At 62.6% G+C, this 56,863-nt stretch carries 55 protein-coding genes (2 of these 55 only partly in view); 15 read left to right on the plus strand and 40 right to left on the minus strand.

Features of this window, described 5'->3' with window-relative positions:
• Positions 1-334: the 3' portion of a septum site-determining protein MinD gene (minD, locus tag ABCV34_RS08020; protein ID WP_345795701.1), read on the plus strand. It extends 482 nt beyond the left edge of the window; 334 of the gene's 816 nt are visible here — the last part of the coding sequence; its start codon lies off the left edge, out of view; it ends in the stop codon at positions 332-334.
• A gap of 2 nt (positions 335-336) precedes the next feature.
• Positions 337-606 carry a cell division topological specificity factor MinE gene (minE, locus tag ABCV34_RS08025; RefSeq protein ID WP_345795702.1) on the plus strand — a complete coding sequence of 90 codons (270 nt, stop codon included), beginning with the start codon at positions 337-339 and terminating at the stop codon, positions 604-606.
• A 4-nt stretch (positions 607-610) separates the two neighbouring features.
• Here the strand turns inward: minE and ABCV34_RS08030 are convergent, their stop codons facing one another.
• From ABCV34_RS08030 to ABCV34_RS08040, 3 genes are all read right to left on the minus strand, one after another.
• Positions 611-1,495, minus strand: coding sequence for an AEC family transporter (locus tag ABCV34_RS08030; protein ID WP_345795703.1), 885 nt, complete (start codon positions 1,493-1,495; stop codon positions 611-613).
• Positions 1,496-1,586: 91 nt separating this feature from the next.
• A complete protein-coding gene (locus ABCV34_RS08035; protein ID WP_345795704.1) occupies positions 1,587-2,528 on the minus strand; it encodes an N-carbamoyl-D-amino-acid hydrolase in 942 nt (313 codons plus the stop codon).
• A 25-nt stretch (positions 2,529-2,553) separates the two neighbouring features.
• On the minus strand, positions 2,554-3,225 hold the full coding sequence (locus tag ABCV34_RS08040) for an aspartate/glutamate racemase family protein (protein WP_345795705.1): 672 nt from the start codon (positions 3,223-3,225) through the stop codon (positions 2,554-2,556).
• Between the two features lie 104 nt (positions 3,226-3,329).
• Here ABCV34_RS08040 and ABCV34_RS08045 point away from each other — a divergent pair, with 104 nt between their 5' ends.
• Positions 3,330-4,214, plus strand: coding sequence for a LysR substrate-binding domain-containing protein (locus ABCV34_RS08045; protein WP_345795706.1), 885 nt, complete (start codon positions 3,330-3,332; stop codon positions 4,212-4,214).
• 46 nt (positions 4,215-4,260) lie between these two features.
• Here ABCV34_RS08045 and ABCV34_RS08050 read toward each other — a convergent pair whose 3' ends face one another.
• The 18 genes from ABCV34_RS08050 to ABCV34_RS08135 form a co-directional block, all read right to left on the minus strand.
• Entirely contained in the window at positions 4,261-4,941 is a 681-nt protein-coding gene (locus ABCV34_RS08050) for an amino acid ABC transporter permease (RefSeq protein ID WP_345795707.1), read from the minus strand.
• A gap of 13 nt (positions 4,942-4,954) precedes the next feature.
• Positions 4,955-5,632, minus strand: coding sequence for an amino acid ABC transporter permease (locus ABCV34_RS08055; RefSeq protein WP_345795708.1), 678 nt, complete (start codon positions 5,630-5,632; stop codon positions 4,955-4,957).
• Between the two features lie 14 nt (positions 5,633-5,646).
• Positions 5,647-6,351 (minus strand): amino acid ABC transporter ATP-binding protein, encoded by a 705-nt coding sequence (locus ABCV34_RS08060; protein ID WP_345795709.1) that lies wholly within the window; start codon positions 6,349-6,351, stop codon positions 5,647-5,649.
• An 88-nt stretch (positions 6,352-6,439) separates the two neighbouring features.
• Complete coding sequence (locus tag ABCV34_RS08065) at positions 6,440-7,285, minus strand: transporter substrate-binding domain-containing protein (protein ID WP_345795710.1); 846 nt, start codon at positions 7,283-7,285, stop codon at positions 6,440-6,442.
• A gap of 24 nt (positions 7,286-7,309) precedes the next feature.
• The gene (gene hydA / locus ABCV34_RS08070; protein ID WP_345795711.1) at positions 7,310-8,761 is read right to left on the minus strand and encodes a dihydropyrimidinase; all 1,452 of its coding nucleotides are present in this window, start codon (positions 8,759-8,761) and stop codon (positions 7,310-7,312) included.
• A gap of 294 nt (positions 8,762-9,055) precedes the next feature.
• The gene (locus ABCV34_RS08075; protein WP_345795712.1) at positions 9,056-10,861 is read right to left on the minus strand and encodes an acyl-CoA dehydrogenase C-terminal domain-containing protein; all 1,806 of its coding nucleotides are present in this window, start codon (positions 10,859-10,861) and stop codon (positions 9,056-9,058) included.
• A gap of 227 nt (positions 10,862-11,088) precedes the next feature.
• Positions 11,089-13,128: a TadE/TadG family type IV pilus assembly protein gene (locus tag ABCV34_RS08080; RefSeq protein ID WP_345795713.1), complete on the minus strand. Its 2,040-nt coding sequence runs from the start codon at positions 13,126-13,128 to the stop codon at positions 11,089-11,091.
• Between the two features lie 42 nt (positions 13,129-13,170).
• Positions 13,171-13,764 carry a TadE family protein gene (locus ABCV34_RS08085; RefSeq protein WP_345795714.1) on the minus strand — a complete coding sequence of 198 codons (594 nt, stop codon included), beginning with the start codon at positions 13,762-13,764 and terminating at the stop codon, positions 13,171-13,173.
• A gap of 11 nt (positions 13,765-13,775) precedes the next feature.
• Positions 13,776-14,213, minus strand: a complete 438-nt coding sequence (locus ABCV34_RS08090) for a TadE family protein (protein ID WP_345795715.1) — start codon at positions 14,211-14,213, stop codon at positions 13,776-13,778.
• Between the two features lie 55 nt (positions 14,214-14,268).
• Complete coding sequence (locus ABCV34_RS08095; protein ID WP_345795716.1) at positions 14,269-15,078, minus strand: tetratricopeptide repeat protein; 810 nt, start codon at positions 15,076-15,078, stop codon at positions 14,269-14,271.
• 37 nt (positions 15,079-15,115) lie between these two features.
• Positions 15,116-16,054 (minus strand): type II secretion system F family protein, encoded by a 939-nt coding sequence (locus ABCV34_RS08100; protein WP_345795717.1) that lies wholly within the window; start codon positions 16,052-16,054, stop codon positions 15,116-15,118.
• A gap of 3 nt (positions 16,055-16,057) precedes the next feature.
• The gene (locus ABCV34_RS08105) at positions 16,058-17,044 is read right to left on the minus strand and encodes a type II secretion system F family protein (protein WP_345795718.1); all 987 of its coding nucleotides are present in this window, start codon (positions 17,042-17,044) and stop codon (positions 16,058-16,060) included.
• Positions 17,041-18,309 carry a CpaF family protein gene (locus ABCV34_RS08110; RefSeq protein WP_345795719.1) on the minus strand — a complete coding sequence of 423 codons (1,269 nt, stop codon included), beginning with the start codon at positions 18,307-18,309 and terminating at the stop codon, positions 17,041-17,043. The genes ABCV34_RS08105 and ABCV34_RS08110 overlap by 4 nt, the downstream gene beginning before the upstream one ends.
• Before the next feature lie 236 nt (positions 18,310-18,545).
• On the minus strand, positions 18,546-19,745 hold the full coding sequence (locus ABCV34_RS08115; RefSeq protein WP_345795720.1) for an AAA family ATPase: 1,200 nt from the start codon (positions 19,743-19,745) through the stop codon (positions 18,546-18,548).
• A 9-nt stretch (positions 19,746-19,754) separates the two neighbouring features.
• A complete protein-coding gene (locus ABCV34_RS08120; RefSeq protein WP_345795722.1) occupies positions 19,755-20,201 on the minus strand; it encodes a CpaD family pilus assembly lipoprotein in 447 nt (148 codons plus the stop codon).
• A 12-nt stretch (positions 20,202-20,213) separates the two neighbouring features.
• Positions 20,214-21,581, minus strand: a complete 1,368-nt coding sequence (locus ABCV34_RS08125) for a type II and III secretion system protein family protein (protein ID WP_345795723.1) — start codon at positions 21,579-21,581, stop codon at positions 20,214-20,216.
• Entirely contained in the window at positions 21,571-22,488 is a 918-nt protein-coding gene (cpaB, locus tag ABCV34_RS08130) for a Flp pilus assembly protein CpaB (RefSeq protein ID WP_345795724.1), read from the minus strand. The genes ABCV34_RS08125 and cpaB overlap by 11 nt, the downstream gene beginning before the upstream one ends.
• A 648-nt stretch (positions 22,489-23,136) precedes the next feature.
• Entirely contained in the window at positions 23,137-23,334 is a 198-nt protein-coding gene (locus tag ABCV34_RS08135) for a Flp family type IVb pilin (protein WP_345795725.1), read from the minus strand.
• A gap of 438 nt (positions 23,335-23,772) precedes the next feature.
• Here ABCV34_RS08135 and ABCV34_RS08140 point away from each other — a divergent pair, with 438 nt between their 5' ends.
• Positions 23,773-24,405 carry a hypothetical protein gene (locus ABCV34_RS08140; protein ID WP_345795726.1) on the plus strand — a complete coding sequence of 211 codons (633 nt, stop codon included), beginning with the start codon at positions 23,773-23,775 and terminating at the stop codon, positions 24,403-24,405.
• A gap of 187 nt (positions 24,406-24,592) precedes the next feature.
• On the opposite strand, the gene ABCV34_RS08145 is transcribed toward ABCV34_RS08140, so the two are convergent.
• The 3 genes from ABCV34_RS08145 to ettA form a co-directional block, all read right to left on the minus strand.
• The gene (locus tag ABCV34_RS08145; protein WP_345795727.1) at positions 24,593-24,820 is read right to left on the minus strand and encodes a glycine zipper 2TM domain-containing protein; all 228 of its coding nucleotides are present in this window, start codon (positions 24,818-24,820) and stop codon (positions 24,593-24,595) included.
• Between the two features lie 279 nt (positions 24,821-25,099).
• Positions 25,100-25,630, minus strand: a complete 531-nt coding sequence (locus ABCV34_RS08150; protein WP_345795728.1) for an isochorismatase family protein — start codon at positions 25,628-25,630, stop codon at positions 25,100-25,102.
• 11 nt (positions 25,631-25,641) lie between these two features.
• Positions 25,642-27,315: an energy-dependent translational throttle protein EttA gene (gene ettA, locus ABCV34_RS08155; RefSeq protein ID WP_345795729.1), complete on the minus strand. Its 1,674-nt coding sequence runs from the start codon at positions 27,313-27,315 to the stop codon at positions 25,642-25,644.
• A 133-nt stretch (positions 27,316-27,448) separates the two neighbouring features.
• Here ettA and ABCV34_RS08160 point away from each other — a divergent pair, with 133 nt between their 5' ends.
• A complete protein-coding gene (locus ABCV34_RS08160) occupies positions 27,449-27,892 on the plus strand; it encodes a hypothetical protein (RefSeq protein WP_345795730.1) in 444 nt (147 codons plus the stop codon).
• A 46-nt stretch (positions 27,893-27,938) separates the two neighbouring features.
• On the opposite strand, the gene ABCV34_RS08165 is transcribed toward ABCV34_RS08160, so the two are convergent.
• From ABCV34_RS08165 to ABCV34_RS08175, 3 genes are all read right to left on the minus strand, one after another.
• The gene (locus tag ABCV34_RS08165) at positions 27,939-28,925 is read right to left on the minus strand and encodes a glycosyltransferase family A protein (protein ID WP_345795731.1); all 987 of its coding nucleotides are present in this window, start codon (positions 28,923-28,925) and stop codon (positions 27,939-27,941) included.
• A gap of 123 nt (positions 28,926-29,048) precedes the next feature.
• On the minus strand, positions 29,049-29,177 hold the full coding sequence (locus ABCV34_RS08170; protein WP_003803595.1) for a hypothetical protein: 129 nt from the start codon (positions 29,175-29,177) through the stop codon (positions 29,049-29,051).
• A gap of 168 nt (positions 29,178-29,345) precedes the next feature.
• Complete coding sequence (locus ABCV34_RS08175) at positions 29,346-29,906, minus strand: YceI family protein (RefSeq protein WP_345795732.1); 561 nt, start codon at positions 29,904-29,906, stop codon at positions 29,346-29,348.
• A 179-nt stretch (positions 29,907-30,085) separates the two neighbouring features.
• Between ABCV34_RS08175 and uvrA the strand changes: the two genes are divergently transcribed.
• The 4 genes from uvrA (at position 30,086) to ABCV34_RS08195 (ending at position 38,560) form a co-directional block, all read left to right on the plus strand.
• Positions 30,086-35,803, plus strand: coding sequence for an excinuclease ABC subunit UvrA (gene uvrA / locus ABCV34_RS08180; protein WP_345795734.1), 5,718 nt, complete (start codon positions 30,086-30,088; stop codon positions 35,801-35,803).
• A complete protein-coding gene (pabB, locus tag ABCV34_RS08185; protein ID WP_345795735.1) occupies positions 35,800-37,059 on the plus strand; it encodes an aminodeoxychorismate synthase component I in 1,260 nt (419 codons plus the stop codon). The genes uvrA and pabB overlap by 4 nt, the downstream gene beginning before the upstream one ends.
• Before the next feature lie 4 nt (positions 37,060-37,063).
• A complete protein-coding gene (locus ABCV34_RS08190; protein ID WP_345795736.1) occupies positions 37,064-37,786 on the plus strand; it encodes an aminotransferase class IV in 723 nt (240 codons plus the stop codon).
• A 108-nt stretch (positions 37,787-37,894) separates the two neighbouring features.
• Positions 37,895-38,560 carry a C40 family peptidase gene (locus ABCV34_RS08195; protein ID WP_345795737.1) on the plus strand — a complete coding sequence of 222 codons (666 nt, stop codon included), beginning with the start codon at positions 37,895-37,897 and terminating at the stop codon, positions 38,558-38,560.
• Between the two features lie 42 nt (positions 38,561-38,602).
• Here the strand turns inward: ABCV34_RS08195 and ABCV34_RS08200 are convergent, their stop codons facing one another.
• Positions 38,603-38,968 carry a DUF2325 domain-containing protein gene (locus ABCV34_RS08200; protein WP_345795738.1) on the minus strand — a complete coding sequence of 122 codons (366 nt, stop codon included), beginning with the start codon at positions 38,966-38,968 and terminating at the stop codon, positions 38,603-38,605.
• Between the two features lie 305 nt (positions 38,969-39,273).
• On the opposite strand from ABCV34_RS08200, the gene ABCV34_RS08205 reads away from it, so the two are divergent.
• Genes ABCV34_RS08205 through ABCV34_RS08225 form a run of 5 tightly spaced genes read left to right on the plus strand, consistent with a single transcriptional unit; the run spans position 39,274 to position 43,787 of the window.
• Positions 39,274-40,491, plus strand: coding sequence for an amino acid ABC transporter substrate-binding protein (locus ABCV34_RS08205; RefSeq protein ID WP_345795739.1), 1,218 nt, complete (start codon positions 39,274-39,276; stop codon positions 40,489-40,491).
• Positions 40,492-40,517: 26 nt separating this feature from the next.
• Positions 40,518-41,381 (plus strand): branched-chain amino acid ABC transporter permease, encoded by an 864-nt coding sequence (locus ABCV34_RS08210; RefSeq protein ID WP_345795740.1) that lies wholly within the window; start codon positions 40,518-40,520, stop codon positions 41,379-41,381.
• Positions 41,378-42,325 carry a branched-chain amino acid ABC transporter permease gene (locus ABCV34_RS08215; protein ID WP_345795741.1) on the plus strand — a complete coding sequence of 316 codons (948 nt, stop codon included), beginning with the start codon at positions 41,378-41,380 and terminating at the stop codon, positions 42,323-42,325. Before ABCV34_RS08210 ends, ABCV34_RS08215 begins: the two co-directional genes overlap by 4 nt.
• Entirely contained in the window at positions 42,322-43,056 is a 735-nt protein-coding gene (locus ABCV34_RS08220; protein WP_345795742.1) for an ABC transporter ATP-binding protein, read from the plus strand. Before ABCV34_RS08215 ends, ABCV34_RS08220 begins: the two co-directional genes overlap by 4 nt.
• Positions 43,053-43,787, plus strand: coding sequence for an ABC transporter ATP-binding protein (locus tag ABCV34_RS08225; protein WP_345795743.1), 735 nt, complete (start codon positions 43,053-43,055; stop codon positions 43,785-43,787). Before ABCV34_RS08220 ends, ABCV34_RS08225 begins: the two co-directional genes overlap by 4 nt.
• Before the next feature lie 3 nt (positions 43,788-43,790).
• Here ABCV34_RS08225 and ABCV34_RS08230 read toward each other — a convergent pair whose 3' ends face one another.
• From ABCV34_RS08230 to ABCV34_RS08280, 11 genes are all read right to left on the minus strand, one after another.
• Positions 43,791-44,753 (minus strand): CysB family HTH-type transcriptional regulator, encoded by a 963-nt coding sequence (locus ABCV34_RS08230; RefSeq protein ID WP_345795744.1) that lies wholly within the window; start codon positions 44,751-44,753, stop codon positions 43,791-43,793.
• A 101-nt stretch (positions 44,754-44,854) separates the two neighbouring features.
• Positions 44,855-45,748, minus strand: a complete 894-nt coding sequence (locus ABCV34_RS08235) for a UbiA family prenyltransferase (protein WP_345795745.1) — start codon at positions 45,746-45,748, stop codon at positions 44,855-44,857.
• A gap of 5 nt (positions 45,749-45,753) precedes the next feature.
• Positions 45,754-46,467 carry a bifunctional 2-polyprenyl-6-hydroxyphenol methylase/3-demethylubiquinol 3-O-methyltransferase UbiG gene (gene ubiG, locus ABCV34_RS08240; RefSeq protein ID WP_345795747.1) on the minus strand — a complete coding sequence of 238 codons (714 nt, stop codon included), beginning with the start codon at positions 46,465-46,467 and terminating at the stop codon, positions 45,754-45,756.
• Entirely contained in the window at positions 46,464-47,594 is a 1,131-nt protein-coding gene (locus tag ABCV34_RS08245) for a sedoheptulose 7-phosphate cyclase (RefSeq protein ID WP_345795748.1), read from the minus strand. The genes ubiG and ABCV34_RS08245 overlap by 4 nt, the downstream gene beginning before the upstream one ends.
• On the minus strand, positions 47,591-48,073 hold the full coding sequence (locus ABCV34_RS08250) for an S-ribosylhomocysteine lyase (protein ID WP_345795750.1): 483 nt from the start codon (positions 48,071-48,073) through the stop codon (positions 47,591-47,593). The genes ABCV34_RS08245 and ABCV34_RS08250 overlap by 4 nt, the downstream gene beginning before the upstream one ends.
• Positions 48,070-49,338: a sugar phosphate isomerase/epimerase family protein gene (locus ABCV34_RS08255; protein WP_345795751.1), complete on the minus strand. Its 1,269-nt coding sequence runs from the start codon at positions 49,336-49,338 to the stop codon at positions 48,070-48,072. The genes ABCV34_RS08250 and ABCV34_RS08255 overlap by 4 nt, the downstream gene beginning before the upstream one ends.
• A gap of 9 nt (positions 49,339-49,347) precedes the next feature.
• A complete protein-coding gene (locus ABCV34_RS08260; RefSeq protein WP_345795752.1) occupies positions 49,348-50,016 on the minus strand; it encodes a chlorite dismutase family protein in 669 nt (222 codons plus the stop codon).
• Between the two features lie 18 nt (positions 50,017-50,034).
• Entirely contained in the window at positions 50,035-50,559 is a 525-nt protein-coding gene (locus tag ABCV34_RS08265) for a DinB family protein (protein ID WP_345795753.1), read from the minus strand.
• 13 nt (positions 50,560-50,572) lie between these two features.
• Positions 50,573-51,997: a protoporphyrinogen oxidase gene (hemG, locus tag ABCV34_RS08270; protein ID WP_345795754.1), complete on the minus strand. Its 1,425-nt coding sequence runs from the start codon at positions 51,995-51,997 to the stop codon at positions 50,573-50,575.
• A complete protein-coding gene (gene hemH, locus ABCV34_RS08275; protein WP_345795755.1) occupies positions 51,994-52,941 on the minus strand; it encodes a ferrochelatase in 948 nt (315 codons plus the stop codon). Before hemH ends, hemG begins: the two co-directional genes overlap by 4 nt.
• Before the next feature lie 167 nt (positions 52,942-53,108).
• Positions 53,109-54,602 carry a CoA-acylating methylmalonate-semialdehyde dehydrogenase gene (locus tag ABCV34_RS08280; RefSeq protein ID WP_345795756.1) on the minus strand — a complete coding sequence of 498 codons (1,494 nt, stop codon included), beginning with the start codon at positions 54,600-54,602 and terminating at the stop codon, positions 53,109-53,111.
• 165 nt (positions 54,603-54,767) lie between these two features.
• On the opposite strand from ABCV34_RS08280, the gene ABCV34_RS08285 reads away from it, so the two are divergent.
• A complete protein-coding gene (locus ABCV34_RS08285) occupies positions 54,768-55,730 on the plus strand; it encodes a LysR family transcriptional regulator (protein ID WP_345795757.1) in 963 nt (320 codons plus the stop codon).
• A 47-nt stretch (positions 55,731-55,777) separates the two neighbouring features.
• Here ABCV34_RS08285 and lptF read toward each other — a convergent pair whose 3' ends face one another.
• A protein-coding gene (gene lptF / locus ABCV34_RS08290) for an LPS export ABC transporter permease LptF (RefSeq protein WP_345795758.1) crosses the window boundary here: on the minus strand, positions 55,778-56,863 show its 3' portion. It continues 36 nt past the right edge of the window; only the last 1,086 of its 1,122 coding nucleotides appear in the window; its start codon lies beyond the right edge, outside the window; it ends in the stop codon at positions 55,778-55,780.

Below are 56,863 nucleotides of genomic sequence, written 5' to 3' on the forward strand. Positions count from 1 at the left end.
GGCCAAATCACGCCGCGCCGAAAAGGGCGACGATCCCATCAAGGAACACCTGCTGCTCACCCGCTACAACGCCAAACGCGTCGCCGATGGCGAGATGCTGTCGCTCAACGACATCGAGGACATCCTGCGCATCCGCCTCATCGGCGTGATCCCCGAATCCGAGATCGTGCTGCAGGCCTCCAACGAAGGCGTCCCCGCCATTCACAAACGCGAATCCGACGTCGCCCAGGCCTACCAAGATGTGGTGGCGCGCTATCTGGGCGAGGAAAAGCCCCTGCGCTTCGTCGACTACGAAAAACCGGGCCTGTTCAAGCGCCTGTTCGGAGGCAAATGACCATGTCGTTCCCGTTCCTGGATTTCCTGCGCGGCGAAAAAAAGAAGTCGGCCAGCATCGCCAAGGACCGCCTGCAACTCATTCTGATCAACGAGCGCAGCAGTGGGCGCAGCCCGGACTTCCTGCAGCAGATGCAGCAGGAACTGATCGCAGTGATCTCGAAATACGTCCAGATCAACCCCGACGACATCAAGGTCAACCTGGACCGTCAGGATTCTTTGGAAGTCCTGGAAGTCAAGATCGAGATGCCGCCAGCCGAAGCGCGGGTCTGATTCCTCAGATCCACTCCAGCGTCGCCCAGACCACCAGCGGGATCGTGCCCACGGACAGCAGGTTGCCCAGCAGCACCACGCTGGCGACCGTCCTGGGCTCCACCTTGTACTGCTCGCACAGCAGATAATTCAGCACCGCCGGCGGCAGCATCACCGACAGCGCCACCAGGCGCGACCATTCCGGCGTCAGGGGCAGCAGCCACAGCACGAACGGCAGCGTCAGGGCACCGGCCAGCAGGTACAGGACGTTGATCCTCAGGGCCAGCCCCAGTTGCTCGATCCGGTCCTGCGACAGCCGCACCCCCAGTGCGAAGAGCATCAGCGGGATGGCGATCTGTCCGGTCAGATCGAACGAAGTGGTGACGAACGGCGGCAGCCAGTCCCGGTGCGGGGCCAGCGCGGCCCCAAGCACGGCCGCCCAGATATTCGGATTGCGCAGCCACAGCCAGCGATTGCTGCCGCGCGACAACAGAAACAGGCCCAGGGAGAACTGCAGCAGGTTCGAGATCACGAACAGCACGACAATGTCGCCTAGCAGATCCTTGCCATAGGCCAGCATCATCAGGGGAATACCGATATTGCCCGTGTTGCGGAACATCCCCGGCACCAGAAACGCCGGCCGGATCACCCCGGGACGGCGGATCAGCGACAACAGCAGGCCTGGAATCACGATGATCAGCACCCCGGCCACCACCAGCGGCCAGCCCTGCGCCAGGTTCACCGGATTGTCCAGCAGGGCGGAAAACACCAGTGCCGGGCAGAACACCATCACATTGGCATGATTGATGAACTCCATATCCGGTGCACGCGCCTGGCGCCTCCCGAAGGCGAATCCCAGGGCCGCGACGACGAAAACCGGCAGGACGATGTTCAGCAGTGTGAAGAGCATGGGGGATGACCGTCGGACGCAAAGGCGACCAGTGTATAAATAAACAGGGCTGCCTGCGCAGCCCTTTTACCTTGTCGACGGCATGCTCGCCTTACAGCGAATCACCAGCCCCCACTCGATCGACGATCAACTGGTAGTGCTCCGGCCGTCGATGCCGATCAAAATCGAATATGTTCTTCCTGAAGTTCTCACCCATGGTCAGATCGATCGACGCCGTGATGACCTCATCGTCCTCCGTTGCTGCCTGGGCAACGATTTCACCTGCGGGAGAGACGATGACGGACCCACCAATCAGATGAAAGCCATCCTCATAACCAGTCTTGCCCGCGGCAGCGGCCCAGACGCAATTCTGATAGGCGCCCGACTGCATGGACAGCAGGTGGGACTGCATGCGCAGATGCACGGGTTCATGCCAGTGAATGTTGTGCGCCGGGGTGTTGTAGCCCAGAACGACCAGCTCGGCGCTCTGCAGCCCCATCACGCGCCAGGTCTCGGGCCAGCGACGGTCATTGCACAGACACATCCCGGTACGGACACCATCCAGGTTCCACACGCGCCAGGTTTCTTCGCCCACGTCGAAGTATTTTTTCTCGAGATGCTGAAAGGGCGCTTCAGGCTTGTAATCCACATGACCAGGCAGGTGAATCTTGCGGTATTTACCCACGATGCTGCCCGATTTATCCACCAGGATGGACGTATTGAAGCGCCTTCCTTCGGGGGTCAGTTCGGCATACCCCAGATAAAACCCGATTCCCAATCGCTTCGCATCATCAAACAGAGGCTGCACTACCGCATTGGGCATGCTTTTCTCGAAATAGCGAGCCTCCACTTCCTCTATCGGATTCCAATAGCGCGGGAAAAACGTGGTCAAGGTCAATTCCGGGAATACCACGAAATCAGACTTTCGCGCGTGCGCTTCGCGCAGCATTTCCAATAATCGCTTGACGACGCTTTCCCTACTATCGGCCAGATCGATCCCTCCCACCTGGGCGACAGCCAGACCAAATTTACGGGAGAAATTCCGTGTATGCATACTTGCTCCTGATTCAAGAATCGATTCAGCCCGCGTCCAGCACGCGGCCCAATGCCATGGCGACCGCAGCCATGGTGGGGTCGACAACGGGTACGGCCAACTGGTCTTCCAGCCAGGCCCGATACTGCGGCATGCCCGCGCATCCCAGTACCAGAACCTCCGATCCATACTCATCGCGCAACCGCCTTCCGACCTCCAGAAGACGCGCGCGAGTCGTCCCTTCATCCTGCAGTTCAGCCACGCCCAAGCTCAGTGGCAGTTCACCAGCGATGCGCGACGCAATTCCTGCAGCGGCATAGGCACGCGCATGCCGATTCATCAGCGTTTTCAGGATCGCGATGACCCCAACACGCTGCCCCAGACTCATGGCAGTCAGCAGACCGCACTCCTGGATACCCAACACAGGCTTACGGGTCTGGTCACGTGCAAGGTAGAGCCCAGGGTCACTGAAGCAAGCAATCACGTATGCACCGACCTGATCCCCCCGCGTCTGCTCGAGATCGGCAACCAACCTGCCGACGAGCAACGCTGCGGATTCAACATGCTGCTCCGTCTGGATGCCAGGGGGCCCATCACGCAGCGTCATACACTCGATCCGAGGCCCGGCATTCCATTCGAAAGGCGCCAGGCTGGCTTTCAAGCCTCGTGTAACCTCGACCAGACAGTTCGGATTGATGACGTATATAGTCTTGTCCATAGCGATCTCTTGCAGCGGTATTTCATTCTATCGTCGGGCAGGATCATTGCCGATATACTGATTTGTCCTTGAGTATTAACCTCGTGTTATGGGGCTAAAAAGCAGTGAACCTGAAACAGATCAATACGTTCCGTGCAATCATGGTGACCGGCTCCATCAGCTCGGCGGCCAAACTTCTGTTCGTCTCACAGCCCGCGGTCAGCCGCCTGCTGGCCCACACCGAGCAACAACTCGGCTACCCGCTATTCGAGCGGATCAAAGGCAGACTTTATCCAACAACAGAAGCCCGGATTCTTTTCAACGAGGTCCAGACCGTTTATCACGGCATCACACGCGTCACCAGCCTCGCCACGCAACTCGGCGAAAAAAAACAGGGTTTGCTCGGGATCGTCAGTAGTCCCAGCATCGGTCATGGCCTAATCCCCCGGTGCATTCATCGCTTCACCCTGTCTCACCCCGGTGTGCGCATCCGGTTCCGGACACTCACTTACGACTCGCTGGTCCGCAGCGTTCTGGATGGCGAAAGCGAACTCGGCGTGCTCTTCGTTCCCACGAATCACCCCAACCTTCAATCCACTCATGTCGGGACCATCCCCATGGTCTGCATACTGCCCGTGGACCACCCTCTGGCAGTCCAGGATGCGATCGACGTCTCAACACTCACGGATGAAAACATCGTGTCCTACCGAAGCGGGTCCCCTCTGGCCAAGGTGATCGACGGCATCTTCGAAGGCCAGGAAAAACAGCCGAACGTCTCCATCGAGGTGGACGCCCAGCAAAACGTCTGCGACCTGGTTTCGCAAGGCCTCGGATTCGGCATCGTCGACCAGACCATCGCAGCCAGCCAGAGCGGAGAAACACTGGTGGCCCGCCCCTTGAACCCGAGCCATTCCCTGGAACTCTATCTCGCGCACTCCCGCTACGAACCCCTGTCGCTGCTGGGCCGCGCCTTCGGAAACATTGTGGAGCAGGAAGCGGCCCTTCTCTGAAACCCGAGGCCACGGGCATGCCGTCCATACCGCTAATCCCGGTTTCTTAGTGACTCATCCTGGCAAGTTTGCGTTTTTCCAGCTTGCTCAGATAGCGCACGATCGGCAGCAGAATGATCAGATACAGGATGGCAGCCAGAACCAGCGGCGACGGGTTGTAGAGTAGCGCCTGGGCATTGCGGGCCAGATACAGCAGCTCAGGCAAGGACACGGCGCTGGCCAGCGTCGTCAGCTTGACGACCTCCAGCATGTTGCTGATCAGATCCGGCATCACGGCCCGGGTTGCCTGCGGGATCTGTACGTGGATCAGGGCCTGCAGGCGCGATAATCCGGTCGATCTGGCCGCTTCCATTTGCCCCTTGGGCACGCTCTCGAACCCTGCCCGGAACACTTCACCAAAATAGGAACTGGTATTCAGGGTAAAGCACAAGGCGACCGCCGCGAGCTTCGGAATGCCGATGTTCAAAAAAGGCAGACCAAAATAGATGAAAATCAGCAATACCAACGGTGGCAAGGCCCGGAACACGTCGATATATACGACCAGCAGGGCGCGCAACACGCGGTTATGCATTTCCTGCGACAGGACGGCTGCCAACAGACCAAAGGCGAGCCCCAGGGGTATCACCAGGGCGGACAACCACACCGTGGTCAGCAGGCCTTCCAGCAAATAGGGCGTGACACTGCGGTAAATGTCAAGATTGAAGAAATTTTGCAGTAATTCTTGCATCTGGATGTCTCGCCTAATTCTTCCACTGGAACCGGCGCTCCAGCATGCGGCTGGCCAGCACGATCGGTACGAAAATCACCAGACACCCCAGTGCACCCAAGGTCAACGGTGTAGCGTTTCCCAGCGTGCTGCTGGCGGTTTGTGAGTTGTTGAGCACTTCACTCAGGCCGACGATCGCCCCAAGCGCTGTCGACTTGGTAATGGCGATGACCCGATTGGTCAGAGGCGGCACCGCCAGCTTGCAGGCCTGTGGCACGATGACCCAGACCATGGACTGAAACCAGCTCATGCCGGTGGAGCGGGCAGCCTCGCCTTGTCCTTTGGGAATAGACTGGATGCCGGCCCAGAAGATTTCTTCCGCAAACGCGCTGAGCACGAGCGACAGAGCCAGCCAGGTCGCGAAGAAGGCGGTCATAGAAATGCCGATGTATGGAAAGGCGAAGAACAGGACCATCAGCAACACCAGCGGCGGCATGGCGCGCATGACATCGGCAAAGGCAATGATGAAGAAATTGACCGCGGGAACACGCATGGCACGGACGAACGCCAGCACGAGTCCGACCACCAGCCCGGTCAGCGTGATCAACACCCCGAGCTGCACGGTCACCGCCATGCCCTGCAGCACGGGGGTCACCGCCTGCCGGGCGATGTCCAGATTGAAGAATGCGGCGTGCAAGGCATCCAGATTCATACTGAAATCCCCCTTCAGTAGTGATGCGATACGCTGGCCAGAAAGGCCTTCGTGCGCTCGTGGCGGGGGTTGCCGAAGATTTCCTGCGGTGTGCCCTGTTCCACGATGTTGCCGCCATCCATGAAAACCACACGGTCGGCCGCAGCCATCGCGAAGCTCATTTCGTGGGAAACCACGACCATGGTCATGCCGCCGGCCTTGAGATCCTTCATCACCTTCAACACACTACCGACCAGTTCCGGGTCCAGCGCGCTGGTCGGTTCATCGAACAGTACGATCTTCGGGTTCAGCGCCAGGGCCCGTGCAATCCCCACCCGTTGCTGCTGGCCACCCGATAGTTGATCCGGATAATAGTCGGCCCGATGCTCCATCCCGACCCGCTGCAGTGCCTCGCTCGCCCGTGCCTCAGCCTCCGTGCGTGGCAACTTCTGCACCTTGCGCAAGGCCAGCGCCACATTGGACAGGACGGTCATGTGCCGGTACAGGTTGAAGTGCTGGAACACCATGCCGATCTTTTGCCGGATGCGATTCAGGTCGGCCTTGGGCGCGGTGATTTCCTCGCTGTCCACGAGAATGGCGCCGGACGTCGTTTCCTCGAGCCGGTTGCAGCACCGCAGCAGGCTGCTCTTGCCCGACCCGGATGGGCCGATGATGAAGACCATCTCGCCCGCCTGCACGTCCAGATCGACGCCCTTGAGCACCTCGGTGGTTCCATACATCTTATGCAAGTTCCGAAGCTGAAGGATGGGTGCCTCGCCCCCGGTCCGTCCCACGCGCATTTCGTCCACCATCATCATTGATCTTCCATCAAGGCTTGCAGGTGTATTCGACCGGCGTGGGGTCATACCCAGGCAACCCCGGCACCCCCTCGCCCGGCTCTATCTTCACGGATGCCGCGTCGGGCCCCGGCTTGGTGCCCAGCCATTTCTCGACAAGCCCGGCCACGACCCCTTTCTTCTTCAGGCACTTGAGGGCATTGGACAACCGGTCCCGGCCCTTGACGTCGTTTTTGCGGAAAACCAGGGCGAACACCTTGCCCGACCGGATCGTGTAGCTTGTTTGCAGCAGCGGATTCTTCTTGGCCGCCCACGGGCCGGAAATATTGTCGATCAAAGCCGCATCCGCCAGCCCGGACAGGACGGCCTGAATCGCATCCGCCGTCGTGCTGAACACCTGATACTGGAAACCGTACTGTGACTGGTTGGCCTTGGCCCAGGCCTCGTAGGCCGACCCGCTGTTGACGGTGATCTTCTTGCCCTTCAGCTCATCCAGCGAAGTAAAAGGCTTCGCGCTTTTCTTCTGAACGAAGGTGTAGTCGGTATTGAAATAACCCTCAGAAAAAAGCAGGGACTGAGCCCGTTCCGGGGTGGCTGTCGTCGGCGCCAGCACGAAATCGTACTTCCCGGCATTCAGCGCTGGAATGATGGCCGAGAACTGGGACGGCTCGATCTTGATCATGCCCCCCAATTCCTTGGCCAGCGCATTTCCCAGGTCGATGTTGAAGCCTTCCAGCGTGCCGTTCAGATTCTGCATCGCCATGGGCGCAAAGGTCGGATCCACACCCGTGGTCAGGGTTTCCGCTGCCACCCCCTGAAACGCCATCGCACACCCAATGACCCCCAGAACCACCAATTTCTTCTTCCAGATCTCCATGACCCGTCTCCTGTAGATCGCAGTTCAGACTGCAAAGATTTTTTTGACAATGACGCCTTGCTGAATTTCTTTCTTGTTCCGTGCGATCGGCGCCGGTTCTCCGCAAGGCAGGAACTGGCCATCGCCCGGCTGGGCGTGCAATACACCGCCTTCAACAACCAGCCGCCCCCGGCTGAACACCGCGATCGGCCAACCGGTCACCTCACGCCCCTCGTAGGGCGTATAGCCAACCGCGTCATGCAGCATTTCCCAACGAACCGTCTTTTTCAATGCGGGATCCCAGAGGGCGAGATCCGCATCGCTACCGATCCGGATGACACCCTTGCGCGGATACAGGCCGTACATGACCGCATGGTTGGTCGCCGTCAGCGCGACGAATTTTTCAATGCTCATCCGCCCGGTATTCACACCTTCGGAAAACAGCAACGGCATCCGCAGTTCGATGCCCGGCAGCCCGTTGGCCATCTGCTTGAAGGTCGTCGCCTCGCCATGCGGCAGCTTTCCGGTCTCATCGAAACGATACGGCGCATGGTCCGAGGAAAACACCTGCAGGGTATCACCCAGCAACCCGTCCCAAACCGCCTGCTGGGAAGCGGAATCACGCGGCGGCGGACTGCAGCAGAATTTGGCCCCTTCCACGCCCGGTTGATCGATGTCATCGGCTGTCAGAAAGAGATACTGCGGGCAGCTCTCGCCGTAAATGTGCGCGCCCATAGTCTGCGCGGCATGGATGACCCTGACCGCTTCGAGGCCGGCCACGTGAACCACCAAGATCGGCACACTCAGCAGGCGGGACAAAGCGACTGCCCGGTAGGTCGCCTCGCTTTCGGCCAGCGGGTCATGCGCCACCGCGTGGTACTTTGGATGGGTGTATCCATCGTTCAACAGACGGCGGGTCACCCAGCGGATGATGTCATTGTTCTCGCAATGCACCATGACCATGGCCCCGTGCCTGCCTGCGGCATGCAGCACATCCAGCAACTGGAAATCGTCCAGCTTCCAGGACTCATATGTCATGTAGACCTTGAAGGATGTAATCCCATCCTTGATCACGCGAGGCAGATGCTCCGCCAGCGTCTGCTCGGTCGGGTCGGACAGGATCAGGTGGAACCCGTAATCGATCACCGCCTTTTCCCGGGCCAGGCGCGAATAGTCCTCCACCACCTGCAACAGGTTTTCCCCACGGCGTTGGGCCGCAAACGGAATCACGGTCGTCGTCCCGCCAAACGCCGCGGACCGGGTCGCTGTCTGGAAATCATCGGCGGTCATCACGCCCATGCCGGATAACTGCTCGATATGACAATGGCTGTCGATCCCGCCAGGCAGGACGATCAGTCCGGAGGCGTCCACATCCTTGTGCCCCGCAGGCAAACCCGTGCCCAGTGCCACGATGACGCCGTCGGTCACCCCGATATCGGTCTGTACCACACCTTCTTCGGTGCATACTTTTCCATTCCGTATCGTCAGATCAAACATGGTGTTCCCGTCTCCTGTTTATCTACCCGAAAACCGCATGAAGTCGGATAGTTGCCACTGGTCAAAATACTAAGCGCAATCCCTGGCACCGACGAGTGCCTTTTCATGAGTCCACCATAAGGCGCCGTTATATCAGAGAAAACCCTGATTAACGGACTATCCCGCCGGCGCGTCGACGCTGGAACCTGTGCAACTTCGAGATATTTTCTCAAGAGCGAGAAAGCACAAAGGGCGGGCCGCGCCCCCTTTGGGAAGCGCGGCCCGCCCTGCAGAATATGAAGCGGATCGAACCGATCAATACCCCAGCGCGAAATCCTCGGCGGGCATGTCCATCAGCACGCCCGGCCCCGACGACATGGCTTCAACGTGTGCGCGGGTACGCGGCAGGATCCGCGCGAAATAGAAGCGCGCGGTGTGCAGCTTGGCCTGATAGAAGGCTTTATCGCCCTCGCCCGCCTTGAGTTTTTCGGCCGCAACCCGGGCCATGTCGGCCCAGAAATAGGCCAGCGTCACATACCCGGAATACATCAGGTAATCGACGGATGCCGCCCCCACCGCTTCTCGGTTGGTCATGGCCGACATGCCGATCTTCATGGTCAGGCTGCCCCATTCCTTGTTCAGCTCAGCCAAGGGTTTGACGAATTCGGAGATCGCGCGGTTGCCGCCTTGCGCCTTGCAGAACTGGTGCACGACCTTGGTAAAAGCGCGCAGGGTCTCGCCCTGGGTCAGCAGGACTTTGCGGCCCAGCAGATCCAGCGCCTGCACGCCAGTGGTGCCCTCGTAGAGCATGGAAATCCGGCTGTCACGCACGTTCTGTTCCATGCCGTGCTCGGCAATGTAGCCATGCCCACCAAACACCTGAACCCCCAGGTTGGCGGCCTCGAAGCCGGTTTCCGTCATGAAGGCCTTGGCGATCGGCGTCAGGAAACTGAGCAGCTTTTCCGCCAGTTCGCGCTGCTCGGCAGACTGGCTGTAGTGAGCGATGTCCACCTGCTGGGCAGCGTAGTACAACAGTGCGCGGTTGCCCTCGGCGAATGCCTTGATCGTCAGCAGCATGCGGCGCACGTCGGGGTGGACGATGATCGGATCGGCCGGCTGGTCCGGGAATTTGGGGCCGTTCAGGGCGCGCATCTGCAGGCGTTCATGCGCATAGCGGCTGGCGCCCTGGAAGGCGACCTCGGCATGGGCCAGGCCCTGAATCGCCGTCCCCAAACGGGCCATGTTCATGAAGGTGAACATGCAGTTCAGGCCCTTGTTGACCGGCCCGATCAGATAGCCCACGGCACCGTCGAAATTCATGACGCAGGTGGCATTGCCGTGGATGCCCATCTTGTGCTCGATGGAACCGCAACTGACGGCATTGCGCACACCCAGCCCGCCCTGCGCGCCAGGCAGGAACTTCGGGACGATGAAGAGCGAAATGCCCTTGGTGCCGGCCGGCGCGTCCGGCAGGCGGGCCAGCACGATATGAACGATGTTTTCCGCCATGTCGTGTTCGCCGGCGGAAATGAAGATCTTGGTCCCGCTGATCTTATAGCTGCCGTCGGCCTGGGGCTCGGCCTTGGTGCGCAGCATGCCCAGATCAGTCCCGCAGTGGGGTTCCGTCAGGCACATCGTCCCAGTCCATTTCCCGGCGACCAAGGGTTCCAAATACGTCTTTTGCTGTTCGGGCGTGCCGTGGGCCTGCAGGGTGTTCATCGCGCCATGCGACAGGCCGGGGTACATGCCCCAGGCCCAGTTGGCTTCGCCCATCAATTCGCTGATGGCCATGCCCAGCGATTCGGGCAGCCCCTGCCCGCCGTGCGCCGGGTCGTGCGACAACGCCGGCCAGCCGCCTTCCACATACCGGGCATAGGCTTCCTTGAAGCCCTTCGGCGTGGTCACGCCTTCAGCCGACCAGGTGCAGCCCTCGCGGTCGCCCACCTGGTTCAAGGGCGCCAGGACCTCCTGGCAAAATTTCGCGCCTTCTTCCAGGATGGAATCGACCGTATCCGGCGTGGCGTCCGCGCAACCCGGCAGGGACCGATAGTGGGCGGGATAATCCAGGACCTCATCGCGCACGAAACGGATCTCGCGCAGGGGGGCTTTGTAGTCGGGCATCTCCAGTTCTCCGGGTGTATGACTGTCCGTCCGGCAGATGGCCGGAGCCTGGACAACCTGTTGTGATATAGATTCAAACGATCGTTTGAATTTAAGACCAGATGCGGCGGAAAGTCAAGACGACGTCCTGCATGCCCAGGCCAAGGCACCTCGAAGGTATAAAAATGCACGAGGACCCCGGCGGCTGCGCTGCGGTGGTCCTCCTGAAGGCACAGGAATGGAGAAACTCACTGCGTCAGCCGCAATTCCGTCAGAGCACCAGCGATCTGGGCAAAGACGTCGGGCAGTTCAGCGGCATTGCTGACGTCGAAATAGTGGTTGGCGTCGGTGGCGCAGCCGCTCATAAGGTTTTTGGCTGTCGACGATACGTCCTGACCTAAAGTCAGAGTGTAGATCTGGATGTCACTGCTGGTATCCGCCTTGACGTTCGAACAGAGTTTGGCCATATAGGTGTTCAGTGCCGCAGTGCCTAAGCCGTCCGCGCCGCTCGTCGAATATCCAGTCTGATTCGAATGAGGAGAACCAGCGGTTGTTGAGCAGTTCGCTCTGTAATAGCCAGGCGTCAAGCTGTCAGGCGTCATCGCGGTAAGATCCACCATCAGCAATCCATCGAGGGGACACTGCCTGAAACTGGACAGAGACAGGGTTGCAGGATTCTTGCTCTTATCTTCGAGCACCGTACCCACCTTGACGGTATCGGTCTTCGAAGTAGTCGACCAACCGGATTGGTCGTTACAAACGCCAGTTTTGTCGTTGGGCGATGTGCAAGAAGCAAAGGCGTACTTAACCGTGAACGCAATATCCTTGTTGCCCCCAGCAATGCTGGATTTCGCAGGTGCCGGCTGGTTGTCTCCATCACTCAAAAGCACAACTACTTTTCTGAGTTTGGATGCTGCCGCGCGTGGCAACTGCGAGCCATCCCAGGAGCCTTGCCATACTGGACTTAGCATCCGCCATGCCCACAATAGGCCCGTCGATACATTCGTATTTCCCGACGCGGCCATAGTATCTACAGCGCTATTAAGCGCGGTCCCATCCTGACTCAGGAACATCGCCATCGATTTTGTGCAAGGACCGGTTTCCATAGCTAGATTGACCTGAAACCGTCTAGGCAGACTAGTCAATGTTTGGCCAACTGGCCATTTATCCAGCCAATCCAGCTTCTGATCTGGCACGACGGTCGCGCTACTGCCATTATCAACCAGCACGGAGAGGAAGCGGCGGTCAAGATAGGGGATAGTGGGCGGTTGGAAATTGTAATAGCCCGCTCCCGATTCCACCTTGTTAAGGCTGATTAGATAATTATTCGCGCTACCGCCGTTTGTCGAATTCAGTGCAACCGGCGTATAGAAAATGCTGTATGTGGAAATCATCGGCATGAATCCGGCCGTCGGCGACAGCACCAACGCGGGAAGCGGATTACTCGCCGTCCACCCAATCGCGGACGGCCTGGGTTCCACGATGCAGCCGCCCCACACCTGATCGATGACGTTTTGCAGATTCACAGGGTGTGTCAGGTTGCCGCCCTTGTTCAGCCAGCCCTTCGCCCCACTGATATTCTTCACATTTACAGAGTCCGTAAACGGCACCAACCCGATATAGGCGCCACTGACCCCATCCGTCTGCCCCCCGGCTGCGGCGGCGGACATGACGGTATCGATCAGCCCCTTGGCCGATTTTTTCAGGATATCCATCCGAGTGGCTTCTCCCGGCAGCGTGCTGCCGGAAGACTGTCCCATCGACCCCGTGTTATCCAGCGCGAGCACCAGTTCCAGGTCGTTGCGCACCCGGCGGATGGCCGAATTGACCGCATAGACGTTCATGGGCGCCAAGTTGTTGAAGCCCGTGCTCAACAAGGGCATCTTCCCGCTGACCGTCATACTGACGACTTGACCGGACAGATACTGACCGCTGCTCCCGACCCGCTCTTCGCTATAGACAATATTTAGCGTGTCCAGCGGAATGTCCGACCCCAGGTACCGGGCCGGCATGTTGGCTTTGAAAAACGCATAGGCATCGTCCTTCCATGCCTGGCTGGGCTCACCTCCCTGCGTAGGTTTGTAGTCGGCCAGTTTGCGGCCTGCCGAAATCACCGCCGCATCCAGGGAATTCTGCAGACGGCTCTGGGTGGCGCTATAGCGCACCATATCCACGGCAAACAGGGTGCCGCCCAGCATGCTCGCAAAAGTCAGGGCAAACGTGATCGCGATGGCACCGCGCTGATCATGAACCAGGCGATGCAAACAGTTTTGCCGCGTCGTCTTCATGAAAGTCTCCTGGCAAGGATTCCGGCCCTGCAGAGGTTCGCATCAATTCAGCGTTTTCAGATCCTCGAACCGCGGGCGATAGAACGCCGTGGTGGACAACTCCGTACTACCGCCCAGGCTGGACCATAATCTGGAGGTGATGAGGAATGGCTCGTAGATCTGAAACACCTGCACAACCAACAAAGTGTCCTTGGGTGCCGGGGCGGGGATGCCTGATGGCAACGATCCGGCCGCCCCTGGTAAGCAGTTTCCATCCCCGGCGCACGTCCAGCCCCAGACTGAGCCGCTGGTCCACGAGGTCACCCCGCTGGCATCGGTATCAGTTCCAAACAGGCGGATCGTCATCCGGCCCTTGTTCTTGTAATCCACCGGGCGCATCAGGTCGCCGACCACCACGCCATAGGTACACAGATGGTCCGTCGCGTTGCAGGGACCATCTCCAACCAGTTTCGTCTGCATGGCAATCCCATCCGCCACCGAAAAGGCGGCACGGTCCAGAATGGCCGCCGCCCGGAAGTACTGATAGATTTCGATCGTGCCGAAGATGAAGAAAATCATGATCGGCAGGATCATGGCCGCTTCGATGGCAGCAACCCCGCGATCAGATCGGATTAGGTGCTTGATGTGGCCAGGCATCGTCGTCTTCCTCAGGGTTCGTTCTGGATCACCACGATCCGCTCAAAGCGGAATACATCCAGCCCGAGATAATGAATCACACCCGTCAGTCCCGGTTTATCAAAGCCCAGACGGAAAATCACCATATCACCTCGATCCCCTGTATCGCAGACCGGGGTGTAGTTCTGATCCAGTGCCTGAAATGAATTGTTTTCTCCGGGTTTATAGATCTTGGCATCCGCATGCAGATTGGTAGTGTCCGCCCAGATCGACAATTCATTCCGCAATTGATCCATCACCTTGTTATGGCAATCCTGACCCTGAAATTGGCCGATCTTCCCCATGCGGGTAATCCTACTGGCGGCGGTATCCAGCGTGGAATCGGCCAGAAGCATGAAGATCACCTCGATGCCCATGAACAGAACCAGGAAAAACAGCGGAGCCACCAGCGCGTATTCCAGCGCCGTCACCCCCCGCTGGTGGCGCCAAAGATCGCGGATGCGGCGTCTGGTGGATGCCATGAGATCACCTCTTTGCCGTCTTGGCGGTCGGGGTGGGTTCCGGCCCCGGTTGCCCAAGCTGTTGGCGCAGATAGCGGTAGAACTCCAGGTTGTCCTGGACCAGACCGCGCGGCTGATAACTCAGCAGGATGTCTTCCGCCGCGTCCTCCCGACCCATGACGCCGTACGCCAGCGCCAGGTTGTCCCGCCGCTGCGGCAGGCTGCCCGCCACCCCGGCGTTGCCCAGCAGGACATTGATGGCCTCGCGGGGTTTGCCAGTCAGGGCCAGGGACAGACCCAGATTGGTACGCAAGGCTTCGTCCCCCGGATGGGCCGTCAAGCCCTTGCGATAGGTCTGCTGGGCCAATTCGGGCTGTCCGGACAGGTCATACACCACCCCCAGCCCCGCCAGGGCGACAGGCTGATCCGGATCCTGCGCCAGGATCTCCTGGAACCGTGCACGGGCCTGATCCAGCTGACGCAGGCGCACCAGGACACGGGCCTGCGCCAACTGCGGTGCCAGCAGCGTGGGGGCGATCTCCTGCGCCTTGGCGTAAGTAGCCTGGGCGGCCTCGAACTCGCCCGCCAGGAAATAGGAATCCCCCAGACCCTGCCAGACCGCCGGAACATCGGGGTGCGACCGCGCCAGATCTTTGTACAGAGATCGGGCGACTTGCACATCACCACTTTGCAAGGCACTGGCGGCAATCCGCAGGTCGCCCGCTTCCAGGGCGGCCTGATCGACCACGGTTTCCAGCGGGCGTACGGCTGTCTTCTGGGTCACACAGCCGGTCAGGACAGATCCCGCGGCCAGCCAGAAAACCAATCGGAACATGCGTGACTTCATGAGAACTCCCTACGGATGGCTGGCGTCACATGGACCCCAAAGTTTTCATCAAACTGAGAATTGCTGGCCCCGCGCCGACAATTACGACAGTAGGCAAGATGAACAGCATCATGGGGACCGTCATCTTCACGGCCATCTTGGCTGCGCGTTCTTCCAAACGCATCATGCGGGCCGTGCGTTCGGTCTTGGCCAGGATGCGCAGCGACTGAGTGATTGCTGTCCCGTACTGGCGTGCCTGCAGAAACGTATTGACTAACGTCCGCATGCCCTCGATCCCGGTGCGCTCCGCCAGCGATGTCAGGACACTTTCGATTTCGCTGCTCAGCTTGAGTTCAGTGGCGGTCAGCTTCAGTTCATCGGCCAGGGCGGGTGCCACGACCTCCATCTCGTCGGCCACGCGTTCCAGTGCAGCGTTCAAGGCCAGACCGGCATTGGTGCAGATCACCAGCAGGTCCAGAGCGTCAGGCAGGCTCAGGCGGATGGCCTCCTGGCGGCGCCGGACCAGGCGGTCCAGGATCAGGCGAGGCAGCAGGCTGCCCAGGTAGCCACTCCCCAGGAAAGCCAGAAGCCAGACCAGGACACCCCGGCCCTCCAGATACGATGAGCCAAACATCGACAAAAGCAGCACCGCCAGCAGGATTGTCAACAGGGTCAAGGCCATCAGCACGAAAAGCGCCTGATTCGAGCGATAGCCTGCCGCCACCAGCTTGGCCGATGCTTCTGTACGCTGCGCCGCATTCATCAGCGGCACCATGGTTCCGATCCGCCGCAATGCCCGCAACACACCATTGTCTGCGGTCCGGGATTCACTGGGACCACCCCGGCTACCATGACGCTGAACCTCGCTGACCGCCCGAACCAGCAGACGTGCACGCTGACTGGCACGGGCATACAGGTACAGCCCAACACCCGCCAACAACAGCAGCAGGATCAGACCATCGAACCAGCCCAATGCGCGATCCATGACTCACACCTCCAGGCGTGACAGATGACGTATCGCCAAAATGCCGACAATCAACATGGAAATCGCCACCCAAAGCAGCCTCTGGCCGGATTCCGTCATGAACAGAACTTCGACATAGGATGGATTGGTGGCATACAAGCCGCCGATAAGAATAAATGGCAGCAAGGACAGGATCAGACCCGACAGGCGGCCCTCAGCCGTCAGCGCCCTGGCCTTGAGCGCCAGGTCACGCCGCGCCCGGATGATGCCGGACAGGTTCTCCAGTGCCTCGACGACGGACCCGCCCGATTCACGCTGAAGCAGGACACAGACGGCAAAGAACGTGAAATCCGGCAGCTCGACGCGCAGCACGGCATCATCCAGGACATCCTGCAGATCATTGCCCAGCAGCAGGCTGTCGCCCATACGGCGGAACTCCTGTCCCAAGGGGGCCGCAAACTGCAGGCCGACCGAACGGATCGACTGCGTCACCGGGATCCCGGCACGGCTGGCCCGCACGATCATGTCCATCGCATCAGGCAGCAGGTGCAGGAAACGCTTGCGAAAACGCGCCACCAGCCAGCGATAGCTGACCACGCCCACCAGTACCGGCGCAACGATCAGCAACAGCAAGGCTGTCCACCAATGTGCGGGCACCAGCCCCAGAGCGATCACGACGCCATCCAGCAGCACCAGGCCCGCCATGACGTAGGCCAAACGACGCCCTCCGCCCTGCCCCATGACGGTATCCAGGCGGTTCAGCACATAGCCCAGCGTTCCGAGCCTCTGCCGACGCCGACGGCGACGGGCTTCTGACTGGGCCCTCTCCAGATCCGCCATCACCCTGGCATGCAGCCAGGAGCTGGACCCTCCCCCCGCCACTGAGCGCAACCGTTCCCGCACGCGATGACCAGGTCGTTCACGACGCAGATCTGCCAGGACAAAAAGCCCTAGTCCCAGCAAGATCGCCGCGCCAAAAACAGACACGGTGACAATATCGATCGACGTCATGGGTGCATCGCCTCCACCAGCGCGGATTCCATCCCGAAATACCGTGCCCGGTCGGCAAACAGCGGACGCAGGCCCGTGCTGTCATAGGACCCGCGCACCTCGTCGTCGAAGGCGCTGGCATCGTAATTGAAACGGAACAGTTCCTGGGTGACGATGACGTCGCCCTCCATGCCCGCGATCTCCATGATGCTGGTGACCTTGCGTGTGCCATCGCGCATACGCTCCACCTGTACCAGCAGATTCACCGCACTGGCCATCTGGCGGCGAATGGTGAAAAGCGGCAGATTGCCATTGGCCATCATCACCATGCTTTCCAGCCGCGTCATGGCATCGCGCGGGCTGTTGGCGTGCAGTGTTGTCATGGAACCATCGTGGCCGGTGTTCATGGCCTGCAGCACGTCCAGCGCCTCGGCACCCCGGGTTTCACCCAGGATGATGCGGTCCGGCCGCATCCGCAGGGCATTGCGCACCAGGTCCCCCTGGGTGACCTGCCCCAGGCCTTCCAGATTGGGAGGGCGCGTTTCCAGGCGCACCACGTGGGGCTGCTGCAGCTGCAGTTCGGCAGCGTCTTCGATCGTGACCACACGTTCGGCGGGTGAAATGTAGCGCGACAGAGCATTCAGCAAGGTCGTCTTGCCAGACCCCGTCCCCCCTGACACGATCATATTCATACGGCACGAAGCGGCAATTTCCAGCACCCGCGCCATCGCGGGAGACAGGCAACCTCGGGCCGCCAGGCGCGGCAGCGTCAGGTCCTTGCGGGAAAATTTCCGGATCGAGATCGAAGCCCCATCGATCGCCAGCGGCGGCAGTACGACGTTGACCCGGCTGCCATCGGGCAGGCGCGCATCGACCATCGGGCTGCTTTCGTCCACCCGGCGCCCGATGGACGAAGCGATCCGCTGGGCGACGTTGACCACATGCGCATTGTCACGGAACTTCAAGGGGGTCAGTTCGAGCTTCCCATACCGTTCGACATAGACCTGATCCGGGCCATTGACCATGATGTCGTTGACGGACTCATCCTGCAGCAGCGGTTCGATCGGCCCGACCCCGAACATGTCGTGCAGGATCTCCTGCCCCATCAGTCGCTGTTCGGACAGGGTCACCGGCAGGTCCTCAGCCCGCACGGTTTCGGCGATGATGGCATCGACTTCGATTCGCACCCTGTCGCGGGACTGATCCACGGCCGAAGACACATCGATAGTGCTGAACACGGTCTGACGGATGCGACCGTAGTACTCGGATCGCACGACTGTTTCCATCGGTCGCGCGGTCACCGTTAGGCCTGGCAATGAGGCCTGAGACTCTAGTGACGCGTCAGAGGGTGTCCCGGCAGACTGGCCTGAAAATCGATTCTCGTCCGTCGGAACAACGGCAGAATCCGCAGCATGCCCGTCGCCGGCCATCAAACTGACGACCTGCGTCGATACCGCATCGGGCCCAGACCCACGGTCTGGCTCGGCTACCTGCGCGGCGGATGAAGGCTTGCGTCCGAAGTTCATGCCGTCTTCCTTGCCAGACGGCGCCACCAGGCCTGATCGGTCTGGTTGAACCCCTCTCCGGTCACCAGATTGGCCAGTTCCTGAACGCCATGGGCAAACTCACTGCCGGCCGACAGTTCCTGCGCCAGATTCTCGGCCAGCGCCGGCGCCTTGGTGTCATAGGCGATCCGCACCTGAATGGACAGGTCGGTGGCCTTGATGAAATCCTGTGCCTGCACCCGATGCCGGGATGCCGGTTGCGGATGGTTCAGCAAGTTCATCACCGTCGGCGGATTCGGCCGTGAGCCGATATAGCGAGTCAGCCGCGTCAGTGTGCGTGCCGAATGCACAGAGGTATCCGTCACCAGGCAGACCATCGCCGCGTATTGCAGGGCTTCAGAGGCCAGGGCGCCGCCCCGCTGGGGGATATCCAGAACCACATAATGGAAATGCCGGCACAGCGTATCCAGCAACTTGCCGAGCACACCGGGACCCGGCCGGAAATCCTCGGAATAATCCAGCTCGGCGGCCAGTACGTACAGGCCATTGCCAGCATCGGCTAGGGTCCGTTCCAGATACTGCTGGTCCAGGCGGTCGATATTACCCAGCACATCCAGCAGGGCATTGCCACCTGGACGCCCCAGAATCCCAGCCCCGCAACCGTCGTGGACGTTCAGGTCCAGATAGACGACGCGACGGCGCGTGCCGCCCTGAGCCAGGGTACGCGCCAGATGTGCCGCCACCGTCGTCGCACCGACGCCACCGCGCGTGCCCAGTACAGTCACACATTTGCCGTGGCGCCCGCGCTGCCGATTAGGAGCGGCGTGCTCGGTGACCCGGCGGACCAGTTCAGGGCTGAGCGGCTTGACCAGATAGTCCTGGATGCCGCGCGTCAGCAGATTCCGGTACAACCCGACATCATTGCGATCGCCCACGACATAGACTTCCACCGACGGCTCGCATGCATCGGCCAGCCGATCCAGATCATCGAGCGGCCGACTCGATCCGGAAATATCCACCAGCAGGCGCTGTGGAGACCTTCCATGTTTCCGCAGCCAGGTGATTGCCTCATCAATACCGCCCCGGGCTACATGGGTATCGCTCAATGTATCCGTGCGAAAGGTCCGTTGGAGTTCCTCCTCGCTGGACTCATCCAGTACGAAAGCGGCGAAGGTATACAACCGGGATATTTCCTTGTCCTTGCTCACGATCGCCATGGTGTCGTCCTAATTGCCGTAGCTGTTGCTGCTGCTGTTGCCGCTGCTGCTGGGCTTCTTCGTCGAATTGGTCTCCCGTAGCGGTGTCACCTTATTGTCGCGATACCGTTTCACGGCACCAGCGGCACTGTCTGCCTGCTGCCCCTCGTACGTGCCCGGCGCCACCAGATCCCTGGGGTTCGCCACACTGTTGGCCAGGTTGGTATAAGTCGCGCAGCCATAGGGCACCTGCGGCCGGCTGTCATACAGGGACCGCGGCGGTTCCGTGAACAGCTTGGCGCAATCCGGCGGCACCGCCACCCAGCGCCCGTCCTTCAGTTGCACCTGGATTACCGACGCATCCGGCACGAAGCTGTAGTCCCGTTTGGGAAAGGAACACCCTGCCAGCAGACCAATCGACCCGCACACGACCAGCCAACGCAAGGGGGAATGGAAATGAATGGGATATGAGGTCATGACGCCCCCTGGTCAGTAGACGAAACCAGCCGAGCCGCTGAGGCGCGGCACATTGCCCTTCAGCGGGTCATAGCCGACGCTGTGCTGCAACACGAATTCGATATCCGAATTGGCCCGCATGCTGGCCATTGGCGTCGTCAGCTGATCCGGACTGGTCGGGCGCACCAGATACGGAGTGACGATGATCACCAGTTCGCTCTTGTTATTCTGATAATCGGACGATGAAAACAGTTTGCCCAGCACCGGGATCGACCCCAGGCCGGGGATCTTGCTGACCACGTCGGCAATATTGTTCTGCAGCAGACCACCGATCGCGAAGCTTTGACCACTGGCCATTTCCACCGTGGTTTCCACCCGCCGCACGCGGATGCCCGGAATCACCAGCCTGTCCATCACGATGCTGGCATTAGGGTCGATCTCGCTGATTTCGGGGCGCACCTTCAGGCTGATCCGATCATCCCCCAGCACGGTGGGGGTGAAATCCAGCGCCACCCCGAACGGCTTGAATTCGACCGTCATGGCATCGTTGTCCTGCTTGACCGGCACCGGAAATTCCCCCCCTGCAAGGAAACTAGCGGTCTGCCCTGAGACCGCCGTCAGGTTGGGTTCGGCCAGCACGCTGATCAGGCCTTCCTTGTCCAGGATGTCGATCATGGCCTGGGCCGGCGCACCCGTCTTGGAATACCCGCCCAAAAAGGAAAACCCTTCGGACGGCAGCATGTATGTGGATTGACCACCCACGGTACGCAGGAAATCACGTCCCCCGATCAGTCCAGTCACGAACTGGCCCGGGCTGGCGACCACCTGCCAGTTGATACCCAGTTTCTGCGTGATGGCCTTGGACATTTCGGTCACTCGCACCCGCAGATAGACCTGAGTGGGGCTGGTGACGCTGACCCGATTGATCAGTTGATCCTTTTCCCCCAGATACGGGCGGATGGTGTTGGCCACAGCGTCGGTCGTTTCCGCGTCCGGGGCCGAGCCGCTGACCATCAACGAGCCCGGGGCGGATTCCAGCGCCAGGCGCAAGGCCGGAAAGCGTTGCCGCAGGATGGTCTGCAGTTCCGCCAGGTTGTGCCGCACGACGACCTGCTCGCGCAGCACCTGCTGGCCGGAAGCATCCAGCGCATACAAGGTTGTCGTGCCGGCACGGCGCCCCAGCACTAGGATGGCACCGGGGCTGGGCACCTGGATATCGGCGATTTCCGGATCTGCCACAAAAACCGTAGCCGCATCCGCCTGGGTGTGGACCAGTTGACCGGCACCAATGGACAGTGACAGGGCCTGGGCAGCCCAGGGACTCAACATCAGGGATCCCGCAACCAGCGCCGACGCCATGGACACGCGGACCCGGGATAAGCACATCGGTTTACTGCGCATAGAGGCCGAGCTCCTGTTCCTGCTTTGCATTTCCCCGCATGATGACAATGCGGCGCGGGGTCCCCTTGGATTCCTTCGTCTCTTCGACCGGACCGACCAGGCGGACGCGCGACACGTCGCTACCCCAGACCGGGCCGTCCTGCGATCCCTCCGTCTCCTTGTTCCAGGCCACCACGGACGCGCTGGGGTTCTGCACCCCCGTGCCCATGGCTACAGCCCGATCCGTCGTGGCAAAGCTGCGTAGGGACAGCGACAGAGTGCCCAGTTCGGCTGCGACGGTCACGGCTTCCGCCGTCCGCGGCTCGACCTCGATGGTCACGGTACGGGCCCGGCCGGCTTTGGCGTTATCGGTTTCCCGCTGGAAACTGGAGCCGACCGCGATGACGCGGGTGCGTTCCAGCACGGTTTCGCTGACGACCTTATGTTTGTCCAGGCCGGTATCGCCCCGTCGCCCCATCTGCTGGGTCAGGATCATGTCCACGTAATCGCCGGGCTGAATCAGCCCGGCATTGCCGGACACATCATTGATGGGCACGGATACGGCACGCATGCCCGGCTTCAGGGCCGCAGCCAGAAATCCAGGCGCATCAGGCAGAATCATGTCGCTGGGATGCAGGGTGCTGCCGGCCGTCATGGCGTGGCGCAGCAATGCGCCATGCACGGCGGGCTGCTGAGTGCCCTCCACCATTGCATCCTTAGGCACCTTGTTGCGCGGCACCGCCTGCCAGGTCAGGTCACCATCCCGCAACAACAGCCCGGCAGGCAGAGCAGCCGCCGTGACCCGGATCCTGACTTCGGGGTCTGGCGCCGCGGGCCTGTTCAGGCTGCTGATATACATGGCCCGCGCACCCATTGCCAGGATCGCAGCCGCAAACAGAATCAGGGCGAATTTCAGCACAGAGGTCATGGTTCAAGATTCCTACGTTTGCCTGGGTGAGACCCGTGAAGATCTGGATCCACACCCGTATGGGTTACGACTGCAACAGGCCACAACCGTCTTTCTGCATACAAGCGCTACATTCGCTGCCACAACACATATAGTCCCCCCGCTGCCAGTGCCACCCCATAAGGCACCCCTCGACGAGCCGAAAGTGCTTGGCGCCATCGGTTCAGCGAACGGCTGGCACACGCCTCGCGCCGAGTCCAGCCGAGGTCAACCAACCAACCCAATACAGCCACCACCCCCCCGGACCAAGCGATGACAGCAACTGTCGGAATCACAAAAGACGGTCCCGCCCATAACATCACTGCGGCCCCCAGCTTGACATCTCCTCCTGACATCGCACCGATCACGAAGAGGCCAAGGAACACCAGAAAAGCTAAACCCGCTATGACGAGATGCCCGCCTACTTGACCGAGCGTCAGCTCAACCAAGTAGGCATGGACGAGAAACAACAGCGCATAAATTCCCACCTTACGGTTCGCCAAGCGTCGCCGACTCAAATCCTCGCCCACCAACAGAACCAGCAGACAAGCGGGGAGAGCGGAAAATATGGTGCTCGGCGATATCAAAGCGGGCTTCCCGCCGCAATGTGATGGCTCAACTGACGGTGGATTAAACAGGTGCCTTTGCGTTAAAGAGGTCTTGGATATGGGTAAAAAAGGGCGTAAAAAAGTCAGTCCCGATAGCTGTCGCGAGCGCAATAATGATCAGTGCCGCCAGTATCGAATATTCAATCGCCGCCACCCCACGCTCGTCGCGCTTCAAACCATCCATCGCAACCCACAGCTTCGTGCATAGTTGTGTGTACATGTTTGCTTCTCCAAATGTCGGTCAGAAAGGACCCGGCCCCGTATGCCCCAGAAAATGGAAAAGAAACAGGACAAAATGGACACAGGCAAACACAGGCTACAACAAAATTATTCAAATGAAACACGGCCAAACTCCTGATGGGGAAAGCCCTAAGGAAAGTGTCGTTATTTAACATATTATTATTTATCAATGGCTTAATGACATAAAAAATTTTTCTAACAGGAAAATTGATGTCTCGATTAGCAGTCTTCAGGTTTCATCCATGCAAAAATAAGATACATACTGCTTTTCAGTCCCCTGAAAGATTTCGGCCCTCGTGATGCCTGATTGCGCCACAAACAGGGCTTCGATATCCTGAGCCACAAAAACCGACATATCGGAACACACCGGGATGACGCCGTCCGAATGGCACGACAAACCCCGCACCAGGAGAAGCGGATGATCAGGACCATCGTTGCGATTGCCTTTGCAGCAATTCTGGTCGGATGCGCCGGCCGGCTGACCTACACCGGTCCGGCCGTCCAGCAGGTCGGGGCCCATGACAAGACCCTGAACCAGCCATTCGACCGGGCCTGGGCGGCATCCATCCAGTCATTCGAACGTCACAATCTGGTCGTGGCCAGCATGGACAGGGCAGCCGGCGTCGTCAGCCTCGACCTGACGGGCAATCCGGAACGCTATCTGGATTGCGGGCAGGTGGAATCCATGGTGGTTAATCCCCGCTCACCTGCCAGACGCATCTACCAGTTTCCAGCGGCATCCGGCCATCAGGTCTATGAACAGCTGATGCGGGGCAATCTGTACGAGGTGGACCGCCGTCTGGAACTCGGCGGGGCTATCAACGTGATATTTCAGCGCGACGGGCGCAACCGGACGCGAGTCACGGTGAACACCCTGTATCAACTAACGCGCACGATCCACGTCGGCAATGTGGTGGGTCGGCATTACGAACCAGTCAGCGACACGATCGCCTTCACCACCAGTTCGCGTGGCACCTTCCCAGGCTTCGAGCAATCCACGCAATGCATCGCCAACGGCCAGCTGGAAAAGGAAATCCTGGGATTGCTCTGAACAGGCCAGACAAATGGCAGGCAGATCTGGTGGCGGGCAGGAATCTCCCGACGGGAAACATCCATAAAAAACCGCCCCAGCGGGCCGGATCGGAATCCACCTGCTGGGGCGAGGTGCAAAGCCGGATTTGAATCAGGCTTTCAGCACAATATCGAAAGGGCGCGGGCAATGCCCCTTCCGGAAGAAATCAGCGGTTCTTGCCGATCTGATCCCCGATGACGCCGCCGATGGCGGCACCACCAACCGTACCCAGGATGCCGCCGCCCGTGATCACAGCACCCGCCACACCGCCCAGGCCGGCGCCGGTGACGGCCGACTTCTGGCGATGGCTCATGTTGTCCCAGGAAGAACAGCCTGCCATAGAGGCGGCCAATACCAGAACGGCACCCAGTTTTCCAATCGTCGTGATTTGCATGGTGGATTCTCCTTTTCGTGCTCCCTGCCAGGTCGGCGCATCAGCCATTGGAATGATCGGGCCGCCGGCAGCCATGGATGTCAAGCACCCTACAGTGCCATTAAGTCTTTTATAAACCATCACGGTTGTGAGAACTGTGAACCCTGATGACCAGGAATGAGACTTGTAACAGCGACACGCCGGACCCCGTGCCTGGCCTGTCCATGCGCCTGTAACAGGGAGATCCAGGAATCTGTCGTAAAAAAACCCGTTTCAGTCCGCGACAGGTATTCCTGTGCCCTATTTCACCAGCTTCAACACATCCCGGAATGCCGGATGGGCGGGGGTTTCCAGCCACTCGTAGATGGCCATTTCGGAGGTGACGGTCTCCAGACCATGATGGCGCCAGCGCTCGCTGGCGGCGAGCTGGTCGGACGTGCGCCGGGAACCGATGCCGTCCAGCACCAGGACCGGTTCATACCCGGCCTGCGCCAGCCCAAGGCCGGTTTGCAGCACGCAGATGTGCGCTTCGGTGCCGGTCAGCAGGATGCGGGTGCGGCCTGCGGACCAATGCGCCAGGAAGTCCACCTCGCGACAGGCGTTGAAGTGGGTCTTGGAAACGACCCGATCCACATGCAGGGCCAGATCGGCGTGGGTCGCGCCGATCTTTTGCGGCCAGTGCTCGGTCGCCCAGACCGGCACGGACAGCAGACGGGCCACCTGCGCCAGGCGCGCCACACGACCTCGCAGAGCATCTGTGTCATGGATCGCCGGCAGCAGCTTGTCCTGCATGTCGACGATCAGCAGCAGGCTGGCGGATGCGGTCAACATGGATGCGGTCCTCATTTCAGCGCCTTGTAGCGGATCCGGTGCGGCCTGGCGGCTTCCTCGCCCAGGCGCTGACGCTTGTCGGCCTCGTATTCCTGGTAGTTGCCATCGAAGAACACGACTTTCGAATCCCCCTCGAAGGCCAGGATGTGGGTGGCGATCCGGTCCAGGAACCAGCGGTCGTGGCTGATGACCAGGACGCAGCCGGCGAATTCCAGCAGAGCGTCTTCCAGGGCGCGCAGGGTTTCGACGTCCAGGTCGTTGGACGGCTCGTCGAGCAGCAGGACGTTGCCCCCGGTGATCAGGGTCTTGGCCAGGTGCAGGCGGCCGCGCTCGCCGCCGGACAGCTTGCCGACGAGCTTGTTCTGGTCGCCGCCCTTGAAGTTGAAGCGGCCCAGATAGGCCCGCGAGGGCATCTCGAAGCGCCCCACGGTCAGCAGGTCGGCGCCATCCGAAATCGCGTCGAACACGGTCTTGTCGTCCGGCAGGGAATCGCGCGACTGGTCCACGAAGGCCAGCTTCACGGTCTGCCCGAGGACGACCTCGCCGGAATCGGGCGTCTGCTGGCCGGCAATCATGCGAAACAGCGTGGATTTCCCCGCCCCGTTAGGCCCGATGATGCCGACGATGGCCCCCGGCGGGACCTTGAAGCTAAGATCGTCGATCAGCAGACGATCGCCGAACGATTTGGACACGTTACGGAACTCGATGGCTTCGTTACCCAGGCGTTCGGCCACGGGAATGAAGATTTCCTGGGTTTCGTTGCGCTTCTGGTATTCGTGCGAGGACAGTTCCTCGAAGCGCGCCAGACGGGCCTTGGCCTTGGCCTGACGGCCCTTCGGGTTCTGCCGCACCCATTCCAGTTCTTTTTTGATCGTGCGCTGGCGGGCGGATTCGGCGGCTTCCTCGTGCTTCAGGCGGTCTTCCTTCTGTTCCAGCCAGGAACTGTAGTTGCCCTTCCAGGGAATGCCATGCCCGCGATCCAGTTCCAGGATCCATTCGGCCGCATTGTCCAGGAAATAGCGGTCGTGGGTCACTGCCACGACGGTGCCGGGAAATTGGCGCAGAAAGACTTCCAGCCATTCCACCGATTCGGCGTCCAGGTGGTTGGTGGGTTCGTCCAGCAGCAGCATGTCGGGCTTGGACAGCAGCAGGCGGCACAGGGCGACCCGTCGCTTTTCGCCACCGGACAGATTGCCGACCACCGCGTCCCAGGGCGGCAGGCGCAGCGCGTCGGCGGCGATCTCCATCTGCGTTTCGATGTCGTCGCTGCCACTGGTGGCGGCGGCCGCAATGATGGATTCCAGCTCGGCCTGTTCGCTGGCCAGGGCATCGAAATCGGCATCCGGGTCGGCATAGGCGGCATAGACCTCGTCCAACCGTTTGCGGGCGTCGAAGACCTCGCCCAGGCCGGCTTCGACGGCCTGGCGGACGGTATGTTCCGGATCCAGCTGGGGTTCCTGCGGCAGGTAGCCGATGCGCAGGCCCGCCATGGGAACAGCTTCGCCCTCGATGTCTTTATCCACCCCCGCCATGATCTTCAGCAGGGCGGATTTACCCGACCCGTTCAGGCCAAGCACGCCGATCTTGGCGCCCGGGAAGAAGGACAGGGAAATATCCCGCAGGATCTGTCGTTTGGGCGGCACGATCTTGCCGACCCGGTTCATGGAATAAACGTACTGTGCCATGGCGCAACCGTGAAAGCGCGGGCCGAGGAATTCAGCCGCATAAAGGGTCGATTGTAGGCCAGCAGGCACTTCTTGCCAGCCTTGGAAAGTACAATGACGGAAAACCGATTTCCGTGATTTCCAGGTGCGCACCATGGCCCATACGCTGACCTTCACCCCCACTGAAACCGACCTGCTGGGTCGCACGGCGGACGCCCTGTGCGCCTATCTGGGCAAACCCGTGATCGCCGAGATCGTGACCGAGTCCGACGAGGGCTTCGAATGGACGCTTTTCGCCGTCCCGCTGGGTCCCGACGACGAGGACGAGCATCCGCGCGTGCAGGCGGGCGGACCGGGCGCCCGATTCCTGGGCAATTGCGGCGGCCTGGACCTGAGCGACGGCCAGGCGGTCGACTGTGAATTCCTGTGGGCGATCCAGCTGTCCAGCCTGACCGGCAGCCGCTACATCAAGGTCGATGCCAGCGGCGAGGAAACCGGCTGGTCCGACGACCTGACCGAGCTGCTGCCCTTCGAACTGTCGGCGACCGAACAGCCCGACGACGAAGACGACACCACGGACATCGACGAAGCAGACTGAGGATACTCCGGACAGGACGCGACACGACGACGTGCCCGGGATGTCCTTAAGGCTTGCGATCCGTGGTCAGATTGGCGACCGGCCTTTTGGCTGGGGCTGCCGGGCCACGCAATCGATCGCGCAGGTATAACCCCAAGCCCGCCGGCCACATGACCAGCACCAGCAGCCGCGACGTCAGGTGCGTCAGGCGCCGCCCCTGCGGCCGTGCGACGCCCTGGGCACGCAGATGCAGGGCAAAACGGGTATAGCGGGCGGCAGCGGCAAAAAAAGAAAGCGGCTGATACCGGAACCAGGGCAGGCAGTTTTCCACCGTGTCGTGGGCCAGCAGCCACAGGCCCATGGCATGACGCTCGCTGTCGGCCGACCGGTCCTGGCGCGACAGACTGTCCGCGCTGTCGTGATAAACACGGAAAACCTGATTGACGAAACGCGTCAGGTAACCGGCACGGGCGATGGCCCGCCACACCAGGCTTTCGGGTACGAAGCCAGGGATGTCTTCAGGAAACGGAAACTGTCGCAGGACGTCCGTGCGCAGGCAGCCGAATTTTTCGCCCCGCACGTGTTGGCGGAAGATCATGTCCAGCGAGGTGATGTCCATGACATCCTGGGGGTACATGTCCCCCACCACCCGTCCGTCAGTGCGGGCGCACAGCCCCGTGATCGCCACATAGCGGCCACGCTCGGCCGGAGGCACCTGCCCCCACACCAGCGCCATCTGATACAGCGCATTGGGATCGAGCTCATCGTCGCTGTCGATGGCGACCAGCCATTCGCCCCGCGCTTGCCGCACGCCGTTGTTGAAGGCTGTTTTCTTATGTTGATTGGGTTGCCAGACGTAACGGATAGGGAAACTGGCTTCCTGCTGCCATCCACGTACCAGAGCGCCGGTATGGTCGGTCGACCCATCATCCACCACGACCCATTCGAAATCCTGAAAGGACTGCTCTCGCAGCGAACGATAGACACGTTCCAGGGTATGCGCCCGATTGAAGGTGGGGGTGATGACGGAAAATAAATGACGCCAGCAAGCCATGCCGGTGAACTCCTCCTTTTTGCTTCGTTCCATGATACCGGCAAAAAAAAACCACGGACCGTCAGGTCCGTGGTTTCCCGGATGCCGAATTGTATGGAAACAATACGGCAGGCCTGGCGCGAATCAGACGCGCTTGACCTTTTCCAGCATCTTGAAGACGCCCTTGGGTGCGCGCACGAAAAGACGCTTGAACGCTTTGCCAAGGCAGCGGCGTTCCAGCGTATTGCGCCGCGTGCGTTTGATTTCTGCCATGAGGATCTCCTGGGGATAAGGCGGGCTTTGAAGCTAAACGCGCTATTTTAGCAAAGATCGGAAATCGATCCGGAATCCGGATACCGGCCCGGGATTCCGGCGGAGGGCGGGCGCGCCCGATCATCGGGATGTGCGCCCTGCCGTGACAAGAACGGCCGGTGGTATTGCCTACTGACGCACACCCTCGACTTCGATCTGCAGGCGCACCGCATCGGGAATCCCGGGCACTCCGAACTTCATGCCCCATTGGCTACGCGTCAGGTCCGCCTGGAAATCACCCCCACACACTTCCTTGCCAAGTCGCTTGTTCTGGTAACAATTGAACCGCACCGCCTGCAGGGTCACAGGATGGGACTGGCCCAGCAGTTCCAGCGTCCCGTCGATCGAGCGGACCACCTGGCCATCGAAGCGGAATGCCGTGGAGGTGAATGTCGCCTGCGGATATTTGGCCACCGCGAAGAAATCCGGCGTCTGCAGATGTTCATCGAATCCCTTGGAGCCGGTATTGATGGAAGCCATGTCCACCGTGATCCGCGCATCGCCGGTCTTGGCGGCCGGATCGAACCGCACCAGCCCGTCCATCGTGTCGAAGCGCCCGCGGACGGTGGATGTGCCGTTGTGCAGGACCTCAAACGTGACGAAGGTGTGGTCGGGATCGAGGCGGTAATCCGCAGCCTGCGCCAGCCCGGCGGCACAGAGCAATGGAATCGCAATCCAGGTCTTTTTCATGGCGTGAGCTCCGAAGGGTTTGAGGTCCGATTCCAGAGAGGAATCGGATGATTCAGTTTACTGTAAGATTTCGGTCTGCCCACGGCCTGTGGCCATCCGGCCGATGACTGATCTCGATCAACCCCAGCCCGATCGTGGCGCGCGCCCCTGCCCCCAGGGGGGCGGATTATGATGGCGCAATGAACGCACCCATCCGTATTTTCGGCGCCCGCCAGAACAACCTGAAGAACCTGGATGTCACCATCCACACCGGTGAACTGCTGGTCGTCACCGGCGTATCCGGCTCGGGCAAGTCCTCGCTGGCGTTCGACACCCTGTATGCCGAGGGGCAACGGCGCTACGTCGAAACATTTTCGCCCTATGCGCGCCAGTTTCTGGACCGCATGGACAAGCCGCAGGTCGACCGGATCGAAGGCATCCTGCCCGCCATCGCCATCGATCAGATCAACCCGGTGCGCAACTCGCGCAGCACCGTCGGCACCATGACGGAGCTCAACGACCACCTGAAACTGCTCTACGCCCGCGCTGGTCATCTGCACTGCGCTGGCTGCGCCCGGCCCGTGGTGCGCGACAACCCGGCCAGCATCCGGCAGCAGCTCGACGTCCTGTGCGCGGCGGCCGACCCGCGCCTGGTGATCACGTTCCCTGTTACGGTACCGGGCAATTTCACCGAGGACGAGGTGCGCGGCTTTCTGGAGCAGCAGGGCTACACGCGCGTCCACGAACCGGCCGCGCCCTCCGGGAGCCCAGGCCCGACGGATCCGGCCAATCGCGGCAAGGGCACCGAAGAACCGACGCCGGGATCCAGCGGCGAAAGCACGACGAAAGCCGCCCGTGCCTCCAAGGGCAAGGTAGCGGGGACGACCCGCCGGCTGCACGTCATCCAGGATCGCTTCCGGCTAGGCAATGCCGAAGCCGCCCGCGTGGACGAGGCGCTGGAAACGGCCCTGCGCCAGGGCAATGGCCGGCTGACCGTGTACGCGCTGTTCGACGATCATGAAGAAGCCTGGCGCTTCAGCGCCGGCCTGCATTGCGCGCACTGCGACATCGAGTACGCCACACCCTTGCCCAGCACGTTTTCCTTCAATTCCCCGCTGGGCGCCTGCGAAGCCTGCAAGGGCTTCGGCCGCGTGATGGGAATCGATTACGGCCTGGTGGTTCCGGACGAGACCCGCACCCTGCGCGGGGGCGCCGTCAAACCGTGGCAGACCGCCAGCTATAAGGAATGCCAGGAGGAAATGGAACGCTATGCCGCCCGGATCGGCATCCGCCTGGATACCCCCTGGCGCGACCTGACGGCAGCCGAAAAGACCTGGGTCATCCACGGCGCGCCGGACTGGAAAGGCGGGCCTTCCGCCTGGAAGCACCAATGGTATGGCATCCAGCGATTCTTCGACTGGCTGGAGACAAAAGCCTACCGCATGCACGTGCGAGTCCTGCTGTCCAAATACCGCAGCTACACGCCCTGCCCCACCTGCCGGGGCGCGCGCCTGAAGCCGGACGCCACGCTCTGGCGCCTGGGCCGCAACGCGGACGCCATCCCGGGATATCCCCGCTTCATGCCGGCAAGCGCCCGCTGGACGGCGGACCAGCTGGCCGCGCTGCCCGGCCTGGGGCTGCACGACCTGATGCGCCTGCCGATCGAGCGCGTGCGCTACTGGTTCGAAGGCATCGAACTGGGGCAGACGCTGGACGAGGCCCTGAACGAGCTGCTCGACGAGGTCCGCACCCGGCTGCGATTCCTGTGCGACGTGGGGCTGGGCTATCTGTCGCTGGACCGCCAGAGCCGCACGCTGTCGGGCGGCGAGGTCCAGCGGATCAACCTGACGACGGCCCTGGGCACATCCCTGGTCAACACGCTGTTCGTCCTGGACGAGCCATCGATCGGCCTGCATCCCCGCGACATCCACCGCATCGTGCAGGTCATGCAGCGCCTGCGCAACCACGGCAATACGCTGGTGGTGGTCGAACACGACCCGCAGGTGATGGTGGCGGCCGACCGCGTGCTGGACATCGGCCCCGGCCCTGGCGAACGGGGCGGGCACATCGTCTTCGACGGCACCCCCGCCGAACTCGCAGCCGCCGACACTTTGACCGGGCGCTATTTCGGCGGCCGTCTGCGCATCGAGGCCCCGCGCCCGATGCCGGTCGCCGACAAGACCCCGCGCCTGCTGCTCCAGGGCGTGCGGGCCAACAATCTGAAGAACATCGACTTTTCCCTGCCGCTGGGACGGCTGGTATGCCTGACCGGCGTGTCAGGATCGGGCAAGTCCACCCTGGTCCAGGATGTCCTGTATCCGGCGCTGCTCAAACGACTAGGCCGCCCGACAGAGGCGCCTGGGGACCACGACGCCTTGCTGGGCGCCGAGCAGATCGCCGATGTGGTACTGGTGGACCAGGCCCCCATCGGCAAGACGGCGCGGTCCAACCCGGCCAGCTACGTCGGCGCCTTCGACGCCATCCGCAAACTGTTCGCGGCGGCACCCATGTCGCAGGAACGCGGCTACACCGCCGGCACGTTCAGCTTCAACACCGGTGACGGCCGCTGCCCGGGCTGCGGCGGCACCGGTTTCGAACACGTCGAAATGCAGTTCCTGTCCGACGTCTACCTGCGCTGCCCGGACTGCAACGGCCGCCGCTTCCGCCCGCAGATCCTGGAGGTGCGCATCGAGCACCTGGGGCGCACGGCCTCGATCGACGAGGTGCTGGACATGACGGTCAGCGAGGCTCTGGATTTCTTTCAGGGCCTGCGCGACGTGCAGTGGGGACTGGCGCCCCTGGCCGACGTGGGCCTGGAATACGTGCGTCTGGGCCAGCCCGTGCCGACCCTGTCGGGCGGCGAGGCCCAGCGCCTGAAGCTGGCGGGCCACCTGGCCGAGGCAGCCCGGTCGCGCGCGCCGCAGGGGATGCTCAAAGGCAGCCTGCTGCTGTTCGACGAACCCACCACAGGCTTGCACTTCGACGACATCGCGCGGCTGATGCGCGCCTTCCGCAAGCTGCTGGCGGCCGGCCATTCCCTGCTGATCATCGAACATAATCTGGACGTGATCCGGGCCGCCGACTGGATCGTCGATCTAGGCCCCGAGGGCGGCGACCAGGGCGGACGCATCCTCGTCCAGGGCACCCCCGACACTGTGATGCAGGATCCGGAATCCCATACCGGCCAGGCGCTGAGCGACTATGCCCGCCAGCTGGACAATCCCGGGCTGGCCCTGAAGGAACCGGCAACGCGCCTGCCTGTGCCGGCCGGCAGCCCGGACATCCACATCATGAATGCCCGGGAACACAATCTGAAGGGCATCGAGGTCCACATCCCGCGCAATGCCTTCACCGTCGTCACGGGGGTATCGGGCTCCGGCAAGTCCACGCTGGCCTTCGACATCCTGTTCAACGAAGGACAGCGTCGCTATCTGGAATCGCTGAACGCCTATGCCCGCGCCATCGTCCAGCCGGCCGGCAAGCCCGACGTGGACGCCATCTACGGCATTCCGCCGACCGTCGCGATCGAACAGCGCACCAGCCGGGGGGGACGCAAGTCCACCGTCGCCACGATGACGGAAATCCATCATTTCCTGCGCCTGCTGTACGTGCGCCTGGGCACGCAGATGTGCCCGGACTGCCACGTGCCGGTGGCGCCGCAGACACCCGAACAGATTGTGGCGCAGCTGCTGCGCGATCACACCGGCGAACACATCGGCCTGCTGGCCCCGCTGGTGATTGCCCGCAAGGGCTATTACACGGATCTGGCCAAATGGGCCGCATCGCACGGGCATACGCACCTGCGGGTGGACGGCCAATTCATCCCCGTGAGCCCCTGGCCGCGCCTGGACCGCTATCAGGAACACACCATCGAATTGCCGGTGCGCGACCTGATCGTGGATGTGCGTGATGAAGCCGGCCTGCGCGACGCCGTGCGCGCCGCACTGGCCCTGGGACACGGCAGCTTCCGTGTCCTGACCGGCCTGACCGGGGCCGGGCCCGCCACCATCGAGGCACGCCGCGCCGCCGGCCTGGCGGCGGATCCGGGGCTGCTGACCTTCTCCATCAAACGGGCCTGCCCGAGCTGCGGCACCAGCTTCCCCGAACCGGACCCGCGCCTGTTCTCCTACAACTCGCGCCACGGCTGGTGTCCGGGGTGCTTCGGCACCGGCCTGTCCCTGGTCGGCTTCACCGAAGACCAGACCGGCGAGGAAGCCGGCTGGCTGGAAGGCGGCGAGGCTGGCTTGCAGGTCTGCCCGCAATGCCATGGCCAGCGGCTGAATCGTGTCGCCCTGGCGTTTCGCTGGCATGATCGCTCCATCGCCGAACTGGCGGCCCTGCCGGTCAGCGATGCACAGCGGTTCTTCCTGGGCCTGGGCACCCAGGGACGCGAAGCCGAGATCGCCCGCGACATCCTCACGGAAATCCGGGGCCGCCTGAACTTCATGATGGACGTGGGCCTGGGCTACCTGGCCCTGGATCGCGCGGCCCCTACCCTGTCGGGCGGCGAGGCGCAGCGCATCCGCTTGGCCGCGCAACTGGGGTCCAACCTGCAGGGCGTCTGCTACGTCCTGGACGAACCCACCATCGGCCTGCATCCGCGCGACAACCGCATCCTGCTGGATGCCCTGAGCCGCCTGGAAGGCAACGGCAACACGCTGGTGGTGGTGGAACACGACGAAGACACGATCCGCCGCGCCGAGCACGTCATCGACATCGGCCCCGGCGCCGGAACCCGGGGCGGCATGGTGGTCGCCCAAGGCACGGTCGCCGACATTGCCGCCAACCCGGCATCCCTGACCGGCCGCTATCTGCGCGAGCCGCTGACCCATCCGATGAACGGCCGCCGCCCGGTGGATGACGACACCCCCGCCCTTGAGATCGTCGACGCGACCCTGCACAACCTGCGTCATGCGCAGGCCCGCATCCCGCTGGAACGACTGACCGTGGTCACCGGCGTGTCCGGATCCGGAAAATCCACGCTGGCGCGCGAAGTCCTGCTGGACAACCTGACGCGTCGCGTCGGCAGCCGCCTGTCCGTTCCCTGGACGGGTTGCCACGATATCCGCGGCTGGGAAGCCATCGACCGGGTGCTGGAAGTGGACCAGACCCCCATCGGCAAGACACCCCGGTCCTGCCCCGCCACCTATGTGGGCTTCTGGGACGACATCCGCAAACTGTACGCCAGCACGCGAGAATCGCGCCTGCGCGGCTGGACGGGCTCCCGATTTTCCTTCAACACCGGCGATGGCCGCTGCCCGGAATGCGAGGGCCAGGGCATGCGTACCATCGAGATGAGTTTCCTGCCCGACGTCAAGGTGCCCTGCGACGCCTGCCACGGCGCCCGCTTCAACCAGGAAACGCTGGGCGTGCAATGGAACGGCAGCAGCGCCGGTGATCTGCTGCGCATGGAAGTCGACGACGCCGTCGGCCATTTTTCCGCGCATCGCAAGATCGCCCGCGCCCTGCAGCTGATGCAGGACGTGGGGCTGGGCTACCTGACGCTGGGACAGCCCTCGCCCACCCTGTCCGGCGGCGAGGCCCAGCGCATCAAACTCGTCACCGAACTGACCAAGGCGCATCTGGACGAGGGCATTCTGCGTACCGGGCGCGCCTCGCGGACGCCTCACACGTTGTATGTTCTGGACGAGCCCACCGTGGGCCTGTCCACCGCCGATGTCGAGAAGCTGATCCGTGTCCTGCACCGGCTGGTCGAGGCCGGCCACACAGTGGTGGTGATCGAACACAACCTGGACGTGATCGCGGAAGCCGACTGGGTCGTGGATCTGGGTCCGGAAGGCGGCGATCAAGGCGGCCGGGTCGTGGCCCAGGGCAGCCCGGAACAACTCTGCGCCAGCGACACCCATACCGGCCGGATCCTGGGCGAATTCCTGTCGCGGGCTACGGCATCGACATGACGCGGCGTACTGACACAGGTCCTGACGTGGACCCGATATGCCTGTTCGAGAACCGTCTGGCCGGCTGGTCGCTACGGCTGGACAATCCGGTCGGCCGGATCGCCGTGCATCACCGAAGTGAACTGCCCGCCGCCTGGAATGCCATCGAAGCCGCGCGCCAGGCAGGCCACTGGGTGGCGCTGCTGCTGGATTACGAACTGGGGGAATGGCTGGACGACAGTGCACTGCCCACTCCCCGCCTTGACGTCGATCCCGAGGCGCTGCCCCGGCTGACCGCCCTGGTCTTCGCCCGGGCACGGGAACAGGGTCCCCGCGACCGGGCGCCGGAGAGCCCGGCCACCGACGTCCGCACCTTGCCGGAACCCGCCGCTCAGCCGGGTTGGGCGGCCTCCACCAAACCGGATCGACGGATCCGCAGCGACCGAACCCCAGCCGACCATGCCCACGCCATCGACAGCATCCGCGCCGGCATCGCGCGCGGCGACTACTATCAGGTCAACTACACGGTGCCCCTGCAACTGGACTGGCCGGACGATCTGGATCCGGCAGGTGTCTACCGGCAGCTGATCGAACATCACCCGGTGGCCCAGGCTGCCTGCATCCGGGACGGCGACCGCTGGATCCTGTCCCTGTCGCCAGAACTGTTCGTTGCCCGTCACGGCAGCCGGCTGCTGACCCGGCCCATGAAGGGCACGGCGCCGCGCCACGCCGATCCGGCCCACGACAGCCGATCCGCCCAGGGTCTGCTGCACAGCGCCAAGAACCGGGCGGAAAACCTGATGATCGTCGATCTGCTGCGCAACGATCTGGGGCGCATCGCCGTGCCTGGCAGCGTTCGCGTGCCTGCCCTGTTCAACCTGGAACGCTATCCTTCGGTCTGGACCCTGACCTCGTCAGTGCAGGCGGAAGCACCCGACGTTCCGCTGCGGGACGTCCTGCAAGCCCTGTTTCCCTGCGGTTCGGTCACGGGGGCGCCGAAGATCGCCGCCATCCGGGCGATCCGCGCGCTGGAAGACCGGCGGCGCGGGATTTATTGCGGCAGCGTGGGCTGGCTGGCACCTGACGGGGACTTTTCCCTGAACGTCGCCATCCGCACCATCGAATTGCGCGACGGACAAGCGCAATTTGGCGTGGGCGGCGGCATCGTATCCGACTCCCTGGCCGGCGAGGAATGGCAGGAATGCCTATGGAAGGCCCGTATTCTGAATGGTTGGACGATCGATGACACCCTTGCCATCACCCCCCGCCCTGATTGAGACAATGCGCCTGTGCCAGGGCCGCATTGCCCGCTGGCCGGGCCATCGGGCACGGCTGCAGGCTTCGGCCCACGCCCTGGACTATCCACTGGACATCAACGACCTGGAAGATCGCTTGGCCAGGGCCACGGCCGAGATTTCCGCCCGCACAAACCACCTACCGCCTTCAGCGGATGAACCTGCCGGTAACGCCGACCATGCACCAGCCTGGCGCATCCGGTTGCTGCTGGCCGCCGATGGACAACTGTCGCTGGAAGTCAGCCCGCTGCCGGACACACACACACCGGTCCGCATCGCCCTGGCCCGTGACACGATCGGAACATCCGACCCACTGGATTCCAGCAATCCCTGGCTGCGGCACAAAACGACCCACCGCGTGTGGTTCTCCGAGGCGCAGCGCTGGCTGGCGGCACACCCGGACCATTTCGATCTGATTTTTGGCAACCAATCCGAAGACCTATGCGAAGGCAGCCGCTGCAATATCTACATCCAGGACGACCATGGCCGGTGGCTGACGCCGCCGACGAGCTGCGGTCTGCTGCCGGGAGTGGAGCGTCAGTGGCTGTTGGGCCAGGGCCTGGCGCACGAGGCCCGCGTGAGCCTGAACGACCTGCGCCAGGCCCCCGCCTGGCGTATCTCGAACGCGCTGCGCGGCTGGCAGGACGCCTGTCTGGAAACACAGACTGGTCGAATAAACAGCCTTTACCCCAGCCGCTTGATCCGATAGAATCGAACGGTTGCCCGCAGGGCGGGCAGCTTTTCAACCTTCAACTGGCGTTTGCCACAGGCCTGACACAGGCCCGCGAAAGACACCAAAGAACGACAAAAACCGCCCATGCCACCGCCACATTCCGCCTCAGCCCAGCACATTCTGTCCACGCTATCCGTGGCCCGTTTCCTGAAACTGATGTTGTGCGCCGGCGCCGTGGCCCTGGCGGGATGCGCGACCCAACCCAAACAGACCGCGGACGCTTCATTCTCGAATCATCTGCTGCGCGACAGCTACCTGCTCAGCACCCAGTCCGACCCGCTCGGCGCCTGGATCGACAGCAAAGACAGCTTTGCGATCGACTACCCGCAGTCGGAATCCAATCCCACCTCGTCCACACCGAAGACCCTGGTGACGACCGCCATGAAGTTCCTGGGGGTCAAATACCGCTATGGCGGTGACGCCCCGGGCCAGGGCTTCGACTGCAGCGGTCTGGTGGCCTATGCCGCCGAGAAGTCCCTGGGCCTGAAACTGCCGCGCACCGCCAGCGAGCAGGCGCGGACCGGGATCTCGATCAAACAGAATGAACTGCGCCGGGGCGATCTGGTGTTCTTCAACACCCTGGGCCGTCGCTACTCGCACGTCGGCATCTATCTGGGCGATCACAAATTTGTCCACGCTCCCCGCACCGGGGCCGCGATCCGCGTCGACAACATGGACATGGCCTACTGGCGTAAACGCTATAACGGCGCCCGACGCCTCGAAGTCAAGCACGAGACCGCCCGGCGCTGATACCGCGCCCGGCCGCTTTCAACGACTAACCGCCTCGACGGCTCAGTGTGGCCTGACCCCGGCCGACACAGACCCATCCGCCTGCCCCCGCAGTGGGCAGGTCTGACAGTAGCCGCACTGATCCAGCGCCTGCCGCATGCTGCAGACAGAACGCCGGCAGGTCAGCACACGGACGCCGGCGCGCTGCGCAGCGGCACGGAAGGTCTTCATCACGTTGTGCCCCAGGAAATCCGTCAGCAGGATCACCAGATCCGTCCCCGAGGGCAGCGAAGGCATTTTCTTCTGATGTGCGGGATCCCGCCCGCTGATGTGATGGCGGACCGCGATATTGTGGTCGCGCAGCAAATCGGGAATATTGCCTAGCCGGTCCGCGCCGACGATCAATGCACTGACTTGAGACTGCGCCATGGGAGCGGCTCCTGAGGAAAATGGGATCGACTGGATTCCGGCACGTCGGGTCGGACTCCGATCAACATTCATGAATAATAATCATTCCCATTATCTAATGCAATACGACACGGTTGTCCGCACCCCTCGGCGCCGCTTTTCAGCATGTGCGGGCGTCGGCCACCCAGGCAACATCTGCTGGCATGTTATCGGGAGTTCAGCACCAGATTCCAGTTGTATTCAGGGTGATGTCAGGTTTTGTTCAGATATTTGTTACGTTTGGACGCGCACAATGGAACCTAAAACAACCCGTAGGAGACTGTTCCATGCATACCCTATTTCGGCATGGCCTGACGTGTGTGGCCGCCGCCGTGGCCCTGGGACTCGGCAGCGGTGTCAGCCTGGCGGCGGACAACCAGATCGTGCTGGGCGCGTCCGTGCAATTGACAGGGCCGGTGGCCAACACCGGGCGCTACTACAAGGACGCCTATCAACTGGCCGTCGATCAGATCAACCGCAAGGGCGGCGTCACCGTCGGCGGCAAGAAATACACGCTGGCGCTGAAAATCTATGACAACCAGTCCGACGTCAACCTCAGCGTGCGGCAATACACCCAGCTGGTGACGCAGGACAAGGTCAACTTCCTGCTGGGACCCTTCGCCAGCAACTTCGCCCTGGCGGATTCCGCCGTCTCGGAAAAATACCAGATCCCCATGGTGCAAGGCGGCGGCGCGTCCGACCAGATCTTCTCCCGCGGCTTCAAATACGTCTTCGGGACTCTGGCGCCGGCCAGCGACTACTTCGGCAGCACGATCAAGATGTTCAAGCAGCTGAAGCCGGAACCCGCGAAGGTCGCGCTGCTGTATGCGGATGACTCCTTCGACGTCTCCGTGGCCAAGGGCACCCGGCCTCTGCTCAAGGACGTGGGGGCGGACACGGTCCTGGACGAACGCTACAGTTCGAACGCCAGCGACTTCAACACGCTGCTGTCCCAGATCAAGGCCAAGCAGGCCGATGCCGTGCTGGTCGCCGGCCACGAGACCGAGATCCTGAACTTCATCCGCCAGGCCAAGAGCCTGGACGTCTCACCCAAGATCTACTCATTCACGGTCGGTGTGCCCAGCGAGGACTTCCGCAAGGCGCTGGGCAAGGATGCCGACTACGCGTTCGGCATGACGGCCTGGCTGCCCACTGAAAACCTGAAGGACGACTGGTTCGGCGATGCGGCGCAGTTCGCGAAATCCTGGGGCGCCCAATACCGCTACGAGCCCGACTACCACGCGGCATCGGGCGTGGCGGACGTGGAAACCATCGTCAAGGCCATCGAGAAGGCCGGCACGCTGGATCCCAAGGCCGTGCGCACCGCCCTGGCAGCCAGCGACTTCGGCAGCCTGTACGGGCACATCAAGTTCGCCGAAAACGGCCAGATCCATCTGGACCAGACGGTGATCCAGGTCCAGAACGGCAAGCCGGCGGCGATCTTCGACGGCAGCAAGTTCCTGACCCAGCCGCAATATCCGATGCCCGACTGGTCGAAACGCTGAACAGGCCTTAACCCGGAGCGCCCGCCTTGGACCTTTTGCTGCAAGTCCTCATCAACGGCATCCTGCAGGGCGGGCTGTACGCCATCGTGGCGCTCGGCCTTGCCCTGGTCTGGGGTGTGCTCAACATAGTCAACCTGTCGCATGGCGCCTTCATCATGCTGGGCGCCTATATTTCCTGGTATAGCTTCCATTGGCTGGGCGTCGATCCGTTCCTGGGGCTGCCTATCACGGCGGTCCTGATGTTCCTCGTCGGCTACGCCATCCAGCGGGGCATCCTGAACCTGATCGTGCGCTCGCCGATGTTCAATACCCTGCTGATCACCTTCGGCCTGGAGGTCGTGCTGACCTACCTGGCGCAGTTGGTGTTCTCGGCCGACTTCCGCACCATCAACCCCAGCTATTCCGGCCGGAACATGACCGTGCTGGGGATCACGATCCCGCTGGTGCGGCTGGCAGCCTGCGTCATGGCCATCGTGCTGACCCTGATCATGTGGTATTTCCTGCTGCACACCCGCCTGGGGCGGGCGATCCGGGCCACCGCCCAGAACCTGTCGGCGGCTCGCCTGTACGGGGTCGAACCGCGCCACCTGTACGCCGTCACCTTCGGCCTGGGGCTGGCCCTGGCCGGGGCCGCGGGCGGTCTGTACGGCACCGTGTCCCAGATCAACCCCTACATCGGCGCCACGCTGACCGCGAAGTCCTTCGCCATCGCCATCATCGGCGGCCTGGACACGCCGCTGGGCGTGATCGCCGGCGGCCTGATCCTGGGCCTGATCGAATCGCTGACCACGCTGTACATCGGCCCGACGTTCGCCGACGTCGCCAGTTTCGGCGTCCTGGTGCTGGTGCTGATCATACGGCCCACCGGTCTGCTCGGGAGGACCGCATGAAAGCCCTGCGCATCATCCTGATCCTGATTGTCCTGGCGGCGCTGGCCCTGCTGCCGGAATACGGCTCCGACACCGTGATCCAGTTCGGCATCAGCACCCTGCTGCTGGCGGTGCTGGCCCAGGGCTGGAACATCATCGGCGGCTACACCGGGTATCCGTCCTTCGGCAATTCTGTGTTCTACGGCCTGGGCGCCTACGGCGTCGGCATCGCCATGGTGCAATGGCAGCTGCCCTTCGCCGTCGGCATGATATTCGGCGTTGTGCTGGCGGTCGTGTTCGCCTTCCTGCTGGGGGTACCCGTTCTACGCCTGAAGGGCCACTACTTCGCCATCGCCACCCTGGCGCTGGGGCAGATCATGGCCGCCATTGTGTCCAACGTGCCGCTGGCGGGGCAGAACATCGGCCTGGTCCTGCCCCCGCTGAACGATGACCGCCTGTTCTACGAACTGTCGCTGATCCTGCTGGTGGCCGCCACGCTGACGGTCTGGTGGCTGACCCGCAGCCGTTTCGGTTTCGGCCTGATCGCGATCCGCGAGAACGAGGAAGGTGCGGTCGTCATGGGGGTGGACACCACCCGCTACAAGGTGCTGGCGTTCGCGCTGGCCGGAATCTTCAGCGCGCTGGCGGGTGGCATCCATGCCTACTGGATCACGTTCCTGGACCCGGAAAGCGCTTTCGACCTCACGCTAAACGTGAAGATGATCATCATGGTGGTGTTTGGCGGCCCGGGCACAGTCCTGGGGCCCATCGTCGGATCCTTCATCCTGTCCGCCATCTCCGAGCTGCTGTCCAGCGAAGTCACCAGCATCGCCGGCCTGTTCTTCGGTATCGTCATCGTCGTCGCCGTGGTCCTGATGCCGCGCGGCCTGGCCGACGTCATCCGGCGCTTCCACCGCCTGGGCTGGCATTATTTCATCGACAACATCCGGACCAACCGCATATGAGCCCGATTCTGGAAGCCCGCCAGCTCACACGCCGCTTTTCCGGACTGCTGGCGGTGCATGACGTCAGCTTTTCCCTGTCGCCCGGCGAGATCCTGGGGTTCATCGGCCCCAACGGGGCCGGCAAGACCACCCTGATCAGCCTGCTCAGCGGCACCCTGGCACCCTCCGAAGGCGAAGTCTGGTTCGATGGCCGGCGCATCGACCGCATGGCGGCTTTCCGCCGCGCACGGCTGGGCATCGGACGCACCTTCCAGATCATGCAGCCCTTCCCAGGGCTGTCGGTGCTGGACAACGTGGCCGTGGGCGCCCTGTTCGGACGCGGCCAAGGGCAGGCAAAACTCGCCAAGGCACGCGACAGCGCACGGGAATGCCTGCGGTTCGTGGGCCTGGAAAAGCACATCGACCACCGGGCCGAAGACCTGGGCGGCCCTGACCGCAAACGACTCGAACTGGCCAAGGCGCTGGCCATGCAACCCCGCGTGCTGCTGTGCGACGAAGTCATGGCCGGCCTGAATCTGGTCGAGATCGACGAGGTGATCGACATCATCCGCAAGGTGCGCGACACGGGCATCAGCATCATCGTCATCGAGCACGTGATCAAGGCCATCCGCAACCTGTCGGACCGCATCATGGTCCTGCACCACGGCGAGAAGATCGCCGACGGTTCCCCCGACAGCGTCCTGAGCGACCCGCGCGTGGTCGAAGCCTATCTGGGAAAGAAGCGCACATGAGTTCCGACTCTTCGACACAAGCCCCCCTGCTGCGAATCCGGAATCTGTCGGCGGGCTACGGTCTGGTGCAGGTTTTGCACGACATCACCCTGGAAGTGCGCGAAGCGGAATTCCTGGCCCTGGTCGGCAGCAACGGCGCGGGCAAGACCACCCTGCTGCGCGTGCTATCGGGCCTGCTGCCACCCCAATCGGGCAGCATCCTGTGGCAGGGCACCGAAATCCAGGGGCACACCCCGGACGCGATCTTCCGCCACGGCATCGTTCAGGTCCCGGAGGGCCGGCAGCTGTTTCCCCGGATGTCGGTGCAGGACAACCTGCTGATGGGCGCCTACCGGCGTCACGATACGGCGGCGATCCGCGCCGACCTGGACCAGGTCTACACGCAATTTCCCCGCATGGCCGAACGTCGGCGCCAGCTGGCGGGCAGCATGTCGGGGGGCGAGCAGCAGATGTGTGCGATGGCCCGCGCCCTTATGGCGCGCCCCCGCCTGCTGCTGGTGGACGAAATGAGCCTGGGCCTGGCGCCGATCATCGTCGATCAGCTGATGGAAAATCTGGCCACCATCCGCGACCAGGGTGTCACGGTCCTGCTGGTGGAACAGGACATTCACCTGGCGCTGGCGGCAGCCGATCGCGCCTACGTGCTTGAAACCGGAAACATCGTGCGGGAAGGGCCGGCCCGCGACCTGATCGAGGATCCGGAACTGAAGCGGGCGTATCTGGGCGTCTGACGCTCAGGCGGCCTCGCGCACTGAGGGCGCCGGCTGCGCAATGGCCTGGGCGATCTGGTCGCGGGTCAGCTCGGGCGCCAGCATCTCCATCAGCACATAGACGAAATCGCGCAGGAATACCCCGCGCTTGATGGCCACGCTGGTCGTATGCCGGCCAAACAAGTGCCCGGCCGGCAGGCCGACCAGCCCCTTGTCCCGCCGGGGATCGAAAGCCACTCCCGCGATGATCCCGATACCCAGGCCGATGTCCGCATAGGTCTTCACCACGTCCGCATCGATGGCTTCCAGCACGATGTCCGGGGTGATCCCGGCGCGCTCGAACGCGGCATCGATCGCCCGCCGCCCGGAAAAAGCCCGGTCATAGGTCACGATGGGGTACTGCGCCAGATGTTCCAGCGACAGATTGCGCGCGGCGCTGGAAGTCAGGCTGGTCAGGGGGTGATCCGGAGGCACCACCAGCGTGTGTTCCCAGGAATAGACCGGCAGCGCCACCAGGCCCGGCGTTTCGGCCAGGGTTTCCGTGGCGATCGCCAGATCGGCCTGTTCATGCAGCACCAGCTTGGCCAGGTGTTCCGGATTGCCTTCGGCCAGGGACACGTGGACCTTTGGAAAACGCGCGCGAAACGCCGGGATCACGCGCGGCAGCCAATAGCGCGCCTGTGTGTGGGTGCAGGCGATCACCAGGGCGCCCTCGTCACGCTGGGCGAATTCGTCGCTGACCTTTTTCAGGTTGTCCACCTCGCGCATGATGCGATCGATGACGGTGGACACTGCCTGCCCCGGCTTGGTCAGGCCCTTGAGGCGCTTGCCGTGGCGCTCGAAGATCTTGAGGCCCAGCTCGTCCTCGAATTCGATGATGGCCTTGGACACCCCCGGCTGCGAGGTATACAGCGCCCGCGCAGCGTCAGTCAGGTTGTAATTGCGCCGGATGGTCTCGCGGACAAAACGAAATTGCTGAAGGTTCATATGCCATGGCCCCATAGGAAAGACCATTATATGGAATATGAAACGCTCTTTATATTACTTTTTGTTATTTGTTTAGCATACGGACGCTGGGTCGAGGAACCTCATCCCGACAAGACGGACCCCGCCATGATCACGAGCATCACCAAGGGATACAGGCTGGCATGGTCGAACGATCGCGCCGCATCACGGCCGTCCAGCGTGCGAGCCAGTCTGACCGCCGGCAAGACCAGCAGGACGATGCCAGCGGCCAGAGCGGCCAGCCTGAACGGCCATCCCAGCGGCAGCGGCGACATGACGGGCAGCCACAGGCTCAGCAGGACGACACAGGACTGCAGGACCAGCACCAGTCCGCCGGAAAACGGCAGCCCGAATGCCAGCGGAATGGTGGACGCCCCCACGCGCCGGTCCTCTTCCAGGTCGTTCCAGTCCGCCAGTATGTTCTGGCCGCCGATTTCCCACACCATCAGCCACAGCACCATCAATGCCAGCCAGGGCCATGACGGCTGTTCGACCACGGCGAATACCGCGGCTGTCGGGCCGGCGGATTTCACCAACCCGCTGACCAGCGTGCGCAGCCAGGTGACCTTGAGGAGCTTGACGTACACGATTTCGAGCACGACGGCGGCCAGAAGAATCAGCAGGATTTTCGGATTCAACAGCCAGATGCCCGCCACGGCAAGGATCAGCCAGAAACCGAACCAGGCCAGCGCGCCCTTCATGCCGATCAGATTCTGCGCCAGGGGGTAGCGCATCCCGGAGGCTTCCACGGCATAGCCGGGCTTGATGCCGCCCGCGACTTTTTCGCGGTCATCCTTGACGCCAACGATGTCATTGAGCGCGTAAATCGCGGTGTAGCCCGCCAGGGCGGTGAACAGGCCCAGCGCGAGCACCCGCCCGCCAGGAAATTCCCCGAGCCAGAGCAATGCGACAAAACCCGGCATGGCGATGTCGAGCACGCCATGGATGGACCGCGACAAAGCAAGGAATCGCTTCATGATGATCAGCCTTTCTTGCGGAAGCAGGCCATGTAATTGATGTCTTCCCGCCCCGGCGCCACTCGGAATCGGCGCAGCAAGGGGTTGTACATCAGGCTGGCGACGGACTGAAACTCGAGTCCGGCCGCGGCTGCCCACGTCCGCATCTCATCGGGACGGATCAATTTGCGGTAGTGATGGGTGCCGCGCGGCAACAGACGAAGGATATATTCGCCGGCAACGATGGCGAACAGGAAGGCCTTCGGCGTGCGGTTGATGGTGGAAAAGAACGCCATCCCGCCCGGTTTGAGCAAGCGGCCGCAGGCCGCGATGACCTGGTCGGGATGCGGCACATGCTCGAGCATTTCCATGCAGGTGACGGCATCGAAGCCGCCGGCTTCGGCTTGCGCCAGGGCTTCCGCGTCCATCAGCCGATAATCGATCCCGATGCCGCCGGCCTCGGCATGCTGGCGCGCAACGCGCAGCGATAATTCCGACAGATCGATCCCGGTGACGCGGGCGCCTGAACGCGCCAATGCCTCGGCCAGGATGCCGCCGCCGCAGCCGATGTCCACGACGCGCGGCGCGGCGTCCTGCGTCAGGCGTCCGGTGATGAAGCCCAGGCGCAGCGAATTGATCGCATGCAGCTGACCCATCTTGCCAGCCGGATCCCACCAGAGCGCCGCCATGCGGTTGAAATGCGCGATTTCCGCAGCATCGACGTTCCGTGATTCATTCATCGTTCTGTCCATGTTGTATGCAAAGTGTGAATGGCCGCTTCGATGTCCGCGCGGCTGATGTCGTCGACGAATACGCACTGACCGATCACCGATGGCAGGGGCACACGCTGCCGGCCATTGCGATGTTCGATCCGGTCGAGCAGCGACTGCCACATCAAACCGGCGTCCAGCAAGCCGATTTCCGGTTCGATGCCGAGATGCCGGACCAGGGCGAAAATGCGCGCCATCGACGGCGTGTCCAGCAGCGCCCGGTCCCGCGCGATCACGGTGGAAACCAGGATATCGAGCAACACCGACTCGCCATGCAGCAGGCGATCCTCGAAACGCGTCTCGAGGCCATAACTGAATGTATGGCCGAAATCGACGCAGCGCGCAAGCTCGTCTTCGTACAGGTTGGGGGATAGTTCCTCGAGCATGCCGCCGATGGCACGATCGAGCAGGTCGCCCGCGGACTCATCCTGAAAGGCCGTGGCCAGGCAAGAGACCCCGATGTCTTCGAGCCAGGCGAACAGTTCGGCATCCCGGATGACCGCGAGCTTGAGGATCTCGCACAGGCCATTGCGCAAGTGCCGCACATCGAGCGTGGACAGCAGCCGGCGATCGAGCAGGACCAGGCGCGGCGGCTCGAAGCTGCCCAGCCGGTTCTTGTGGCCATTGAAGTTGACCCCGGTCTTGATCCCCACAGAGGCATCGACATAGCCCATCAGGGTGGTTGGCACCTTGATGTGCGGCACGCCGCGGCGGTAGCTCGATGCCACGAACCCCACGATGTCGGTCAGTACCCCGCCCCCGATGGCGATGATCGGTTCGTCGCGCCGATGGATCGGGAAATCGTCCAGCGCGCCAGCCACATCCAGCCAGGCATCGACTGTCTTTGCGGATTCTCCGCCGGGCAGGACGAACAGGCGCGCATCGATCCCATGGTGTCTGAAGTAAGCCGCGATGCGGGCGCCATGGTACCGATGCACCTGCTCGTCGACCACCACGAAGCGGCGACCGCCGTGCCGGCGCCCCACCGACAGCAGCGCATCATTGCCCGGATCGAAAATGCCGTCCACCGTGCGCAATTCGTACTCGACGCTGCGCGTCGCACGCACCTGCCAGTACATGGCGGTCACCGCGCTCATGCGATCTCTCCCCATTGCGCACGACAGTCCAGCACTTCGCGGGCCACCGACTGGGCAAGCGCAAGATCATGGTTCCGCCAGCGCCCGCACTGGTCGATGCGGGCATAGGGCACGGCGGTCGCCGTCAGCATGTCGTCAAAGACGCGCCACAGCACATCCTCGATGACCCGGCGCCGGCCCTCGTTCAACAACGTCAGGTAAAACCCGGTCTGGCACCCCATCACGCCCACGCCGATGAAATGCTCCGGCAACCGGCGCTGAAAACCTTCCAGCAGGAAATGCTCGATGGAATGGGCCTCGGTGTCGGACAAATACGCATCCGCATTCGGCAGACGCAAGCGCAAGTCGATACAGTAGACGACGTCGCCCGCCGTCCCCGCATGGGCGCCACGCAGCTTGACGCTGGGCGCCTTGAGCAAGCGATGATCGAGCTCGCCGACCGTATCCGGATCCCAGCCCAGTGCCGTCACATCGATCATGACGCCACCTGGTTCGTCGAAGTCCGACCGACTCCGTCCAGGCCGGCAAGATGGCGGTAGCTGTCATCGAGCGCCTGCTGCCAGGAGCTTACGTGGTGATAGAGCTCGACCGCGCCATAGCCGTCGAAGCCGTTCGCATCGAGCGCCTTGAAGCTGGCCGCCAGATCGAGCGTGCCCGATCCGGGGATCTCGTGGAAATGTGCAACGCCGGTCAGCGTATTGGCCACCATCCGGCCGATGCGCGCCGGCCCGCGCACACCGCGCATGTAGGCGATGATCGGCCAGGCCCGCTCCAGCACTTCGAACGACAGGCCAGGGACGGAAATCAGATAAGTGAAGATCTCGTCGTCCAATGGCGACTGGCCGGCGTAGAGACCGCCATAATCGACCAGTTCAGGAGCGGCCGTCATGCCAGCGCGGGCCAGGTGCGCATCGATCCGGGCGCGCTGCTTCGCATTCGGCGCCCCGTCGCAGAAAACCAGGGGGTGATCGCGGTCCACCAGCAGAAAATCCGCGGATTCCGGGAAATACACTAGCGTGCTGGCGAAATCAGGCCGGAATTCCAGATCCGGCGCATCTTCGACGATCTTCAGGTTCCAGCCTTCGCGCGCATCGGAGATATGCAGATAGCGCGCGGACGCGGCGGCGCGGGCCAGCGCGCCCACATAGTCAGTTTCCGAACAATACGCATGGCAAATGTCGATGTGCAAGGCAAAGCGGCTGGAGCCGACCGCGTCGATCAGGGCCAGGCCCTGATCCAGCGTTTCGATGAGCATGCCGGGTTCGGGCTCGATCAGCAGCGTGATGTCCTCGCCGTCGTGAATCTCGCGCAGGCACTCATGGATGGATTCGGCCAGCAGCGCATGCGCATCCACAGCGGGATGACGCATGTGCTCCTCGCGCAGGAAACCGCTGCCGAAGGTCACCAGTTTGACACCCAGCCGGCGAGCCACCCGGATGCCGCGCTTGACCAGATCGATGCGGCGCTTGCGCCCCGCCAGATCCAGGGTCATCAGCGAAGGTTCATGCGGCCGCGAAGGGGTGAAGAAATGCGAAGCCGTCGCCACGCAGGCGGGCACGATGGCGGCCTTGCGCAGGCACGCTTGCACCGCATCGAGATCCGCGTCGCCAAGATTGAAGGGATTGAACTGCCTGCGGTGAAACGAAAGCTCGATCCCCTCGTAGCCTGCCCGCGCAACCGCCTCGATCGCCTCGAGGAAGGACAGATTGGTAAGACCGAAAGTGCTATAAGCCAATTTGATCATGTCGTCTCGTCACACATATTGCATCAGGGCATCCCGCAGGTCGAAATGGCGCCCGACGATGAACGGATGCTCGTCCTGCATGTACAGTCTGGACTTGGATTCCCGAAGCTTGCGGACGCAATCCACCAGACGGCTGAGGTCGTTCGTCTCGAAGGTTAACAGCCATTCGTAATCCCCAAGACCGAAACCGTACACGCCATTGGTCAGGATATCCGGCACGAACTCGTGGCCGATCTGCCCATGATCCCCGATGACGGCGCGCCGTTCCCAGGCTGGCAGCAGATAGTATTCCGGCGTCCTGATAAACGGGTAAAAGCACAGGAATTTCCTGGGCGTCATGCCGACGGCAAAGGACGTCGGATGTTCGGAAAACTCGAAGGGCTTGGTGATCCCGATGAACGCATGCGGCGTGTCGATATAGGCGCCCAGCGGCGACCGGCGTATTTCCAGTTGAAGATCCTGAATGTCCTCGACGTGGTCGCCGAACATCCAGAACAGGATGTCGGTATGGCCCTGAAAGCCCTGCACCACGTAAGTGCCGCGCAGGCCGACCCGATCCTGGTATTTCTCGAAGATGGCGACCGCCGCGTCCACGGCGGCCGATTTTTCAGACTTGCCCAGCGGATTCCATTGTGATGTGAACTTGATGGCGAATTGTGATGTGAACTGTTCCTGCATGGCATTTTCCTGCTTGGGTCATGATATATCCTGGATCGAACGCGCGGGTTCCCCGGATGGATCGCATGCCGCCCGGATGCCGTCGATGCGCTGGATGCCGTGCCGGTCATGCAGCCACACCAGATCCACCAGGTTTTTCAGGCTGATCCGGCCGTACAGGGGGTGCGGCGCGGACCTCTCGGCAAGTTCGCGTTCGTGCGTTTCATTGAAGACTCGCTGCAGATGCCGGAATCTGGACTCCTCCAGCTGCTGGATCAATGCCGATTTGGTCAGAAACTCGATCCGGGGCGGCTCGTCGCCGTCGAATTGCTCGATCGCCGGAGACAACGCGTCGGGGCTCAATTCCGGGACTTTCCCGCCCCGGGACTCCAGCGAGCCCAGAATATCCGCCGCCAGCCCTTGCTCGACTGTGGCAATGTGGTGAAGTATCTGCGCGGCGCTCCAGCCCCGCGCGTCCTGGCGCTGGTTCAACTGCTCGTCGGTCCAGGCCTCGAAGCTGGCCAGAAGCCCGAGCCTCGCCTTGCCGAGATGGGTGATCAACATCGTAGCGACTCCGTCAAATTTCGAGAAGACGCGCCAGGGCCGCCTGAGCGGCCTCCCCGCCCTGGCGCGCGCAATCGGCAAGACCCACGCCCCCGTAGGGCGCGCCAGCCAGCTGGACGCCGGGGAATTTCCCCGCGACGCGGCGCCTGAGCGCAGCCACGCGCGCCACATGGCCGACCGCGTAGCGCGGCATGGCCTTGTGCCAGCGTGTCACCAGCTGGAATTCGGGTTGGGCGTCGATGCCCATGATGCGCTTGAGGTCGCGCAGCACCGTCTGCACGATCGCGCGCTCGTCCGCGGACACCAGGCTGTCGTCATCCGGACGCCCGACATAGCTGCGCAGCAGCGCATGGCCTTGCGGTGCCGACCCAGGCCATTTGAGATGGCTCCAGGTGCATGCGGTGATGGCGCAGCCCGATTGCCGCGCGACGACAAAGCCTGTGCCAGGCGTATGCGTGCGAATTGCCTGGCTGCGAAAGCCCAGCACGACATTGGCGACGGACGCGGGCGGACTTTCATGCAGACTCTCGAAATCCGTCGACATATCCAGCAGTTCCGCCGCGGTTTGACTGGGAACCGCCAGGATGACGGCATCCGCATCCAGTGCCTCGCGCCCCCGCAGAGTCAGGCGATACCGTCCCCCAACCGGCCGGATGTCCGTCACGGCGGCGTCGCGGATGATGGCTGCGGGGGGCAGTTGGGCTTCCACCGCACCGACCAGGGATTGCAGGCCGCCTCTGAAGCTGGCGAAGGCGGCGGGTTTCTCCGCACCGGAGGCCGCCTGTTCGCTGCGGGCGCGCTGGGCACGCACACGGCGCAGGCCCAGGATCAGGCTGCGGTGCTGCCGCAGCAGCGCCGTCATGCGCGGCATGACGGCCTGCATGCTCAGCCGCTCGACCGTCTCGCCATAAATGGCGGCGAACAGAGGGTCGATCAACTGATCGACGAGTTCTCCGCCAAAGCGCCGCCTGAAAAAACTGCCCACGGACTCGTCGTCGGCGCAGGCGCCGCGCCAACGCAACGCCTCGAACGCCACGGCGAGCTTGCCGCCCGGCGACAACAGCCCGGATCGCAGGAAGGGCATCAGCTTCGTCGGCACCCCCATGACCATGCCGTCCGGGATCGGCCGAAGCGCACCCCGGGCATAGATATAGGCCTGCTTGGCCGCGCCATGGACAAGGTGCGGCCCCATTCCGACCGCGTCGGCGAGCTCCAGCAGGCTGCCGCCACCCGGATGAAAGGAATCGGGCCCCGTCTCGATCAGAAAATCCCCGTGGCGCACCGTCCGGATCTTTCCACCCAGACGGTCCTGGGATTCCAGCATCACCCAGTCCAGCGGGACGCCGGACCGGTGGATTTCCTGGTGGATCCGGAATGCCGCGGACAACCCCGTGATGCCCCCGCCGATGATGGCCACCCTTCGTACGGCGCCGCTCATGCCGCGATTCGTTCCGTTTGGCCCAGCGAGCCGGCAACGGCATCGGCCAGGCACGAGATGAACCCGCGATCCGCATTGGGCATGGGGGGGCGCAGGTAACGGCCGCCGAGCGTCTCGATCAGAGAGCGGCATTCGATGTCGTCGTCGTAGAGGACCTCGAGGTGGTCGGATACGAAACCGATCGGGCAGACGATGAAATTGCGATAGGCCCCGCTGTCCCAGGCATCGCGGACGACGTCCCGGATATCGGGGCCCAGCCAGGGTTCCGGGGTTCGGCCAGCGCTTTGCCATGCGATCGCGTGATTGCCCACGCCCGCGGCAGCCGCGATCAGATCCGCGCTCTCGCGCACCTGCGTGGGATAGGGGTCCCCATCGAGCACCCGCATCGGCAGGCTATGGGCGGAAAACACCACGAGCGTCCGGCGTGATTCGGCGAGGGGCAGCGAAGACAGCAGCGTGCGGATGCGCGTCGCCCAGAACTGGATGAAGCCCGGTTGACGGTACCAGCCTGACACCGCCGGGCGCAGGGTCAGTCCCAGCGCCCCGGCCGCCTGAGCCGCCCGGTCAAAATAGGGACGAATGCCGCTTCCCGAATCGTGCGGCGCCATGACGACCGCAATCACGGTCCGGATACCCTGCGCAACCAGGGTCTCGACCGCGTCTTCGATAAAGGGCCGGGCATGTTTGAAGCCGACGACCGATCTGAAACCCGTGTCCGGGAACCGGGCCTGCAGTTCCGCAGCGAGCCCGTCCGCCTGAGCGCGGGTCACGCGCCCCAGCGGCGACGATCCGCCGATGGCCTGGTACCGGGCGCTCAGTTCTTCGAGTTGTGCCGCCGATGGCGGCCTGCCTTGGCGGATGTGGGTGTAGTAGGCGGGAAGTTCCGCAATGTGGTCCGGCGTCCCGTAAGCCATGACCAGGATGCCAACCAATTTTCGCGACATGTTCCAGCACGACCGTGAGCAAGCCTGAATGAAGGCGCAACGCGCTATCGCACGTTGCGCCCAAGTCTGCTCAGTATGGTCTATTCTCGCCGCGAGAGAGGCCGAAACAGTGAGGGATCTTGCGAATCATCAACAAGAAGAGCCTATTTTCACCGCAGGAGGCCCTGTCACTTCATTGCGATCGTCGTGTTGATGTCCGTCGGGTGCGCCTGCCAGCGGGCAGTGATCGTCTTGGTTTGCGTCCAGAAATAGATCGACTGACGGCCATTGGGACCCAGATCGCCCAGTTTGGAAGCCCGCGACCCCGTGAAGCTGAACCAGGCCACCGGCACCGGAATGGGAATGTTGATCCCCACCTGCCCGACATCGACGTGGTTCTGGAAATAGCGGGCATGACCGCCATCCTGCGTGAAGATGGATGTGCCATTGCCGTTCGGATTGGCGTTGATGAATTCGACGGCTTCTTCCAGCGTGTCCACCAGCACGACCGACAGCACCGGCCCGAAGATTTCCTCGTGATAGATGGTCATGTCGGCCTTGACCTTGCTGAAGATCGTAGGGCCCACGAAATTGCCTTTTTCGTAACCTGGAACCGTGATCCCACGGCCATCGAGCACCAGATCGGCGCCTTCGTCCACGCCTTTCTGGATCAGGCCCTCGACACGCTTTTTGGCCGTCGGGGAAATCAGGGGCCCCAGATCCGCGTGGCGGTCTGTGCCGATATTGACCTTCAGTTTGCGGGCCCGTTCGGCAAAGTCAGGCAGCCATTTCTGGGCTTCGCCCACCAGGACCAACACGGAAATGGCCATGCAGCGTTCCCCCGCTGCGCCGAAGGCCGCGCCCAGCATGGAATTCAACGCGGCTTCACGGTCGGCGTCAGGCATGATGACGCTGTGGTTCTTCGCGCCCATCATGGCCTGGCAGCGCTTGCCGGCATTGGAGGAGCGGCGGTAGATTTCCGTACCGACCCGGGTCGACCCGATGAAGGACACTGCCTTGATGTCCGGATGATCGCACAATGCGTTGGCCACGTCGGGCCCGCCATGGACGACATTGAGCACGCCGGGCGGCAGGCCGGCTTCCAGGGCCAGCTGGGCCACCATCAGCGATGCGGTAGGGTCCTGCTCGGACGGCTTATAGACGAAAGTATTGCCCATGGTGACCGCGATCGGGAACATCCAGCACGGCAGCATCACCGGAAAATTGAAGGCCGTGATGCCCGCGCACACCCCCAGTGGCTGCAGCACGTTGTAGACGTCGATGCCGGTGGCCGCGTTTTCAGCGTAATCGCCAAGCTGCAGGACATTGGCGGACACGGCGTGTTCCACGCCCTCGAGGCCGCGACCGACCTCGCCCTCGGCATCGGGCAGGGTCTTGCCGTGTTCACGCGACAGCGCCTCTGCGATCCTGGTGGTGTTGTCGCGCAGCAGCCGGGCCAGATCGGTCATGATCTGGCGGCGCTTTGCCTGGCTGACATTGCGCCAGGTCTTGAAGGCTTCTTTGGAGTTGGCAATGGCCCGTTCGACCTCGGCCGGCGTGGCGAACGGCACCCGCGCCACGACTTCCTGAGTGGCCGGGTTGATGACGTCACGCCATTCTTTCGTTTCGGACTGGACCAGTTTCCCGTCGATCAGTAGCGGGACGCGTGGAATATCGCTCATGCAAACCTCCTCGGTGAAATCAAATGGATTCTGTCTTAGGGGTATGGCGGGCAGGCCGGGACACAGGCACCGACGCCAGCTTCATGATCCAGTGTAGTTGTGTAAAAAACCTAAAGCCAGCAAAATATTTGCACATCCGTTGACGATATTTGCACAAGGAAAACCATGGTCGACTGGGACTCCATCCGCTACTTCCTGGAGGTCGCCCGCACCCAGCGGGCCAGCGCTGCGGGACAGCGGCTGGGGGTGCGGCACAGCACTGTCACCCGCCGCATCCGCACGCTGGAGCTCGGCCTGGGGGCGACACTGTTCGAGAAGTCTCGGGCCAACGGCTTTACCCTGACCGAGGAAGGCCAACAGTTCTTCACGTACGCCGAACAGGTCGAAAGCACGCTGCTTGCCGCCCATGACATGCTTTCAGGGGCGGCAGGCCAGCCCACCGGACACCTGCGCATCGGATCCACCGAAGGTTTCGGCAGCACGGTGCTGACCCCGCTGATGGTGGATTTCCAGCGCCGCCACCCTGGCATGACCCTGGACATCATGCCGGTGCCCCGCTACATCAGCCTGTCCAAGCGGGAAGCCGACATCGCCATCGCCCTGGAGCGGCCGCAGCGCGGCCCCTACCTGTGCACCAAACTGGCCGACTACACGCTCAAGCTCTACGGAACGCGGAATTATCTGAATACGCATCCTGCCATCGGCCGCCGCGCCGACCTGGGACAGCACACCTTCATCGGCTACGTCGATGAACTGCTGTTCAGCGACCGGCTGCGCTACCTGGATGACCTGGTGCAGCCGGAACGCGTGGTGTTTCGCAGCACCAGCATCCTGGCGCAGTATCAGGCGGCGCTGGGCAACCAGGCGCTGGCCATCCTGCCCTGTTTCCTGGCCGCCCAGGACACGCGTCTGGTGCCCGTGCTGGAACACGAGATCCGCGTCAGCCGCGGTTTCTGGATGTATTGCCACGAGGATCTGCGTCACACACGGCGCGTCATGGCGATCTGGGACTATCTGAAGCAGGCCGTCAGTCTGAACCGCGAACTGCTGCAGGGCGACGGCCGCGTCCTGCGGACACCCGCCGAGACCTGGACACCGGCTTATACGGCGGACCACCCGGGGCATTGAACCACGGGCCGGGTGCGGAACCCCCCGCGACCCGCCATGGCAAGCGGTCAGCCCGCCACGGCCCGCATGGTTTTGCGCCGGCGTCGTGGGACACGGATCCGGCGCCACAACAAGAATAGCCCAAGCGCCAGGAACAGCCCATGCACCAGCCAGACGCCAACGCCAAACGACAGGGCGCCGCTGCCGATCCAGCCACGCGACAGATTGATCAGGTTCATGTAGAGCAAGGCCAGAAGGCCTGCCATGAGCAGATCGCCGGACCGCCCGAGGCGCGGGTTCACCGCCCCCAGCGGCAGCGCGATCAGCGCCAGGTTCAGCACGGCGATGGGCAGGGCCAGGCGCCACATGAGCTGCGACAGGGACTCGCGGTCGCCCAGACGCGCCAGATCCAGTGTCGGGCGGGCCTTGATCTCTTGCAAGGCCCTCTGGCGGGCGGCGTCCAGAGACGCCGGATCGGTGCGGCTTTCGATCCGCACCCCGTAATGATCGAAGTCCAGCAGGCGAAGTTCGGGGGTGCCGGGCTTCAGGTCGTAGCGGTGCCCCCGCCCCAGGACCAGAAACCGGTCGCCGTTGGGTTCCGTGCGGATGGCCGCACTGTCGGCGGTGACGACGCTGAGCCAGTCGGGTTCGATGATGCGCGCCACGACCCTGCCCAGTTCGTCGCCCGGATGAGTCGGTGATTCGGCGAAGAACACGCGCCGGCCCTCATCGGTTTCGATGAACTGCCCGGCGGTGACTTTAGACAGGTCCGAGCGCTGTTCGAAACGCTGGCGATATTCCGCGATCTGACCATAAGCCCACGGCGAAGCGTACAAGGTCAGGGCCGCCACCACGACGGCCACCGGCAGCGCGAACCGCATCACCGGACGCAGCCAGTCGGCCAGCGACAGCCCGCTGGCGAACCAGACCGCCATTTCGGATTCGCGGTAACTGCGCGTCACGGTCGTGAGGACTGCGACGAACAGGGCGACACAAATGATCACGGGCAGGGCCGTGATGCTGGAAAATGCCGCCAGGCCCAGCACGACGTTGGCGCCGATGTCGCCATTGGCCGCCTCGCCCAGCAGGCGCACGATGAGCACGCTGAGCCACACCACCAGCAAAGTGGAGAACACAATCCCGGCGTGGCTGGT

This window comes from Castellaniella sp. MT123 (assembly GCF_039614765.1).
Taxonomy (GTDB): domain Bacteria; phylum Pseudomonadota; class Gammaproteobacteria; order Burkholderiales; family Burkholderiaceae_B; genus Castellaniella.

Bases quoted from the DNA above. Each gene is read 5' to 3' on its own strand.
- ABCV34_RS08280 (WP_345795756.1), bottom strand. From the start codon at position 54,602: ATGAGCGATATTCCACGCGTCCCGCTACTGATCGACGGGAAACTGGTC.
- ABCV34_RS08165 (WP_345795731.1), bottom strand. From the start codon at position 28,925: ATGGCTTGCTGGCGTCATTTATTTTCCGTCATCACCCCCACCTTCAAT.
- hemH (WP_345795755.1), bottom strand. From the start codon at position 52,941: ATGTCGCGAAAATTGGTTGGCATCCTGGTCATGGCTTACGGGACGCCG.
- ABCV34_RS08285 (WP_345795757.1), top strand. From the start codon at position 54,768: ATGGTCGACTGGGACTCCATCCGCTACTTCCTGGAGGTCGCCCGCACC.
- uvrA (WP_345795734.1), top strand. From the start codon at position 30,086: ATGAACGCACCCATCCGTATTTTCGGCGCCCGCCAGAACAACCTGAAG.
- ABCV34_RS08160 (WP_345795730.1), top strand. From the start codon at position 27,449: ATGGCCCATACGCTGACCTTCACCCCCACTGAAACCGACCTGCTGGGT.
- ABCV34_RS08060 (WP_345795709.1), bottom strand. From the start codon at position 6,351: ATGTATGGAACCACCGAGGTGCTCAAGGGCGTCGATCTGGACGTGCAG.
- ABCV34_RS08035 (WP_345795704.1), bottom strand. From the start codon at position 2,528: ATGCATACACGGAATTTCTCCCGTAAATTTGGTCTGGCTGTCGCCCAG.
- ABCV34_RS08190 (WP_345795736.1), top strand. From the start codon at position 37,064: ATGCGCCTGTGCCAGGGCCGCATTGCCCGCTGGCCGGGCCATCGGGCA.
- ABCV34_RS08105 (WP_345795718.1), bottom strand. From the start codon at position 17,044: ATGACGTCGATCGATATTGTCACCGTGTCTGTTTTTGGCGCGGCGATC.
- ABCV34_RS08175 (WP_345795732.1), bottom strand. From the start codon at position 29,906: ATGAAAAAGACCTGGATTGCGATTCCATTGCTCTGTGCCGCCGGGCTG.
- ABCV34_RS08230 (WP_345795744.1), bottom strand. From the start codon at position 44,753: ATGAACCTTCAGCAATTTCGTTTTGTCCGCGAGACCATCCGGCGCAAT.
- ABCV34_RS08100 (WP_345795717.1), bottom strand. From the start codon at position 16,054: ATGGATCGCGCATTGGGCTGGTTCGATGGTCTGATCCTGCTGCTGTTG.
- ABCV34_RS08135 (WP_345795725.1), bottom strand. From the start codon at position 23,334: ATGTACACACAACTATGCACGAAGCTGTGGGTTGCGATGGATGGTTTG.
- ABCV34_RS08220 (WP_345795742.1), top strand. From the start codon at position 42,322: ATGAGCCCGATTCTGGAAGCCCGCCAGCTCACACGCCGCTTTTCCGGA.
- ABCV34_RS08170 (WP_003803595.1), bottom strand. From the start codon at position 29,177: ATGGCAGAAATCAAACGCACGCGGCGCAATACGCTGGAACGCCGCTGC.
- ABCV34_RS08265 (WP_345795753.1), bottom strand. From the start codon at position 50,559: ATGTTGATCACCCATCTCGGCAAGGCGAGGCTCGGGCTTCTGGCCAGC.
- ABCV34_RS08085 (WP_345795714.1), bottom strand. From the start codon at position 13,764: ATGCCTGGCCACATCAAGCACCTAATCCGATCTGATCGCGGGGTTGCT.
- ABCV34_RS08075 (WP_345795712.1), bottom strand. From the start codon at position 10,861: ATGCCCGACTACAAAGCCCCCCTGCGCGAGATCCGTTTCGTGCGCGAT.
- ABCV34_RS08235 (WP_345795745.1), bottom strand. From the start codon at position 45,748: ATGAAGCGATTCCTTGCTTTGTCGCGGTCCATCCATGGCGTGCTCGAC.
- ABCV34_RS08225 (WP_345795743.1), top strand. From the start codon at position 43,053: ATGAGTTCCGACTCTTCGACACAAGCCCCCCTGCTGCGAATCCGGAAT.
- ABCV34_RS08150 (WP_345795728.1), bottom strand. From the start codon at position 25,630: ATGTTGACCGCATCCGCCAGCCTGCTGCTGATCGTCGACATGCAGGAC.
- ABCV34_RS08080 (WP_345795713.1), bottom strand. From the start codon at position 13,128: ATGAAGACGACGCGGCAAAACTGTTTGCATCGCCTGGTTCATGATCAG.
- ABCV34_RS08200 (WP_345795738.1), bottom strand. From the start codon at position 38,968: ATGGCGCAGTCTCAAGTCAGTGCATTGATCGTCGGCGCGGACCGGCTA.
- ABCV34_RS08145 (WP_345795727.1), bottom strand. From the start codon at position 24,820: ATGCAAATCACGACGATTGGAAAACTGGGTGCCGTTCTGGTATTGGCC.
- ABCV34_RS08110 (WP_345795719.1), bottom strand. From the start codon at position 18,309: ATGGAAACAGTCGTGCGATCCGAGTACTACGGTCGCATCCGTCAGACC.
- ABCV34_RS08255 (WP_345795751.1), bottom strand. From the start codon at position 49,338: ATGATCAAATTGGCTTATAGCACTTTCGGTCTTACCAATCTGTCCTTC.
- ABCV34_RS08065 (WP_345795710.1), bottom strand. From the start codon at position 7,285: ATGGAGATCTGGAAGAAGAAATTGGTGGTTCTGGGGGTCATTGGGTGT.
- ettA (WP_345795729.1), bottom strand. From the start codon at position 27,315: ATGGCACAGTACGTTTATTCCATGAACCGGGTCGGCAAGATCGTGCCG.
- ABCV34_RS08115 (WP_345795720.1), bottom strand. From the start codon at position 19,745: ATGGCGATCGTGAGCAAGGACAAGGAAATATCCCGGTTGTATACCTTC.
- ABCV34_RS08055 (WP_345795708.1), bottom strand. From the start codon at position 5,632: ATGAATCTGGATGCCTTGCACGCCGCATTCTTCAATCTGGACATCGCC.
- hydA (WP_345795711.1), bottom strand. From the start codon at position 8,761: ATGTTTGATCTGACGATACGGAATGGAAAAGTATGCACCGAAGAAGGT.
- ABCV34_RS08205 (WP_345795739.1), top strand. From the start codon at position 39,274: ATGCATACCCTATTTCGGCATGGCCTGACGTGTGTGGCCGCCGCCGTG.
- ABCV34_RS08215 (WP_345795741.1), top strand. From the start codon at position 41,378: ATGAAAGCCCTGCGCATCATCCTGATCCTGATTGTCCTGGCGGCGCTG.
- cpaB (WP_345795724.1), bottom strand. From the start codon at position 22,488: ATGACCTCTGTGCTGAAATTCGCCCTGATTCTGTTTGCGGCTGCGATC.
- ABCV34_RS08120 (WP_345795722.1), bottom strand. From the start codon at position 20,201: ATGACCTCATATCCCATTCATTTCCATTCCCCCTTGCGTTGGCTGGTC.
- ABCV34_RS08125 (WP_345795723.1), bottom strand. From the start codon at position 21,581: ATGCGCAGTAAACCGATGTGCTTATCCCGGGTCCGCGTGTCCATGGCG.
- hemG (WP_345795754.1), bottom strand. From the start codon at position 51,997: ATGAGCGGCGCCGTACGAAGGGTGGCCATCATCGGCGGGGGCATCACG.
- ABCV34_RS08140 (WP_345795726.1), top strand. From the start codon at position 23,773: ATGATCAGGACCATCGTTGCGATTGCCTTTGCAGCAATTCTGGTCGGA.
- ABCV34_RS08095 (WP_345795716.1), bottom strand. From the start codon at position 15,078: ATGTTCCGATTGGTTTTCTGGCTGGCCGCGGGATCTGTCCTGACCGGC.
- ABCV34_RS08195 (WP_345795737.1), top strand. From the start codon at position 37,895: ATGCCACCGCCACATTCCGCCTCAGCCCAGCACATTCTGTCCACGCTA.
- ABCV34_RS08030 (WP_345795703.1), bottom strand. From the start codon at position 1,495: ATGCTCTTCACACTGCTGAACATCGTCCTGCCGGTTTTCGTCGTCGCG.
- ABCV34_RS08245 (WP_345795748.1), bottom strand. From the start codon at position 47,594: ATGAGCGCGGTGACCGCCATGTACTGGCAGGTGCGTGCGACGCGCAGC.
- pabB (WP_345795735.1), top strand. From the start codon at position 35,800: ATGACGCGGCGTACTGACACAGGTCCTGACGTGGACCCGATATGCCTG.
- ABCV34_RS08250 (WP_345795750.1), bottom strand. From the start codon at position 48,073: ATGATCGATGTGACGGCACTGGGCTGGGATCCGGATACGGTCGGCGAG.
- ABCV34_RS08050 (WP_345795707.1), bottom strand. From the start codon at position 4,941: ATGCAAGAATTACTGCAAAATTTCTTCAATCTTGACATTTACCGCAGT.
- ABCV34_RS08040 (WP_345795705.1), bottom strand. From the start codon at position 3,225: ATGGACAAGACTATATACGTCATCAATCCGAACTGTCTGGTCGAGGTT.
- ubiG (WP_345795747.1), bottom strand. From the start codon at position 46,467: ATGAATGAATCACGGAACGTCGATGCTGCGGAAATCGCGCATTTCAAC.
- ABCV34_RS08260 (WP_345795752.1), bottom strand. From the start codon at position 50,016: ATGCAGGAACAGTTCACATCACAATTCGCCATCAAGTTCACATCACAA.
- minE (WP_345795702.1), top strand. From the start codon at position 337: ATGTCGTTCCCGTTCCTGGATTTCCTGCGCGGCGAAAAAAAGAAGTCG.